Source organism: Lactiplantibacillus xiangfangensis (assembly GCF_001438845.1).
In the GTDB taxonomy this organism is placed as follows: Bacteria; Bacillota; Bacilli; order Lactobacillales; family Lactobacillaceae; genus Lactiplantibacillus; species Lactiplantibacillus xiangfangensis.
The window spans coordinates 1-57,671 of record NZ_JQCL01000103.1; the positions used below are offsets into that span (position 1 = coordinate 1).

Consider the following 57,671-nt stretch of genomic DNA (forward strand, 5'->3'; position numbering starts at 1 on the left):
AGAGACCCTACACATTTGATTTGTCGAAACTTTGTTCAGTTTTCAAAGGTCTAATTTGTTAAGCTTATTAGCTCAACACAACTGTTTTATAATACCATCTCAAGAATATCATGTCAACAACTTTTTCAAGAAGCTGAATATCTATGCAAGTGATGAAAAAGCAATCATTTTCGTGATTACCTAGCTGTCTTGAAATCACCTAAGTGGTTCGCAACAACAAGATATATCTTAGCATGACGTTTAAATCATGTCAACAACTTTTTCAATCGAATTGAATATTTATTCATAAGCATTCAATTCGTTTTTGATGATACTAACCGTTGCTGGCAAGCTGTTTAACAGCTCTCTCACAGCGACAAGATACATCTTATCAAGTATTAGTATGCAGGTCAAGGATAAATTTCAATTATTTCGAAAAATCTTCTAACGGTGAAGTTTGGCCGACGTTCACACTCTCGAATAAGCTGTGTAACTGGTTAGCCGGTACAAACGCTAACCCGCGTTTCTCAAACAACGCTTGTACCCGTTCATCAATTGCCAAGTGGTCAAACACAAACACTGATACCTTTTCACCACCGACTTCTGCAATGATTGAATCGTAAAGCCTCAACTGATCAACATCAATGCCAATCGTATGCCGTAGTTCCCATAAAACTGAGGCCAAGGGTGTCTGTTGCTCCAATACATCCAAATAGTAAAAGTAATACTTGCCCTGCGCATTCCGTCCCACTAGGAAACTAGTCCCGTGTGAATCATTTTTTATAATCGTACCAGCGACATGTTTCTTCACAGCGTTCGTTCCTCCGCATTTAATCGATTCAAAGAGTCCTTAGTCCAACGATCCAACCGGTTCGCAATTGGTTCAAACCCTGCGTGCACGTGCCGATTAGTCCAAAAGTGCTTATGCCGAAACGTCTTATAAATCTCTAGGTCACTAACCGTTGGCTGTGGCTGACTTTCGACGCATCGCAGCGACAAACTGATTTTTCCCGTATACTCATCGATGTCTAAAACGACCACGTCAACCGTCTGTCCGACTTTAAGGTAGTCCGTAATACTCTTAACGTACCCTTCATGACACTCCGAAATATGAATGAGTCCCTGATGTTCGCTGTCTAAGGTGACAAACGCCCCATAGGGTTGAATGCCAGTCACTCGTCCGTGGACCTGCATGCCAATTCGATAATTACTCATAACTGCTCCTTTCCACCACCCCACCGGGCTAGCTCAATAATTGCTAATAATTATAACCTGAAATGACCAGATTTCAAAATTTCAATCAAAAAAGAACCCGCCTAAGCAGATTCTTCTATATAAAGTCTTAATCTTCAACTGCAATTGTTTCAATCACAACATCTTTAACCGGTTTGTCTTGCATCCCCGTCTTAGTTGTTGCAATCTTGTCGACAACGTCCATGCCATCAGTAACGGCACCAAAAACAGTGTGCCGAAAATCAAGCCATGGCGTCCCACCATTACCGTAAGCCGTCACGATTTCTTCTGGATAACCGGCTTGCTTCATTTGATCAGCCATTCCAGCATCTAATTGTGGCTTTTGAACAATAAAGAACTGGCTACCATTCGTATTAGGACCAGCGTTGGCCATTGAAAGGGCCCCACGCAAGTTGAAGACATCTTTTGAAAATTCGTCTTCGAATGGTTTGCCCCAAATACTTTCGCCACCCATACCAGTACCAGTAGGATCGCCACCTTGGATCATGAAATCAGACATTACTCGGTGGAAAATGATGCCATCGTAGTAGCCTTTCTTTGCTAACCCAACGAAGTTCTCAACACTTTTAGGTGCTTGTTCAGGGAACAACTGAACATGGATGTCACCAAAATTGGTTTTGATCGTTGCCTTTGGTCCTTTAACCTTTGATAAATCTAATTGTGGATATGCCACAAGATCACCCGTTTTCTTCATAGAATAACTCGATAATACAAGAGAATGCCCCTAAATACCAGCAATTTGTTAGGTTTTAGTTGTGATTCAGTATCAACCATAGTATTAAACGTGATTTTCTGGTATCCTGTATCAGAACAATTTCACAGTACTATTGGAGGTAGCTATGAGTTTTCTAATTGATTTCGTGTTGCACATTGACCAACACTTAGTCACCATTGTTAATAGTTTCGGCATCTGGACCTACTTGATCCTCTTTGCCATCATTTTCGTTGAAACCGGGGCAGTCATCCTACCATTTTTACCAGGTGACTCATTACTCTTCGCGGCCTGCGCCTTAGCCGCGAACCCAACTTACGGTTTACACATCTGGTCATTCGTTATTCTGTTCTTAGTAGCAGCGCTTGCCGGTGACTCGTTAAACTTTTTAATTGGGCACTCACTTGGTGAACGACTGACCCAGACATCCTGGTTCGGAAAGCTCATCAACCAAAAGCAGTTAGCAAAATCTGAAAAATTCTTTAAAAAGCACGGTGGCATTACCGTCACCATCGCTCGGTTTATGCCCATCATTCGGACGTTCGTTCCGTTCGTTGCGGCTAGTAGCAAAATGGAATACCAAAAATTCATCCGTTACAACGTTACTGGCTGTGTACTTTGGGTCACTTTATGTTGTGGAGGCGGCTACTTTTTTGGCAACATTCCGTTCGTCAAAGAACACTTCTCAATGGTCGTTATCGGAATCATTCTTGTTTCCCTAATTCCAGCGGTCTTCTCCGCACTTAAAGCCCGTTTCGGCAAAACACCCGCCGGCGAAGAATAAGCCCTATAAACTAAAAGTGCCACACCAATTCAAAATGGTGTGGCACTTTTAGTTTATAGATTTTTAAGCGCCTGTTTTCCTACTGATAAGTAGAACGCAAACGCCCACTCGATAATGACAAATGCTAAGACAAAGCACTGTAAGAAGAAGGTGTCTGGTAAGACCAAGATGATCCGGTCATACAACGGGTCAAACAGCCAGTCCGAGTTTCGAAACAGCACTTCGTGAAAAAACACGAAGAACTGGTCAAAATTCACCGCCATAATCGCGGCGACTAGCGGTGGCACCCACAGCGCTCCCTGCATCGGTAGTACTAATCGCCATAACTGTTGCCGGCGCTTTAATTGCCGCCAAAAATAGAACACGACCACGCTTGTCACGATGAACACCACGTTATTCAGCATAAACAGTGCCTTAACGTCAGCAAAATGACGCAACGCTCCCACTGAATCCGTAAAATCATTCATGGCAAGTCGTGACGTCCACGGAAAGTTCAAATACGCCAATAATTGATAATAGTTCGTCATCAAGCGCCCCAGTGACAAGTTCACCGTTGGTCCCAATTTCTGGGTCAGCGCGTTAATCCAGTATAACCAGGTCGCGTTAATCGTTAAAATGATGGTCCCGCTGACTAGCCACAAGTACAGACTAATCCACTGACCCCAATTTTTTAGCCTATTTAGCCACACCATTATCTAAGTCCCATTCGTCTAACGAGTTGATTTCGTTAGTTGGTTTGATTGTCTGTTGCGCAACTAGTTCTGGTGTTGATACCCCGGTATAAACTAGTAACGAGTCCATTTCAAAGTTGATTGCCGCTGAAATATCCGTCATGTAGTTATCGCCGACCATCACACAGTCACTTTTATCTAACCCAATCCGGTCAATCGCTTTTTGCATGATGATCGTTTCGGGTTTGCCGACGTAGGTTGCCTTTTGTTGCGTGGCCCGTTCGACCATGGCAATGACAGATCCTGCGCCAGGAACGAGTCCCCGTTCGTTAGGTAAATTCGTGTCGGCGTTAGTCCCAATAAACTTAGCGCCCCGTTTAATAGCTAACGTCGCCATTTCAAACTTGTGGTAAGTCGCATCGTAGTCTAAGCCAACAATGACAAATCGAGGGTCGTGTTCATTGAATTTGAAGCCTTTTTCAAGCATCGCACCCTTTAACCCGAGTTCCCCAATCACGTACATCGTCTTTTCGCCGTCGCCGGCTAAATCATTAACGTAGTCAGCCGTCGCCAAAGCCGCGGTATACACGTTAGCTGGGCTAACATGGATATCGTGGTTATTAGCTAAATTTTCTGCAACGTCTTCAGGTGATTTGGTCGTGTTGTTCGTCACGAGTAAGAAATCAGTCTGACTGGCTTGTAACCGTTCAATAAAGCGTTTAGCTGCCGGAATTCGTTCACGTCCCCGGTAAACCGTTCCATCTAAATCAATTAAATATCCCTTGTACTTACTCACTAAAAATACCTCTCTCTACTTCTGTCGAATTGTAAAATGCCGCTTGCCGCTAGATTGCTTGGTAGTCCGAGCCTTATGCCCATCTCCAGCCACCACTTTAGCGGGCGTTCGTTTCTTTTCAGTAAACGGTGCGGCCTTTTGCTTGGTCGTAAACGACTTCGACTTCCGTCGCTGCTTGTTACGACTACTCGTTCGGTTACTTCGCCCACGAGTTTGGTTATTGCTATTATTACCACTACCGCCGCGTTTGCTCCGGCGTTCATCCTTACGGGGATGACTGCTACGCTTTGGTTTGATGACGCGTTCATTTTTCAAGATGAAATAGGCGCACCCAAAATTACAATACTCGTACAAGTAATCCTGAACGGCACCAATCGTCTGCGCACGCTGCACATCCTTCATGTCATCGCGGAAAAATCCCTTTAATCGTAACTGTTCAAAGCCCCAGTCGCCGACAATGTAATCGTACTTGTTTAAAATCGGACTAAACCGTTCCACAAACTTGTCCAAGTCAAATCCTTCTCGATACTCGTAAACGATCTCGAAAGGATGCTTATTGACTTCAATGTGGGTCTTGTCGGTCCGTAAACCGTGGTATAGACTCTTTCGCCGCTCAGCCTGCTGTTCAGCAAGTTCGTCAATATGATCGCGATTCACACGGACACCACCTTTCTTATGATAGTGGCCATCGTGCGGCTATGTAGTCGCCGACGACCGTTCGTAAAAGTTGCTTAAATAATATGTCTGTTTGACCACTGATGTTAATGGTCGGGAAAAACGGGATGAATAAGTGGTGATCAAGCATAGCGATCTGGTAGGTCTTTTTAAAATCTACTAGTTCATCATTGACGAGCAACTGATGCCGGTCCGCTTGCCACTTCAATCCCTGATACTGAATATAACCGAAGACTTGGCCCCGAAAGCCCATGCCTCGAATTTGAAACTTATTTAAAAATGGCCGCACCAGTTCCATCTCGTAGACGAGTCGCCATAAATCTTGACCCGTCAACGTGACCCGAATCACGTGCATGGCGTGCGGCAACATTGTATGCAAATCATTGCGGTTGACCGGGCCCGCGGGCAAGTCCCGCATAAACAGGCCGCCATTGAGCATCCCTAAGTCAGTGCCCGCGTAACTTGTAATTGCGGCTAATCCTAAGGCCGTTAACTGACTGGAATGGTGCCAATGGGGATTAAGTTGCTCCGGTGACTTCGCAATCACCCGTTCAGATAACAACCGTTCCCCCTGACGTTGCCAACCCGCAATTTCAGCTTGGTCCGCTGGTAATTCAGGTAACGATGCGGTTGCAAACGTCTCAGCTGTTCCCGCCGTGACGTGGTGTTGCGCATCAATCACCAAGTGAATTTTTCCAACGTACTCACCGTATTTACCGGCTGCGGCCAACAAAACGCCATGATCATCTTCACCGTTGACCAGTAAATGGTGCGTGTGACTGCCGATAATCACGTCGATTGATGGAAAATGTTTAGCTAACCAGCGATCTTCGTTGATTCCCAAGTGAGATAACAACACTAACACGTCGTACTGACCGGCGTAGCGTTGCAATAATTCCGGCAAACACGCTTTAACGCTTTGCGGTGTCCACCCGTTTAACGGATACGTCAGTGTAAATGGTGCCGTGAACGCCAATAATAGAATTCGCGTGTGCGCCTTGGTCGTGATAATTTTTCCTGGCAACGCCCAGTCAGGTTGTGCGCCCGTCTGGGTATCCGTCAAGTTATTCAAAATCACGTCAAAATTAGCTTTTTGATACAGCTGATTCAGCTCTTCATGCGTTAACCCGAGCCCCTCGTTGTTACCAATCGTCACGGCATCGTAACCAATTTGATTTAACAACGTGACGTTGGCCCGACCACGTGTCGCTTCCGATAACGGATGCGCACGGTCAACCGCGTCACCAAGATCGACGGTAACCACCGTTTGACCTGCTTGGCGTTGTTGTTCCTGTTGCGCTAACAAAAAACGCCGAATCCGCGGCCAATTTTCAAAGTGCGAATGGATATCATTCGTATGCAAAATGGTAATGTCTTCCGCCATGTTGTCGCCCCTCACTGATTATCTTCGTTAATCCTAAAGCATTCGACGAGGCCGGTCAAGCGTCCCTATTGACGTTTGGCAAAATCGACGGCCTTTCCATTAACCATCTGTTCGATCTCATCCAATGAAAACGGTGCACCAAACGGTACCGGATGGTCTAAGTAATCCGTTTCTGGGGTATCGACCCCGACGTTGATGTTTTCCTTCACGTTGACCGCGTAATGGTGAATATGCCCGTGCAAGTTAATGATCTGCTTCACGATGCCCATCATCATTGGATAATGGGTCATGTAGTACTGCCGGTGATCGTACTTGATCAAGACCCCCACGTCATGAAATTCAAACTTAGGGTGCCCATTTAATTGGGGGTCATGCGCGGCTAAATACTTAAAGAAGGCGCGTGAATCATGGTTACCCTTAATAAAGATGATTTTACCGTGCAGTTGCGAAAGAATCGCCAGTACCCGTTCGTAGGATAGCTTCGCTGGCCTCGTAAAGTAAAGCGCAACGTCGCCAAGGTGATAGACCGTATCCTGATCAGTCACCCGGGCATTCCAATGGTCAATAATCGTTTGATTCATCGTTTCAACGTCCGGAAACGGTCGGGGCGCAAAGTCATTATCACCCAGTAAATCAGCGTGGTAAAAATGCGTGTCAGAAGTAAAATATTGCATGATTCAACCTCGATTATCTAAATTCAAGCTACCTATAATTGTACCGCTTGCGCGTTAAAAAGGCACCGTCAAGTGTCGCAACGTGGGGTGTTCATGTTCAAAGCCTTCTGAGAAACCAAAAAATGGTGTTCAGAAAGTCTGCACTTTCGAAACACCATTTCAAACATCGTTTAAATGTTAGTCGTTTTCTTTAACTTCTTCAGTTTGGTTATGCATCCGTTCACCCATCAACTTGATGACGTATAACGCCGCAATCCAAATGAGCGAGGCAATTAACGCAATCAACGTTTCTGACTTGAAGCACAGTACCACGGCAATAAAGCCGAGAAAGGCCAAAATAAAGTAATCTGACAACGGGTAAAGTGGCATCTTGAACTTGGTCATCACCTGATTGCCAACTTTTTTCCGGTACTTGATGTGCGCGAGGACAATTGCACCCCAAATAAAGATAAAACAAGTGGTTGAAACACTAGCAATTAGTGAGAACACTTGCCCAGGCATCAACAAGTTCAAGATCACTGATAGCCCAATGACAAGCGTTGAAAACCACAGCGCGTTGCGTGGTACTTGGCGATTGGATAAAGTCCCCATTCGTTTAGCGAACCGGCTCTTACCGTCGTAGTTCAATGAGAACAACATCCGACCGGTACTGAACAACGCACTATTACAGCTGGAAGCCGCCGCAGTCAAGACCACAAAGTTGATGATGGCTGCCGCTGAGCGAATCCCTAAGTTCGTAAAGACTTGTACGAACGGACTGTGCGCGGCTGAAAAGTACTGCCAAGGGTACATCGCCATTAAGAAGAATAACGAGCCCACGTAGAATAAAATGATTCGCAGTGGGATATCGTTAATGGCCTTAGGAATAACGGTCTTAGGGTCCGCCGTTTCAGAAGCGGTCATCCCAACCATTTCAATCCCAATAAAACTGAACAAAACCATTTGGAAAGATAAGAACAGGCCCTTGAAGCCGTGGGGCATAAAGCCACCATAATTAACTAAGTTTCCTAAACCGGCGTGGCCAACTGGTGTTTTCACACTGAACAGGACCATACCGATACCAACCGCAATTAACGCAATAATGGCCGCAATCTTAATAATTGCAAACCAGAACTCGGTTTCCCCAAACGCTGAGACGTTAATTGAATTCAAACCTAACAGTAAAATCAAAATGACTAAACCGGGTAACCATTGTGGTAACTTTGGCCACCAAAACTGCATATACTCTCCGGCAGCGGTGATTTCGGCCATCGCAATGGTAATCCAGCAGACCCAATAGGTCCAACCAGCAACAAAACCAGTTCGTTCGCCCAAATATTGTTTGATAAAGTCAATGTACGAATGCGTACTTAGATCAGATAATAATAACTCTCCGAGTGCCCGCATTAGCAAAAAGCAGACCAACCCGGTCACCAAATACGCAATCAAGATGGACGGACCAGCTAAGTGAATGGATTGACCGGCACCTAAAAATAACCCAGTCCCGATCGTACCGCCAATGGCAATTAACTGCACATGGCGGCTCTTTAGACCCCGAGAAAGTTTTTCATTCTCAGGTTGTGGATTTTCTTTGTTCATATCAGCACTCCCCTTAAACCGTATTATACCGGGGATAATTATTGTGTTCAAAAGGCTACGCTCATGGATTCTTGAATATCGGTCTAGTCCAAATAAGACCACCTAAGTAAACCGGTTGTCCCCGTAAGCGTTTACCTATGGACTTATAACAAGGTTTTGCCCACTCAACCAGACACTCAACTTACTAACCCGTCTACATGAATCAAGTGAATCAATCACACACATAGATGAATAACTTTCACTCAGCGTTCAAAAAACACGTGTTGTGCAACGGCTTATTCGTCTCACAACACGTGTTCACTTATTCATCTCATCTAACTTTTACGGCCAACGCGTTCAACGTCACGGGCAATCATCAGCTCTTCGTTGGTCGGAATCAAGACGACCCGGACTTTTGCCTCCGGCGTACTCAGATCCCGTTCTACCCCACTGACTTGATTACGGCGGGGATCGATTTGAACCCCAAAGTAAGCTAGCTTATCCGCAATCCGTTGCCGCATTCTGGCATCCCGTTCACCAATGCCAGCCGTAATAACCAGTGCGTCGGCGCCTTGCATTTCTGCCATGTAAGCCCCAACGTACTTAACGATTCGGTTAACAAAGATGTCAATGGCTAGTCGAGCCTGCTCATCGTCATCGTAACGGTCCTCTAACTCTTTCATGTCAGCGGACCCCGCAATTCCGAGCAACCCCGACTGCGTATTCAATATTTTTAACATCTCATCGGGATCGTGAATGTCTAACTTCTTCATCAAAAACGCCACTAGGGACGCATCGACATCCCCGGCACGCGTCGCCATTGTAATGCCGGCTAGCGGTGTGAAACCCATCGAGGTATCAACGCTCTTCCCGTTTTGAATCGCCGTAATTGAACTTCCCGCACCAAGGTGTAAGGTAATCAACTTTAAGTCATCAAGCGGCCGTCCTAGTAACTTGGCCGCCCGTCCAGCGACGTAACGGTGACTGGTCCCGTGGGCGCCGAACTTGCGGGCCCCGTACTTTTGATAGTAGTCGTACGGCAAGGAATAGAGGTAATTAACCGGTGGCATACTCGTATGAAAGGCGGTATCAAAAACCGCGACGGCGGGTACGTTAGGCAAAACCTTTTTAAGGGCCCGAATACCAACCGCATTGGCCGGATTATGCAGTGGCGCGTATTCCGCCAACTGTTCAATTTCAGTCAAGACTTGATCCGTGATCAAAACGGAGTCATGAAAAATCTCACCACCAGCGACGACGCGGTGTCCCACACCGGTAATCTCATCATAGTGCGCAATAATGTGCAATTTGATAAGCTCATCGAGAATGATATTCACTGCCGTTAAATGGTTGGGCACCGCTTCAGTTTCCTGATACTCGTGGTCCAACCCGTAACGAATGTTAATTGGCGACGTTTCAAACCCAATGCGTTCCACCGCACCGCTTGCAATCACCCGTTCCTGTGGCATTTCAAACAATTTAAACTTTAATGTTGAACTGCCAGCGTTAATGGCAATTGTTTTCCCCATATCGGCTCACTCCTAGCGAATAATATTTTGGCCGACCCATTCATCGATCTGCGCCGTAAAGGCTTCAAACGCCCGGGTATCTTCAAAGGATGGAAATTCCCCTAACAAGACTTTACCAGCCTGTTGTGCTTTGTCACCATGCTTTTGTAAGACGACGACCGATTTACGGGATTTATCGTCCAAAAACAGGTTCTTCGGCAAGTTTAACAAGCCTTGCAAGTATGCGGCCGAACTCATCCATTTCAATAAGCCCTGTGACGCTCGTGATTGAAAAATGTTGGTTGGAACCAAAAAGACACCCCAGCCTCCTGGAAGGAGGTGTGCCATCGCCTGTTCCATCATCAAATGATGAACGTAGGAATGACCATTAGTGGCGCTCGTCTTAAAATTCTTGACCCGTTCGTCCAGTGGGTAGTAACCGACTGGCAAGTCACCAATCGCAACCATCGTCTTTGGCATCAACAGTGGATCAAGCGCGTCTTGGTGAAATAACTCAACTGGCGACTGCTGTAAATCCATGCTCATCGCTGCAATCGCTAGCTGATTATCATCATTATCCACACCGTAGCCATGAATCGCACTTGACCGTTCCGGTTGCAGTTGGTTGATGACTGTCGTCAACAGGTTCCCCGTTCCAACGGCAATGTCCAAAATGGAAAGTTCAGTGTTATTCCCCACTAACTTAGCAATCAAGTACGCCGTGAGTAACCCAATGGAATCTGGCGTCATTTGGTGGTTCGGGTCCACCCGGTCATTATGAATCGCTTTGAGTAACGCTAATTGAATCGCTCGCCGAATCGTTTCCGCATCGAACGACTGCAAATTAACCGATTGATAGAGCTTCTGTAACGCATCAACTTGTTGTTCGTCAGGCTTACCGTCTTCAACGTGCACCGAGTGGCTCAATAAATTATCGCCAGTTTCGATCAACGCATCGACATAGGAAACCGTCAATTGTTGCATTAAAATTGTCACTGATTGGTCTAAGACTTTAAAAAGCGTCTCAGTTTCTGCTTGTGCCAGGATGCTCACCTCTTCAAAAAAACTTAAATCCTGTTACATCTTAACGATTTTAAAAGGTGAGTTCAAGCACTCCGACCGACCAGCGCCTTAAAACTTAGTCATTTTTCATCCAACGGACTGCGTTGTTGCAGACTTGGGCGCCCTTCAGTAGCGGCCGATTGCAATTTTGAATCCGGCGTTGGTCGACTAGTCACTGCATCAACCGTCTGTTCAGGGTGTTCAAACGCGACGATAATTAGTTGATACATCGTTTGCCGCTCGCAAAAATTAGCATACCGCTGCATCTCAAACGCGGTCCCAATCATTAACAAACTAATTACTGATAGCAGGATGATCCCCGATTGCCGTTTCATCCGTCACCCTCCCCTCATCAGGTATCAATAGCTTGGCCGTATACGTTTCGCCACGCGTCGTTGTCACGGTCATCACGTGATCGAGGCCAAAATGAAATTGCCGGACATGCCGCATCATAACAATCATACCGCCATGTTTAGACTCTAGCCTTAATAAGCCTGATTTCACACTAAAAACCAGGTAATAATATTTTCCACCAGACTTTTGCGCAACCAACCCTACCCGTCGCGATGTATGAACGTCAGTCACCGCAAAATGATGGTCCGGGTTTTCCAGTTCGCGTAACATCAAATACCAGTCGACCGTTGGCAGATCCATTTGGGGGCGCCGTAACAAGTTCGTTCGTCCCTGATAAAAGAATGAACCGACAATTAGCAGCGTACTCAGCGCAATCACCACTTCAATCAGGGTAAAGCCCTTACGCCTACTCATTAGTTTGAACGGCATGCGCCTCTTCGTAACGTTGCCGGGCCACTTGAACCGTCGTTAACATCTGGCGTTCGCGTCGTTGCATCATAATCTCCATCCCTTCAAAGCCAATCAGTCCCATAAATAGCAGTCCTAATGCCACTACCGTTTCAAGTAGAATAAAACCCTTGTGCGTCTTTGACCGTCGCAACCCGGTACGCCCCCCATCCCATTAACGCGTTAAATTTTTGTTTTTCTCCCGGATGTAGCGTCGACTTAAAAATCACAACGGCTAGTTGCGGGTGCCCGTTCTTTTGAATCTGAATATCCTTATGAGTTTTGATTCGCATCGTATTCGGTAATTTTAAGACTCCCAACGATCCAAAGCTGTCGTCGGCATTCATAGCATTAAAGCTCACTTCCCGCTTCTCCGCTGAGAAAGCCACTAGTCGCCGCTGCCCCGTCGTACTCGCTATCAAAACGTTTTGTTGCCATAATGTATCCAACCGTTGCCAAAAGGCCGTTTCATCGTTCAACTGACGCTGCCGGGTGGGAAACCGTTCGATGCTAATCAATAAGAGGGTCCCAATTAAACCTAAAACGACCACCGTTTCCGCCAACGTGAAACCCGGCCGGTTACTTTTTAACACTCGTCGCATGGTTAGGTTCTTTATTCATCTTTTGCGCCCGGTTAAACTGATCATCGTTAAGATACTGATCATTATGCAAATCTTCTAGCGTGACGTTTTCGATGGCTTGGCCCTTATCGTTCGCATACATCTCAGCCTGATTATTCACGACCTGTTCCAACGCTGCGTCCGAGCGTTTAGCCGCGGTTTCGCGTTGCGCATTTAAGTTTGGAATCACGATAAGCATCAGTAACGCAATGATGGCAAGCACAATGACCATTTCTAACAACGTGAACCCTTTTTGGGGTGCCGCCGTTTTCTTCAGGAATCGTTTTAATCGCTTCATTTTAAAATCTCCCCCATTGAACGATACATCGGTAACAAAATATTGAGATAGGTGCCAATAATTACTAATGCAATTACTAAAAACATGGCTGGTTGAATCCAACTGATCAACCGGTTCAGTTTACGAATCAGCCGTTCATACTGAACAGTCGCGAAGTAGATGAGTTCTTGGCTTAACTGTTCAGTCGGACTTTCCTTGCTAATTAGTAAAGCCAGTTCATTCGGTAATAAGACATCTTGACGAATCGTTGTGCCTAAGGACTGCCCGGCTAACAAAGCTTGCTCAATAAACTCGCCCTGCTGTTTTAATAAAGATTCCGGCTTAAAGCGGTGACTCACTTCGCAAATCGCCCGGATACCTAAGCCCCCCGCTAGTAACATCCCCGCATTAAGCGTCAGGTAATAACCGGTATACGTTCGTACGAGTGGCCCCACTAATGGCCAGCGCGCTAACCAGCGGTACCGCGTGCGTACGGGCAAGCGTTTTAACTGAATGGCCGTAATGAGAATCGCCATGACCACCACCGTGATGGCGCTCCCCATAATTAATTGCCAGCTAATCGCTTGTGCCGGCGCACTCGTAATGGCCCCGAAATTTGGCAAGATCGCCGTCTTGACCATCACTAACGTCCCAATCAACAGTCCCAACAGCAAACACGGGTACTGCAGCAGTCGCCGAATCTGTTGCGCCTGATTGACCTTGGTTCGCATCAGTTGTCCGGCCTGAACCAACGTCGTGGCTAATTCGCCGTGCATTTCCGCAATCAATAGTTGATAATACAGGTCTACCGAGATGAAGGGTGCCAGCGCCGCGGCTAAGCTATCGCCCGCCGCTAACGACCCCAAGACTGGTTTTAACGGTTTAAACGCGGGCCCTTGCACATCAACGATGAATTGCATCGCCGTCCGCAACGCAAAACCGTTTTGTAATAAATCGGCTAAGGTTTCAAATAACGTCGCCTGTACCGCTGGCTTAAGGCGATTATGCTTCTTTAAGCTGATTGGCCGTCTCCAAATCGAGCCGGCCCAACGTACATTGTTCATCGATTAATTGCCCCCACGTGGTCGTTGTCCGCCTGCCCGCCGCTTCAACCAATTGACTCGTTTCAGTGACAATATCAAATAACGTTGCCAAGCTGCCATCCGTCAGTGGCACTAACCGCTGATACGTTGCTGCCGTCAGGGCTTGTCGCAAGGCGGCGGGCGCTACACCCAATTGCGCTAACCGGGCCGCAATTCCGTACACGCCCCGCGCGTGGATCGTGCTCAACACCAAATGCCCGCTAAGCGCTGCTTGAATGGCAATCTGGGCCGTTTCGCCATCCCGAATCTCACCAATGATAAAAACGTCGGGATGGTGCCGCAACCCTACTTTTAACAGCTCTGGGTAGGCCATCTTGGCGGTTGGATTAACTTGCAACTGTAAGAACGCCGGCTCATAAATTTCGACGGGGTCTTCAATCGTCATCACCATCTTGGTCGCCCGCAGTTCTTGCACCAAGTCATACATGGTCGACGTCTTCCCCGACCCCATCGGCCCCGAAAACAAAATCAGGCCCGAACGATGCATCAACGCCACCAGTTGGTCACGCTGGTCTGGAATCAAGTATTGAAACGTGGCGTCCGCCATTTCGTACAAGATTCGGACAACTAAAGACTCCCGGTCCATAAAATCACCCACAGTCGAAATACGCAGGTTCAGTGGTTGTTGATCCACCGTTAGCGTCATTGCACCTAGCTGCGGTCGCCGATGGTCACTAATGGCCATGTTGCTTTGGTACTTAACGTGGTTGATCAATTGCTGAGCCACGTCAGCCTTGACGCGCATCAGCGGTCGCAATTGCCCGGCCGCTTGGAGTAACACTTGATATCCGGAAGACACTGGTAGCCAGTAAACATCGCTTGCTCGTTGTGCCGTAGCCGCCTGAATGATTCGTTTCAACTGTTGCTCAATTGACATTTTTCACGCCCCTTTCACTTTCTAGTTGCGCAAAGTTCCCAAATTTTCGACGAAAAAAAACGTGCCAATCTTCAAGATTGACACGCTCACTGTAAGTCATACTTTAATTTAAATACGTTCCGCTGCTTCAATTTCGGCCTTAGTCGGAATTGACGGCTGTGCTCCTAAGCGTTGAACTGCCAACGAAGAAGCCCGGTTTGCTAACCGCACCGCTTCGCTCAAGTTACTAAAATCTGCTCTCAAGACGGCACTTAATGCGCCGATAAAAGTATCGCCCGCCGCCGTGGTATCCACCGCATGAACTTTGTAAGCCGGGACAAAGCCATGGTCCGTACCGCGCATCCAAAAGGCGCCCTTACTGCCGACCGTAATAATGACGTTTTCAACGCCTAACGCCTGCAGTTTTTCTGCCCCTTTGATCATTGAATACTCGTCAGTCACGTGCACACCCGTCAACGTTTCAGTTTCCGTCTCGTTGGGGACAATCAGGTCCGTCACTGCTAATAAGTCCGTTGGTACGGCCTTCGTTGCGGGTGCCGGGTTTAGAATCGTCCGTTTTTTTGCAGCCCGTGCAATCTCAAACCCGCGAACGATCGCGTCCAAAGGCGTTTCAAACTGCGCAATCAAAAAGTCACTGTCGACAATGGCTTCCTTGGCGGCTTCAACGTCCGTTGGTGTGACTTGTTGGTTCGTGCCACCGTCAATCAAGATTCGGTTTTCACTACTGCTATCCAGCAAGATAAAAGCTGACCCGGTGTTCGCCGCATCGCTGTGCAAGACGTAACGGTCATCGACGCCGCTGTCCGTCAGCTGGTGTACCATAAACGTGCCTTCCTGGTCCTGCCCCACTTTGCCAATAAAAGTGGTTTGTGCGCCAGAGCGCGCGGCGGCAATTGCCTGATTGGCACCCTTGCCACCGCCAGCAATACTTTTTCCCGTTAATGGTAATGTTTCGCCCGGCTTAGGGAAACGTTTGAAACGCAAGATGGTATCCACATTCAAACTACCCAGTACGGTTACTTTATTCATATTTTTTCGTCCCTTCAGCGTTCTAACTGGTCTCATTTTAGCAAACCAATGGACGCTGTGCACCCATTTTAGGGTGAATTATAATTAATATTTTAAGAGTGCGCCAAAAGGTGGTAAGTTTGTGAGCATTAATGTGGTAGTAGTGATTATTCCCGGGTTTGGAATAGTCGCTACTACCATGTTAAGCGGAGCAAACTACCTTTTGGTGCACGTTTCGACCATAATAAAAAAAATAGTCATTCAGAAATATTGAACATTTCTGAATGACTATTTAACGTTATTGCAAACGTCTTATATGCTTAGTCTTCGTCTGGGAAGTTAGCGGCTTCGTATACTTCTGATACGTCGTCGTTGTCTTCTAGTTCGTCAATCATATGACGTAACTTTTCAACTTTATCTTCCGGAACATCGGTTAAGTTTTCAGGGATCATGGTTAATTCAGCCGTTTCCAACTTGTAACCCTTTTCCTCTAAAGCATCCCGAACTTCAGCCAATTGCTTAGCGTCGGTGTAAATTTCAAATGCTTCGTCGCTAGACTGTAAGTCATCGCCACCGGCATCTAAAACGTCCATTAACATCGTGTCTTCATCCGTGTCTAATTCTTCACGGCTGATCACGATGTAACCCTTACGCTCGAACATGTAGCTAACCGCACCCGTTGCAGCTAACGCACCACCATGGTGAGTAAATGCTGAACGAACGGCAGCAGCAGTCCGGTTCTTGTTGTCAGTCAATGCGTGAACCAGAACGGCGATACCACCAGGGCCGTAGCCTTCGTAGGTAACTTCTTCGTAGTTTTCCGCACCGGAGCCACTACCTTTATCAACCGCCCGTTTAATATTGTCCTTAGGCATGTTGGCAGCTTTAGCCTTATCCATTACTAACCGCAGTCCTGCGTTAGAATCTGGATCAGGACCCCCGGCTTTAACAGCCATATATAGTTCACGAGAGATTTTTTGGAAAATCTTCCCACGTTTAGCATCTTGAGCGTTTTTACGCCCTTGAATGTTATGCCACTTTGAATGTCCTGACATGTGTGACTCCTTCTTTCTTAAATTAATATCGATTTATGTTTAAACATACGCATAGTATAATAACAAAAAAATCAAGCGATTTCAAGGTCTAGACCCGGGGCACTTGCTTTAATTGTGATCTAAGTTAGACTCGCTTTTGACGACTTCTTTTAGCTAGGTTAATCGGACGTTCTAAGCCAAGTCGGTAGCTACATTATTAAAACTAACTTTTGCCTCAGAAAATTAAGCTAAAAGCCCATTTCTACTGCTACATAATACTCACCGGAGTTCTTCAGATCTTCTGCCATCCCGATACCAATACGAGATGCTGATATATTTGTTACATCATACCAATGGGCGTCTGATTTAAACCCTAAAATAATATCTGCCGCTGGGTCTGTACTATATGCACTTACCAAGGTTATAATGCCACGAAGCAGTTACATTATTACGGCTTCAAGCTGCATGCCGTAATGAGTAATGATGGTTATTTCACTGACTGGGAATTAACGCCAGCCTCAGTGCCCTCGAGTTATTACGAGGGGCACCAGCCAAGTACGTCTTAGCTGACAGCGGATACTTGTCGACCACAGCAACAGCGTTTACGACAAGAATTTGGTATTCATCTTTGGCTTCCATTACGAAAAAACGTGCGTCGTAATGGACAAGTCAATTCATCACTTTTGAAGAATCAACGACGTCATATCGAGACTCAATTCAATAATTTGAGTACCGTGGGACACTTTGAGTACCCAGTACAATGAGCGGACTAGGTAACCGACTATCGACACTGTTTCTCTGGAATATTATCCATGTGCATCAACAATTAAAGCACGGCCTTAGTGGACTCAAGATTAAGGATTGAAAAATATTACGGAACTAGCACAACGCGTTAGTACTACAAATACTTCTGGTCATGCTGACTCACGTCTTCTTTTTATAGTTAGCCAATTTATGCTTGTACTTTAACACCAAGTGCTTGGCATTTCCTTTGAACACGTAAGTTCACCCTTTGGGACCCGTGGGATAGAAACCTTCACCTTAGTAATCTTATTCCGCTTATAAGCAGAACTGGCCATTGCCGTTGCGTTCGTCGGTTGAGTCAAAACACTACCACCCAACACGGTGACTGCTACTAGGGCTGCCGCTATGAACTTTGTGGATTTCTTCATAATCATTTTCCCCGCCTACTTAAAGTAATCCCGCATCATCATCTGAACACTTCCAATTTTACGCAGTTGCTTTTTAGTCATTAGTTTAAAACCTTTTTCACTAACTTTTTTTGGCTTAATCCATTCATTTACTATATATTTCCTCCTCTTTTTCAGGAATCTATGTAAATTTTGCTATGATACAATGATTCACTTAAGTTACTATGATCACTCATATTTCATTTAAATAATATTTTTAGGCTTTTAATAAGCTATCACAGCTTTAACAGATAATTAAAAGCTGGGAAGAAAAGTGAGTAACACTGCAACGATACTTGCCGCTAAACGGCACCGGCTGGACCGCCTACTGCTATTCCGACCAATGCCCCCAAAGCAATGGCCTTTACTAACTGTGGTTATCATTAAAAACTGAACGCTATTGCTAATATAATAAACATTGAACCTGTACATCAGCCGCACAATTAGAGTGGTGTACATTATTTCAAATACCTTGAAAGCAACACTGTTAACCTGTAAAATGTCTTGGTATAAGAGAGTTTTGACGAAATCAATTTGGATTCTTAGGCAAATAATAATTAGTTATATGAATTAATATCAAGAGCTGAATTTCTTTGAATCCCAGTAAGTGGATTCCAAACACCTATTCACCAAAAGTTGTTACGAGTGTTCATGATGATTGCAAATTCTTTTATAGAATTTAGAATTTTGCTTGCCTGAGGAGATGACAACAAGTGATACTTACACTTTTTGTAATTACATTCTTGGCTTTGTCTTTTTTAGCAATATCTCTATTTTTAAAAATAAGAAGCTTTACCATGAAAGATGAAACGCATTTTTTCGGAATATACATGAAAAAAAGTCTAGATAAAAAGAGTCAAGTAAAAATTCGAACGAAACTAATACAAGATTTTGCTAATGGTTCACGCCGTAATAAAGTCCTGTGTTTGATAGAGCTTATTATCATTATTATTTGCTATGGCGGAGGCATAGTATTACTTTTAATCAATTTATTCTTTCATCTTGACCGGATATGGCTAGTGATTTGTATCGGTGTACTCATTACTTTCTTGCCATTCGCAATACTATTACAATCTCAATTATATTCTTTCTGGAAATCACAGCCTATTTGGAAAGAACAACCAGTAGATAAGCAACAATTCCTGTTACCTAATCAAATGGACCATAAGCGAATACAAAGATACTGGCTTCAATTGACTTTTATTCTTTATATTCTTGCCTTTTTAGTCTTTTATTTTCTTCTTCATTGATAAAAAAGCTCTTTGTAAGAACTATAGAATCGCTTTGTATACCTAACAAGCACGAAGGTAACTTATTTTAATGCATTCTCAACTTTCCAAAGCATTACTGAAATTTATCATATTGTTATATATAAAAAAACGACTCTGGGACAAAAGCCCTAGAATCTGAATAAGTAAGTGGTGTCAATTGCCGGTCTGTGGCGATTGACACCACTTTTCTTTGGCCCTAGGTCCGGTTGTTTAACAATTTTAGATAATTTTGATAGATTTTCAGCCATTAAAGCTATTCCCATCTCGTTGTTGGTGGCTGTTAGACCACAGACTGAGAAGCGTTTGACCTTCAAGTAAGTCTTTAGGTCAGCAAAAATTGGTTCAATTTAGTCTTGCGTCGAACATACAAATCATAACCGATTTTACTGGTCAGTTGTTCTTTAGACTTGTTCTTAAAGTATAGCCAATTATAATTAACACCTATTTAGCGGTGATTACCTTTCTTTGTCGTGGCAAGTGCTTCTCGTCTAGGATCCTCAAAGTATTCGACAGTACGGTAGATCCTGAACTGTTTTTCATAGCCATAGCGATCATGACGTGTACTGTAATTGTGAAAAGCAAAAGTAATACCATCCAGATCTGTGTATCAGACCTTTAGCTGGTGGCGGCCGAGTTATCGGTCACTATTGACTTTTTAGTAAATAACCGCCAAATTTCACTCGATAAATTTGATCATAAGCCAAACCATACGCGTGCACAGAAAGATTCGATTCAGTCTATCGATTTTGAAAAAAAATTTAATCGTATTGCAAAAACATACGATCTGGATGAGTAACAACAAAATGAACTGAGCAATGACGGAATTCAATGTTTGAATGATTATTTCTTCTTTGAATCACTCAAATAGGTGTAGGACATTACTCGTCCTCGATTGAGATGCTATCTGCATCTTGATGATTTTTATTTTTTTCATTGCCAAACTTATAAGCTAGTCCAACGCTATCCACAACTTCTTGTATATATTGTTTACCAGACTTTTTATCAGTAATCAGAAGTGTCCAGGTAGTACGTAATTCACCACCTTCGATATATTTATGCAAATAATCTTCAGTTATTCGTTTACCTTTGTGGCCAGTAGCGATTCGGACAGAATTACTATTTCGGTTTATACCGTTTACGTGAAACCGCGATGTGAAATCTTTTTTTGAATCTATATCAACGCCGCCACGCTTTAACTGAGTATAGTCTTTGAAATAGCTGTCTTGCCGTAGTCCGTTGAACCCGGCATAATCTGAAACAGCAGAAACATCGGATCTTACTGAATTGACTTGATAATCGAAATCATCCGTTCTGGTACTAGCTTTGATTGTCAGAGTTACTGTGGATGGTGCGGTGAACATCCAATCATTGGCATATTGCTTTGCTATTCCGTATTCTGTGAATATTGTGATTCCTCCGCCGTCGTAGGAAAAACGATGACGTGCCTTTAGTGTCTTGAATCGATGTTTCAATTTTGTATCTCTAATTGCCACCGTTGCTTGATCAGCTATTAAAGCAGTATTATTTTTCTGTGCTTTAAAGAAGATCTTAGGCTTGCAGCCGGTCAAAATTGAAACGGTTGTAAACCCAGATACTACAAAGAGTGCCATAGTCATTTTTTTCATGGATTCTCCCCCCTCGTATTATATAAATATCCTAATGTATTATTCACTGTTTCTATTTTCCCTGTTGGACACCACATGATAATCTCTAATCGTCATTGGCTTTGGTCAACTGGTATAGATTTGTTTCCCCTGTAGTTTAACTACTTTTTTAGACTGCCGCCCAAGACAATCATCTGAATCACGAACCCACATGCTGTGTCAATCATGCTTTTCAACCAGTTTTAGTAGAGACTGGGCAGCTTTGAAATCTTATGATCTATGAACACTTATTCTGCAAGGATGTGCGTAGTGATTGTAATTAGGGATTATCATGTGGTGTCCAACTTAAGACCAGACAATAATTATGACAGGAGGCCATCCTAATGAAACTACTTGTCGGTATTGACGTTAGCTCCAAGGAACTTGAAGTTGCTATGATAACTTCTGAAAGTCCTGATACTATCTTTCGTGACACTTTTTCTAACGATTTAGAAGGTGCCACTGGTATTAAAGCCATTATCTTAACCTTGAATGAACAATATTCATTCGACAAGTTGGTTATCGGTATGGAATCGACTTCAATCTATAGTTTTCATCCAACCTAAAGTGTCATCAAAACCATTTTTTCGACTCTAATGACACTTTAACAAAGCATTTTTTCAGACCAGTAAATCTATTGTATTAGTTTTGTAAACATTTATCAGACTATAAAAAATCGCAGAACCAGCTAAATAACCGGTTCTGCGATTCACTTTTATTTATATTACGGTTTTAAATAAGCGTAGCCCTGCTCCTGTAACTCAACTAGCCGCACTACTCCCGCCGGTACCACAATTACACCCGTTGGCAAATCCGCCGCAGTCAGCTGATGGCTCCGCATCGCGTTTTGACAGGCGTCCACTTCAACCTGAGGTAGCTCAGTCAACAAAACATCCCACGCCCCCGTTGTTAACGTCGTAATGGCGGGACCATTCACCACGATCACCACGGTACCAGTAGACCGCAACGCCAAAAAATTACGGCTATTACCGATTGCCATGGCCACCTTTTGCGGTTCATCCACGTGAATGACAACATTACTCATGCGACCGCTCCCCTTCAATCACACGGGTCTCCATATCACGTAAGTAGTGATAACTGCTGAGCATATTCGCACAAGTCGCGTCCGTCTCGTCAGGAACCTCATAAATCATCGTTGCGTGTGGATTTAACACTGGTAATACCCGCTGCCAGTCAATCAAGCCCCGGCCTAAAGGTAAACTGTCGTGTTGCTGACCAAGTGAATCCACCAAGTGATAATGCTGAATCAATGGCACCAACCGTTTTAACGCTAGCATCGTGAGTTCCATGTCGCCATGTAGCCCAATAAAGACGTGACTCAAATCGCAAACTAATGGGAGGTGGTGTTGGATCAACTGTTCATCCAACTGCGGGTCACCGTACATGAAACTGGGTGTAATCCCATTTTCAATCATTACGTGCCCATTCGCCTGCCGCACAAGTTCATCTAAACGACTCAGGACAACCGTCCGGGCTTCCGTAACTGATGGGTACTGATCTATCAATTCAGTCCCGCCATAGCCCCCGTGTACCAAAATTTTAACCTCTAAATCATTCGCCAAGTCTAATAATTGGTCGGTAGAAGCATGTAAAAATTGATAAGCTTCTGGCTGTCGCTTAGGATCAAGTAATTGGTCCAAGTGGGTCCCCTGATAACTCATCGGGTGGTGTACGACTACCTTCTTCGTCACGTTCATCAAAACAAATTTCACAGCTGCTTTCAACGCCTTAAACCGTTCAGGTTGAAAATCCGCCGAACTGGTGAAAAACTCAAACACCTCCGGACGGTACTGTAATCGATTCATTAACTGTGCCGGCTGTGCGGACGCCTTCAACCCCAGCTGAACTTTTCCGGGGCGCGTCGGTAATACTAATTTCGCCATCTAAGCCATCCTCTCTATGGTCGCTGAACAAAAAAAAGGTTCAGAACCGAAGTTCTAAACCTAGTATAACGCTAAGTTGCGACTCACCGCCGTGAAGTCGGCCAACCTACCGTCATGATTCAATTATTCTGCGGTCTTAGTTGAAGCACGGCGCACAATTCCGTATGGTAACGTAACCGTCTTTTCGTCTAATTCCTTATCGTTCATCAACTTAGTTAACATCCGCATCGCTACGGCACCAATATCATAAAGTGGTTGTGTAATGGATGTGATGGCTGGGCGAGTAATCTGGGTCACGATCGTGTTGTTACTTGTAATAACTTCCAAGTCGTTAGGCACGTCGATACCAGATTCCATGCTAGCATTAATGATTCCGGCAGCCATTTCGTCGTCACCAACGAATACTGCGGTAGCACCACTGTCCGCAATGACGGGTTGTAACTTGATCCCAGCATCGTATGAATAGCCCGCTTCATAAACCAATGAGTCATCATAAGGTAATTTAGCTTTGTTCAAAGCCCGCTTATAACCCTTCAACCGGTATTCAGCATTGATTGATTGACTCAATGACCCTAAGGCCAACGCAATCTTCTTGTGACCACGTTTGATCAAGTTTGTCACTGCTTCTTCAACTGCGGCGGCGTAATCAATGTTGACACTTGGCGTATCACCTTCAGGATCAACCGTACCAGCTAAAACAACTGGTGCTTTAGCGCGTTTGAATTCGGCCCGTAGCTTATCGTCGATGTGGTTACCCATGAAGATCACCCCATCAACTTGCTTGGCCATCAAGGTGTTTAACACGTTGACTTCTTGTTCGCCGGCATCGTCGGAGTTGGTCAAAATGATGTTGTATTTATACATCATCGCAATGTCATCAATCCCACGTGCTAATGAAGCAAAGTAAATATTCGTTACGTCGGGAATAATTACCCCAACCGTCGTTGAACGTTTACTTGCAAGGCCCCGAGCAACCGCGTTTGGCCGGTAGTCTAAACGTTCGATAACCGCCAAAACCTTTTTCCGAGTGGCTGGTTTAACGTTAGGGTTCCCATTGACTACTCGTGAAACCGTTGCCATTGAGACGGCGGCTTCCCGTGCAACGTCATAAATCGTTACTGTCTGTTTTTCCATATAAAATAGCCCTTTCTTAGCTGATATGATATGTTTTCATTCGTTTTCATGCAACATCAACCAATATAGCAAAATAATGGTCTTGATGCAACTTAAGATACTAATTGAAATCGCTTTCATGAAAATAATACCTTACTTGTTTTCAAAAATCAAGATTTTACAACGAAGATAATATTATTTTCAGCTCATTATTCTCAGCTTTTTTTAAGAAACAGCGCTATACTTGATTATATTAACCAATTAACTAAATTTTGAGGAGTGATTGAAGTGGCAGATTACACCAAGCTGCAACAAGTTCGTCAATGGACTGTGGATAACCACGTCGACGTAACTTACGTCAGCAATTTTCACACGATTTCCTATTTAACCGGATTTGAGAGCAACCCGTACGAACGGACCCTCGCATTATTTATTTTTGCGGATTCGGAACCGTTCCTGTTTGCCCCCGCCCTAGAAGTTGAAGCCATCAAAGAAATGGGCTGGCCTTATAAAGTCTTCGGCTACCTTGACCACGAAGATCCTTACGCTTTAATTGCGGACCATATTCACGACCAGTTAACTGATCCTAAAGTCTGGGCCTTAGAAGAAGGCAATTTGACCTTAGACCGTTTTACGGCCTTGAAGGGCCAATTCCCAGCTGCACACTTTGATAAGGACCTTTCTCCTTACATTCAACAACTACGCTTAGTTAAAACGCCCGACGAATTGAAATTACTCAACGTCGCCGGCGAATGGGCCGACTTTGCATTTGAACACGGCTTCGCTGCGGTGAAGGCTGGTCGGACGGAACAACAAATTGCCGCCGAACTTCAATACGCCTTAATGCAAAAAGGGATCATGGAAATGAGCTTTGGGACCTTGGTACAAGCTGGCGAACACGCCGCTAATCCACATGGTGCCACTAATGAAACTCAAGTTAAACCTAATGAATTAGTATTATTCGACCTCGGTGTCATGTACAAGGGTTACGCCTCTGACGCTTCTCGGACCGTTGCTTACGGTCAACCAACTGACAAACAAAAAGAAATTTACGACGTTTGTCTTGAAGCCCAATTAACAGCTCAATCCGCTGTTAAACCAGGCATGGCTGCCGAAGACGTCGACAAGCTTGCACGTGACGTCATTACCAAAGCCGGCTACGGCGAATACTTCATTCACCGCTTAGGTCACGGAATTGGTCAAACGGACCATGAATTCCCATCCATTATGGCTGGCAACCACATGTCATTAGTTGAAGGCATGTGCTTCTCCATCGAACCCGGGATTTACATTCCAGGGGTCGCCGGTGTCCGGATCGAAGACTGCGGGGTCGTTACTAAGGAAGGCTTCAAGCCATTCACCCACACTTCCAAGGATCTTAAAATTTTAGACCTTTAATTTCAAAAAAAACATGAACTCAAACACGAAAAGCCGCTCAGAAATATTTCTGAACGGCTTTTTTCTATTGGTTACGGTCGAAACGTGCACCAAAAGGCAATTTGCTCCGCTTAACTCAGCGTCAGCGACCATTCCAAGCCCAGGAATAATCACTGACCACGTTAATGCTCACAACCTACCCGCCCTTTGTCACACGCTTATGGTAAGTCGTTCCCCGCAGCAAAGTAAACGTCGTACCACTCCTGCTTCGTCAAATCGACGGCGGTACCCGCAATACTTTCTTGCAAGTGTTGTGGATTCATTGAGCCTAAAATAACCTGCATGTGTGCCGGGTGCCGTACGATCCAGGCCGTTGCGATGGCGTTCTTCGTCACGTGGTACTTATCCGCAAGTTCTTGCAGTTCAGCATTTAACTCTGGAAACTTTGGGTTATCAATAAAGGTGCCCGCAAACATCCCGTACTGGTAAGGTGACCAAGCTTGAATCGTCATGTGATGCAACCGTGAATATTCAATAATTTCGCCATCATGATCGATACTTGGCGTATCTTGCATGTTCGTGTGTAAGCCAAACTGGATTGGCCCCGTGTGCATGACGCCAAATTGCAGTTGATTGATCATGAGCTTTTGGCTTAACGCGGATTGAACCAGTTCCACCTGCATCGGATTAAAGTTGGAAACGCCAAAGTGGCGAACTTTACCGGCGGCTTGGAGTTCATCAAAAGCGGCCGCGACCTCTTCTGGTTCCATCAACGCGTCTGGACGGTGCAGTAGGAATGAATCTAAGTAATCGATTTGCATCCGCTGTAAAATACCATCGACGGTTTCAATCAAGTGTTGCTTAGAGAAATCGTAACGTTGACCAAATACCAGCTCACCACGACTCCTCTTAGGGTCTAAAACGATCCCACCCTTTGATTGAATAAAGAAGTCATCCCGCTTCAAGCCGGACTTCTTAAGGGCTTGGCCAAAAATCTTTTCGGATTCACCGTTACCATAAATATCGGCGCCATCAATAAAATTAACACCCTGGTCATGGACCGTGTTCAAAATATTGGCCGCCTGATCAGTATCTAGCCGCACCATCCGCATAATACCTAAAGCAACGGCTGAGACTTTTTGATTAGTTGCACCTAATCTCACTTGTTTCATTCTGTGAAACCCCCTTATTTATCAGAAATCAGCGTCCTGAATTAACGTTAAACGCTAGGAATTCCGTTATCAGCTCAAGGATAGTTCTTAGAGCCGACTCTAAGTCAAGGAAAATGCCGCTTTTTATAAAAACTAGTCAAGTTCGTGTAGCGTCATAACTAGCTGCGAGTCATCACTCCCCCACCACCAGTCATCGCCGCTTTAAGCTTAATCTCAAGTTGACAAGTTGGAATCGCTTACGTATAGTTGAAGCACCTTGGCCTAGCAGTCATGGCAGTAACTAAGAAAGTGACGCGATTACACGATGAATGATATCAGACATCGAGTTAGGTTCAATCGGGGGATTGTCGTGGCACTATTAATTTTATTATATGTATTCGCAAAAATGCCGTTAATGACCTTGGCCAGTGTTGGCCTTGCCGGTGGGCTCATCGTCCGAACCTGGCTAACCAGTTCACGACGGCGCGTTAAGTTGGGGCTAAGCGCGGCTTACCTGGGGGTCATGGTTTTTCAATTAGTATTTAACGCCGTAGTGCTATTTCCGATGCGGGGATGGACAGCACTCTATTACCCAACTAAGCTGGTGGCATTAGCGTTATTACTGTTACCACTATATGTGGAGCGGTTTGTCCTTGTTCAGCATCAAGATGACTTCTACATGCCATCAGCCGCGGATGCGAGTGCCATTAGCTTTGCGGAGTTGCGCCGTAACCGGGAACGGGTCCGACAAAGTATGCAACAAATGACCAAAATGACCCAAAGTATGTCCGTCAAACATTTAAAAACGGTTTTAAGTGACTTGCCACGGCACAGTGCGACCCGGTATATCAACCGTGGCACGTTGACACCGGCGTACTTTGACGATGCAACGGCCACGTTGGCTGATGAAGCCGTCTACTTAGTCGTCTCTAACACTGGTAGTCCCGCAAGTGAGATTATCTCGGCGTTTACGCAAAAGCAATACAATCACGTGTCGTTAGCTTTTGATCACGACCTAGCAACGATTATTAGCTATAACGGCGGCGATAACGTCTACCCACCAGGGATGAACGCTGAAAACTTGGAATTCTTTCATCAAAAACCAGACGCATCGGTCTTAGTTTATCGCTTACCAGTTGCGCGGCAGCAAAAACAACTCATGATTGACAAGATTGCAGAAATCAACCGTGAGGGGAGCGCTTATAACATGGTCGGGCTAGTCGCTAAACACTCCTACCGACCCAATATTATGTTCTGCTCACAGTTTGTCTACACGATGCTCCAATTAGCTGGGGTCGCCTATTTTAAAAAATCACCCGGCGAAGTCCGGCCGACAGACTTTATTGAACTCGATTACTATAAAAAGGTTCAATTTGACTATGAGATTACGTTCTAACTCATGATTAATTGTAATTTAAAAGTTGAAAAGTCTAAAACTGCTATCAACACTGTATCAGTAGCCATAGTTATTCCTAAATTATCCGCTCCGTCGGGTAGTCCTGGTGTGCTATGGGGGGCGCTCGCAGCCAAAATACGGTCTGCTCCCTCAATTCAAAGCCGATACCCCACGTCTTTGAATCGCCCCGCAAGATTGGCAGATAAGAAACTTCTGCCAATCTTGCCGACACAGCACACCAAGACTACCCGACTGCGCTCAAAACAGATTAACATAATCGGAGATTGTCACTGATGATATCGGTCGTGAAGGTGGCTTTTGACCGGTGATTTTTCCGGTCTTAGGCCACGGACGGTCCGGGACAATTGCGTATTTTGCAATCGTTCCGGGCGAGGGGCTAGACCGCTCCCCAGGCTAGCCCCGGTCCCACAACCGCATGTCATCAGTGGCAACCGGACTCACTCATAAGTAGTTAATTTATATTAGTCTAAATATTGATACAACGGTAATCAACCTCTAAATTTAACTTTCAATCTTTAGTTGTAACAAAAAAGACTGGGCAAACACCCAGTCTTTTTTGTCGAACTTATTTAGCAGGTTTGTCATCGTCTGCCGCACTAGCTGCTTCACTGTTCGCTTCACTAGTGGCTTCGTCTGCTTCTTTTTCTTCTGCACTCGTTGGTGTTTCAGTGGCCTTTTCAACTTCTGCATCACCAAAAGCAGCCGCACTATCAATGACAATGTCATCGTCGTCGCCCTGGTCATCTTCAACCTTGGCCAATTCAGACCGCAAACTGTCCGTTGCTTGGTCTAAGCTAGAACTGAAGCTACCACCGTCAGTTTCTTTAGCGGCTTGGTATTGATCAGCAAAGTCGCCGACCTTTTCCTTAGCGTCTTCGAAGTGCTTGCTAGCTTCAACTTTAAAGTCTTCCGCAGCATCATTGGCGTAAAAAGCGTAGTCGATCGCACGGTCTTTAAAATCAGCTAACCCTTGTTGGGCCTTTGCTTTCAATTCAGCCTTTTTTTCAGCATCCATCTTGTTAGCGATGGTCGCAATCACTGCGCCACCAACTGCTAAACCAAATAAGAATCCTTTTTTCGACATATTAAGACTCCTCACTATCATTATTATCGTTATTCTTGGAACGACGATTCCGGTAGACATCGAAGGCGGCCTTACCAACCTTGCTTGCACTCGCGAACTTACTGCGTTTTTCGTTCGTCTTGCCCAACTTAGACGTCAATTCCCGGGTTGCCGTGTTCAAATCAGAAACACTTTGACCTAAATCGCCCATCGCCTGAAATGCAGGATCAATGGTTGCGACCTTTCCGTTCACGTCCTTCAATAACTCGTTTGCATTGGACATGATTTGTTCACTTTGGTGTGATAAAGCATCAACGTCGTCCGTAATCGCATTCAAGCTTCGGTTGACTTCCCCCATGGTTTTTGTAATCCGCATTAGGAAAATCCCGATGAAGATAACTAAGAGCAAAAACGCAATGGCGGCAATGATCCCCGCAATATGTGTAATCATTAAAAAATTCCTCCTTCAACTGCCTTTAACATTAGAACAAGCATAGCATTGTCTCAATTATACTGCAATTAAAAAAGTGCTTACAACCACGTGAGAAGCGTGTTTGTACCGAGTTTGCTTACTCACGATCCGTTGATCGATTTGAATGTGGCGTTAACCGTGTCCTATCAGTACAATTATTTTTAAATTAATAATTTCGCCAGAAAAATGGTGCTAGGCTAATCGATTATCCCTCCAAATATGATTGTTAGTTGACTGTTCATTAGCCTGCTCATAAATTCCGCCAAGTAAATTTGGTTAGACCGCCAAAGTCTGCTAAACTTATGAACAGACAATTTATTTTGAAGGTGAATACATGTTTTCTCCAGTTGCACTGACCATCGAAACGCCAACCAAGCAAGTCTCCGTCTGGGTCAAGCTTGCCCAGAAGATTGACTGGCAACAGATCATCATTAACATCGGTGGTAAAATTATTGAAATTATTTTATTCGTACTACTATTTTGGGTGATCGACCGCTTAGGTAAGCGGCTCGTCCACCACCTCTTTTTATCTAACGCCAGCACTAGTGATACGGCCAATAACCGGATTTCCACTATTTTCACGCTGACGCTCAACATTTACCACTACATCATTATGTTCTTCGGAATCTACGCCGTTCTGTCCGTTTTGGGCGTTCCCGTTGGCACCCTAATTGCCTCCGCCGGAATCTTTAGTGTGGCGTTAGGATTAGGTGCCCAAGGATTTGTGAGTGATATCGTCACCGGGTTCTTTATTTTACTAGAAGACCAGATCGACGTTGGTGATTCAGTCAAAATCGAGACGATTGAAGGAACGGTCACGGCAATCGGACTCCGGACCACCCAAGTAACGAGTCCGGATGGGACGTTAAACTTCATCCCCAACCGGAAAATTCTCATCATTAGCAATCAGTCCCGTAACGATATGCGCGTCCTAATTGACCTCTACATCGAACCGCATACCGCCATTAAAACGTTAACGGATGCCGTTCAGTCGACAAATGCGACGCTAGTGCCCCAGTACCCCGATATTATCGGTGAACCGGATATCCAGGGTGTGACTACGCAAAGTGATGGCACCCTCGTCTTTCGCGTTCAGTTCTACGTCAAAAACGGGATGCAATATACGATTCAACGGGACTTCTTAGCCGCTTACCTCGCAGCTGCCAAGGCGGCCGGAATCAACTTACCCTCACCCCGATTAAACTTGAATCACTAATATTTAATGCTTTGATTGCTAACAAATAAATTTTAACCATCACTCAAAAAGCCGTCCAGAATATTTTCTGAACGGCTTTTTGCTATTATCATGGTTGAAACGTGCGGTAAAAGGCAGTTTGTTCCGCCTTTTATTACACTCTTAAGCTGTTGCGGTGCGTCAAGTATCCCGTCATCGCGTCAACCCCGCTCATGATTGCATCGGTGTGCGGTACCATGCTTTCGGAGTGTAACGAGTAAGGACTATCGACACCCAACCAGAACATGGTGCCAGGGATTTGATGGATTAAGAACCCGAAGTCTTCCCCAGTCATTGCCGGCTGCGTTTCGATGAAGTTAACGTCGTCAGCAGTTTGCATGTAATCCATGAAATCCGCCGTAATGGCATCGTTATTCTCAACCGGGTAGTAACCACCCTGGTTAAGCTTCAAATCGATGTTGCAATCATAGGCCAGTGCGACCCCTTCAGTAATCGTGCGCACCCGTTTTTGGATGTGCTCATTCATTTCCTGAGTCAGCGCCCGAATAGTCCCGTCAATTTGGGCTTCGCCTGCAATGACGTTTCCAATCGTCCCAGCCGTAAAGTGACCTAACGTAACGACCCCACTCTGAATTGGATCAACGTTTCTGGACACAATGGTCTGCAACTGTTGAACCAAGGCAGCCCCGGCAACGACCATGTCGTTTGCCTGGTGCGGGTACGCCGCGTGACCACTCTTACCATTTAAATGGGCGTGAATTTCACAGGTCCCAGCAAACAGCGTGCCCATCCGACACCCAATCGCCCCAGTTGGCAGATTAGGATTATCATGAAAGGCAAAAATCTCGTCCGGCATCCAGTCAGCGTCCAACGCGCCGCTTTCATAAAGGCGTTTGCCCCCCGAAGCATTCTCTTCGGCGGGTTGGAACATAAAGATCATGTCCGTTGTTGGTTGATGTTCTGCAAAGTAGCTCAGAATACCTAGCGCAACCGACATGTGAATGTCGTGACCACACGCGTGCATCTTGCCCGGATGGGTGGACGTAAACGGCAAACCAGTCTTTTCTGTCACTGGTAAACCGTCAATGTCGGTCCGGTAACCAATCCGGTAGTCATGCTTGATTCCGCTGACCTTGACTAAGATCGCCGTATCAAGTGACGGGATCTTCTTGATGGTCAAATAGTCTTGCGGCATTTTCGCAATGATCGATAACAAGTACGCCTGCGTCTCGTGTTCTTCCAAACCAAGTTCGGGAATCTGATGTAGATGTTGATAAATCGGAATTAATTCAGTTTCCCGTAATGCCATATCTATCCCTCCACGTTTAAAGATTCCGTAATTCGCTCATTAATTCAGTCTTGCTCTTCGTTTTATCATCAATGTCTTTTAACTTACGTGCGGGTACGCCACCCACAACGGTATTAGGTTCAACGTCACTGATAACAATGGCACCAGCCGCAACAACGGCCCCTTTACCAACGTGCACGCCTTCCAATACGGCTGCGTTTGCACCGATTAAGACGTCATCGTCGATTTGGACTGGTTTAGCCGAAGGTGGTTCCACCACGCCGGCTAACACAGTGCCGGCACCAATGTGACAATTCTTGCCAACAATGGCACGGCCACCTAAGATTGCGCCCATATCGATCATCGAACCAGCACCGATTTCGGCACCGATATTAATAACAGCGCCCATCATGACAACGGCATTGTCGCCAATTAAAACTTGGTCACGAATAATCGCACCGGGTTCGATCCGGGCGTTGTATTGCTTTAAGTCCGCCATTGGAACGGCTGAGTTACGCGCGTCATTTTCTAATTCATAATCTTCGATGTGGTCAGCGTTAGCCTTTAAAAACGGTTCAACGTCGGCCCAATCACCGAATAATACACCTGCGTTACCACTGAAAAAGGTTTTAATGCCAGCTGGAACATCCAGTTGATCGAGTTGACCCTTCACATAAACTTTAACGGGTGTTTTTTTCTTGGCACTGCCAATGTAGTTAATAATTGATTGTGCATCTAATTTTGCCATCGGAGACCCTCCATAATTTTCATTTTGACTTTTCGCTAGTGGAAAAATCCTTTTCAATCATATCATATTGTTTCCCAATTTCATGGGTTAAAAAGTTAAAACTCTTCATGTATTCGCGCCGGGTCACGATTCCCTGGAACAGGCCATCGTTGTCAACGACCGGAACAAACGGATTATCGATCATCAGGTGTAGCGTTGACTCAACATCATCGACGTTGGGCACCGTCTTAACCTGCGTTTCCATCACATCACTGACCCGCTTTTCCATTAAAACTTCAACATTTAGCTGGTCAAACCCTAACATCTGTTCCGTAATCAGCGGTAGCGAGATCAACCCTTCAAAGTGGCCCGCATGGTCAAGGACCGGAATCTTCGAATACTTGATCTTCGTTAACACCAAAAACGCGTGGTAAAGATTATTATCAGTTTGGACATTCGCAACAATGTCAGCCGGAATCAGGTAATGGTCAGCATTGCGTGACAATAAGTCCGCAACTGGTTGGATTAACATTTAGACACCCCTTCTCGTCACTGCATCACAGTCCTATTTTACCCGAAAATGGACTCGATTTGAGGAGGAATCCCCGAATTTTTATTAATCTTTTAATGGCTAAAGTGGAATTTCAATTCAGGGACGGCGTGTTGCTGCCGATCGTAGTATTGAACATCCACCGCGTCGGCACTCGTCGTTACGATGGCGTACGTCCCACCGATGCGAGTAAACTCACCCCGGGGAAAACTAATACTGCCGGGATTAAGCATCAAAATCCCATCATGTCGTTCAACACCTAATTGATGCGTGTGTCCAAAGAAGGCCAGCTGTGCGTGATTGGCTTGCGCGTTCGCCAACAAGTGGTCCAGTCCCATATTGACCCCGACTAAGTGTCCGTGGGTCATGTAGACTGGCACGTCCTTGATGGTTGGGTGCACAGCTTCGGGTAATTGACCATCAAAGTCCATATTGCCCCGCACCACGTACATCTTGTCAAAAACGGCGTCATCGTGCTGTAGCTCCGAATCACCGCAATGGAAAAAGGCGTCGACCTTGCCTTCATAATGGGCTAATAGTTGAACCAAAATATCGCGATCGCCATGGCTATCGCTAACTACTAAACATTGCATTATTGCACCCACCATTCATCAAATTTTTTCATCAATTTACGCAACGCGTCCCCGCGGTGACTGATGGCATTTTTTTGTTCTGGCGTCAGCTCCGCCAATGACTTCTGGTACTGTTCCGACCAGAACAGCGGATCATAACCAAACCCGTTGTCACCCCTAGGCGCAATTAAAATGCGCCCATGCAGCTCACCATTAACAACCAACTTAGCGCCATCCGGCTTAATCGCAACCAGCGTGGTGTGAAAGGTCGCCGTCCGCTTTTCTTCTGGGACCCCACCTAAATTGGCTAGCAGTTTAGCGTTGTTAGCGGCATCGTTATGATCACCCGCATACCGGGCTGAAAAGACGCCGGGATCACCGTGTAACGCATCGACCATCAACCCGGAATCATCCGCAATCGCTGGTAACCCGGTTGCATCGACCACTGTCTGGGCTTTCTTGGTCGCATTCTCTTCAAACGTGATTCCATTTTCCTTAATTTCTGGAATATTAGGAAAATCAGCTAACGTCTTAATCGTAATCGCATACTTTTCAAACATCGCCCCAAATTCCCGCGCTTTGTTGGGATTATTCGTTGCGACAATCAATGTTTGTGGTTTAGTCATTTTTTTCACTCCCTAAATCAATGTGGGTTGCTTTGAAATTCGGTAATTCCAACCAGTCGGCTGCAATGGCTGTAAACTGCTCTGGCGACCCCGTCGTAAAGTACTCGTCCGGATACGTCTTCTTCGCATCAGTATTAGTTAGACCTAAGTATGTTAACACTGAGGACACGTCGTTAACCGTCTCCGCACCGGAGTCAATCAACGTCACCCCGGGGCCCATTACGTTTTGAATCAACGGCCGCAGCAGCGGGTAGTGCGTGCATCCCAATACCATCGTATCGATCGATTGGGACTTGAAATCTTTGAGTGTCGCTGCAACGACCCGCTTAGCGACTGCTGAGCGGTACTCATTCGACTCAACTAGGGGCACAAACTTAGGACACGCCTTCGAAATTACGTCCACAGACGGATCTTGCTGTAAAATTGCATCGTGATAAGCCTTACTTTTAATGGTCCCTTCAGTGGCAATGACACCGATTCGATGGCTTTTAGACGCCTTAATGGCTGCTCGTGAACCGGGTCCAATCACCCCAATAACGGGAATTGATAGTTTAGCTTTCAAATCAGGTAACGCAGCAGCCGTCGCGGTATTACATGCGATCACTAACATTTTGATGTTTTTACGCAACAAAAAGTTAGCCATCTGCCAAGAAAACTCACGCACCTGTTCCGTTGGTCGTGGGCCGTACGGTAAGCGGGCTTGGTCACCCACAAAGTACACCGTCTCCCGGGGAAGTTGTTTTAAGGCCTGCTTAACGACCGTTAGTCCGCCAACTCCCGAATCCATGAAGCCAATTGCACGTTCATCTGACATATTCAAAATCTCCGTTCGCTGAATTCTGAAACTACATTATGTTCTTTTTTGAAAGTGATTTCAAGCCGAACCAATTGCCTCAAATTCGTAAAGTTTCTGTCGATAACTTTAAAAATTCCCGCATTTCACCGGAAACAAGGTATAATATCTATTATAAAGTGGTAACCGTACCACGATTTTTTGCATGGAAAGGAACTATCATGACGAACGCCTTTTATTCTCAATTTGCGGGCAACTCGATCAAGACCTCCATTTTAAGCGTGGAGATCTTGCGCGATGCCTTATTACCAAACTTACTTGGAGACGAAAGCAGTGGGATTCTTTACTGGGCTGGTAAAGACTTGGCGCGCCAATTTCCAACCAGTTCAACTGAAGACCTGATTGCGTTCTTCGAACAAGCCGGCTGGGGACACTTGGTACTCGTAAAAGCGACGAACGATCTCATCACCTATGACTTAGTTGGTGAACCGGTCGCTCGGCGTAGTGCAACCATTAAAAATCCCGATTTCATGCTTGAGACCGGATTTTTAGCCGAACAAGCTGTTCAACATTCTGGTTGCATTAGCGAAGCCAAAATTATCTTTCAAAATCGGATGCGGTTACGCATCGCCGTTACCGTTGACCATCAACAACCAATCAGCAATCACGATCCTGAAACACCGATTGAGATTGTGCATCCTAGAGTAGAAGACCCAGAAACTGACGACACACCTGAATCTTAAAAAAGACGACCATTACTGGCCGTCTTTTTTTGATTCCTACAAATCACGCAAGATCTTTAAAGGTACTGATCAAGCTTCTGTTTAATTTGTTCTTTTGAGTGGTAGCCGACAAGGGTGTCCACAACTTCGCCGTCCTTCTTTACTAGCAAGGTTGGAATACTCATAATACCAAAGCTGCTGGCCGTTTCGGGGTTCGCATCCACATCCATTTTGTTGAAGGTGACCTTGTCACCCATTTCATCAGCTAATTGTTCAACGACTGGTGATTGCATCCGACAAGGACCACACCAAGTTGCCCAGAAGTCAGTTAACGTGACGCCCGTGGCAGTATCCGTTGTAAAAGTTTTATCCGTAGTTGCTGCGACCATTTCAATCGGCCTCCTAAATAAGATTCTGTTACTATAAGTAAGTATAACCAGTTCATGCACCGAACACAACTAATTCGTTCAAAACGAACGGTTGACTGGATTCGACTTACTAGCCTATTTAAATTGCACTTCGGTTGCCCCGTTGCCACCATGGTTCGGTGCGGCAAAGTGGAACGACTTCACTTGACGATTGGTCTTCAAGTAGTCCGTAATCCCTTCGCGCAATGCACCGGTTCCCTTACCATGAACAATCGTCACGGAAGGATAGCCTGCTAAGAGGGCCGCGTCAATGTAGCGGTCAACTTGGGTCATCGCGTCTTCATAACGAACGCCCCGCAAATCTAAGTTCGGTGAAACGTGACTCGCATTGGCACTTCGAACGACAGCGCGAGCTTGTTTAGGTTCCGCTTCCGGTTTGACGCGTTCCATATCGCCATCGGAAATCTTCATCTTCAAAATCCCAAGTTGGACTTCCCAAGTATGCTGACCCATTTTTTGTACCAGCACACCCCGTTGGCCGTAAGACTTAACTAGAACATCGTCGCCTTCATGGAAATCTTGTTGGGCCTTGGCCCGTCGTAAGATGCGGTTCTTCTTCAGCTTAGGCTGTTGTTCCAGGGCATTCAAAGCCCCCTTCGCGTCAATCAGTTCATTTTCCTTAACGACACTGTGACCACTTGCCAATTGTTTCTTGCGCAGGTCACTAATAATCGCATCGGCTTTCGTCTTACTCTTCTCAACGATGTCATTGGCTTGAACCTTGGCATCCTCGATCAACTGATCTTTACGTTGTTGATAAGCGTTGTATTCGCTCTTCAATTCACGATGGAGCTTATCCGAATCCGCTAGTTCTTCCTTCAAGTAAACTTGTTCGTCTTCAACTTGTTTACGCTTAGCGACCAAGTCAGCAATCATCGCGTTTAAGTCCTGACTGTCTGAATCGGTCAGCGAACGAGCCTGGTCCACGATGCTACGCGGAATACCAAGCCGTTGCGCAATGTCTAGCGCGTTACTACGCCCAGGAATCCCGACTAACAGTTTATACGTCGGCTTCAGCGTCTCTTCATCGAATTCCATGCTGGCATTGACCGTATCGGCCCGGTTGAACCCGTACGCTTTTAATTCAGGGTAGTGGGTCGTTGCAACGACTTGCGTCCCCTTTGCGCCAATCGCATCCAAGATGGCAATCGCTAAGGCAGCCCCTTCTTGTGGATCGGTCCCCGCACCTAATTCATCGACTAGGACTAGGCTACGTTGGTCGATCTGCTTTAAGAAGCTTTCAATGTTCTCCATGTGTGACGAGAAGGTACTGAGGTTTTGTTCAATCGATTGTTCATCACCGATATCGGCAAAAATTTCGTTATAAATCCCGATTCGACTACCTTCGTCGACCGGGATAAATAAACCGGATTGGCCCATCAGTTGTAACAACCCTAACGTCTTTAAGGTAATGGTTTTCCCACCAGTGTTAGGCCCGGTAATGACGATGGCTTGGTAGTCGGTCCCTAACGTAATATCGTTAGCAACGACTTTTTTGGCATCAATTAACGGGTGCCGCGCCTGTCGTAGGTAGACTTGGTTATCCGCCGAGAGTTGAGGCTCAGTCGCACGCATATCATGGGCGTAGCGCGCCTTCGCATTAATAAAATCAAAGTGGCCCAAGATAGCGGCGTTTTGGAGGATTTCATCTTGATAAGGTGAAATCAAGTTCGACAATTCCTCTAAAATCCGTTGTTCTTCTTGTTTTTCGGCAACCTGATTTTGACGTAACCGGTCATTTAACGCCATGACCGCCTGTGGTTCGATGAACAGGGTCTGACCACTGGCACTTTGGTCGTGGACGATGCCACCGAAGCGGGAGCGATTTTCAGCCTTGACCGGAATAACGTACCGGTCATTTCTAATCGTAATAATTGGATCACTCAAATACTTAGAATCACGACCACGGGTGTAATGCTCCATCTTACTGCGGATTTCACCCTCGGTACGGCTGATATTACTACGGATACTACTCAACTGTGGTGAAGCGTCATCCGTAATATGCCCGTCACCCTCAATGGCCGTAGCGAGGCGTTTCGTCACTTCAGGCAACGTAACAAGTTCCTGAACCTCATCAAATAGGTGCCGAATTTCATTTTCAGGCGCATCTTCTAACAGGTCATCAAAGAACCGGGTGATTGCGCGGGTCGTCTTTAAGACGCGGCCCACCTGCCCCAGTTCACTCCCATTTAAAGTTGCTCCAATCGCTAACCGCTTCATGTGCGGTGCGATGTCTGCGAGACGCGCAATCGGAATACCACCCTTTAACCGGTAAACTTCCGCCCCGTCATTCGTTTCATCTAGCGCTAGTTGGATTGCCGCTTGGTCACTTTGCGGCTGCAACGCGTTTAACTCTTTTTGCCCGGCTGCCGAAACTAAGTACGGTGCCAGTTGTTGTTTAATTTGTTGATACTCTAATGTTTTTAATACTTTAGGATTCACTTATAACTTACCCCCGAAGCTCTGAGTCGGTAACGAAGGTTGCAAAAAAATAGATGATGCAGTTAGTTGTTAGCATCATCCGTTTGCATCTTCAATAACTCTGCTTGTTTGTCCACCTGATCTGAGATCGCGTTAAAGGCGAGTAACGTCGCCACTTCTTGATCTGAGAGGTCGGGTGCTAATTTTTTTAATTGTTCGATTTGTTCATTCATCATCCGCGTCACCGTTTGCATGTGCCGATCAGATGCCGTTCCGATGATCGTGTACGCATGACCATCAATTTCTGCTTTAAAGCGTCGTTTGTTCGCAGTCATCAACATCCGCTTCCTTTCCAATAACATCTAATATTTTAGCATGATACGGGCGTTTATGCGAACCGTAGCCCCATCAGCCGCGGCCCTACTCCCGACAAAAAGGAGCCTGGGAAATCCCAGACTCCTTTCAACGACTCACCACGCCATTATCACTATGGTCATTCCGTCTAATCACGTGTCGAGTTCTGGTCAAAACTTACTGCATGCCACCGTCATCAGCTAAGAAGGTGTTCAGTACTTGTTCAACCATATCCCATTCTTCATCGGATTCAATCAATTGTAGTTCCCCGTTGTCTCCATCTTCAGGATCGAAGATGTAGGCTTGGATATCCACTTCGTCGTCCGCAGCCGCATCGGCCGGGTACAATAGAATGTATGAATGACCGAAGTCTTCCGAATCAAATGTGAATAAAATATTGAATAAAGTTTCGTTGCCTTCGTCATCAACTAATGTGATCACATCGTTGTCTTTGCTTTGGTTTTGGCTCATGTTAGTTCCTCGCTATTCTTGTGTGAGTTTACCATGGCGATCTAAGTAGTTTTGCAAGATCAAACCTGCCGCTAACTTATCGATCACCTTTTTGCGCTTCTTACGTGAAACGTTGGCTTCTTCCACCAACATCCGATCGGCTTCCACCGTCGTTAAGCGCTCGTCTTCGAAATCCACTGGTAAATGGAATCGCGCTGTTAATAGGTCGCCATAATGCTTAGAAGCCTCGGCCCGTGGTCCCAACGAGTTGTTCATGTTCTTCGGCAACCCGAGCACAAACCCTTTTGTTTCGTGCTCTTTGACTAATTCTGCAATTCGGTCAATCCCGAATTCTTCCTCGTCTTCGTTAATCCGAACAATTTCAACACTCTGTGCAGTCCAACCGAAAATATCACTAACGGCCACACCCACTGTTCTGGAACCAACATCTAAACCCATTAACTTCATGCATTAACATCCTTATCTGCCTTCAAGTAGGACTTGACCAGCTCTTCGATAATTTCATCGCGTTGATGCTTACGAATTAAATTCCGAGCATCATTTAAACGCGGGATATACGCCGGATCCCCAGATAGCAAGTAACCTACAATCTGGTTGATCGGGTTATAACCCTTTTCTTGTAACGCTTCATAAACTGTCGTTAACGTGTCATGGACATCCTTAACGTTATCATTATCGAAGTCAAAGTACATTGTTTTGTCTAATGAACTCATATAAAGCACCTCCCGCTAGTTTCCGCTTCTAATCTATTCTACTAAATGGCCTTGTGAAGTACAATCAATCCATTCTGATGTAACACATTCGTAATAAAGCAATTAGTTAATCCCTAGCCATACCGGACTTGTAACCGCACTCACTTAGACCCAACTTTCACCGCCAAAAAACTTTTTCAGTGGCGTTTTCAATTAAAACAGCTTCATCGGGTAGCCTTGATGTACTAAGGGGGACGGTCTGGAGGCTCAAATCCAAATTTCAGCTTTCAATTCTTATTGGAAGATCAAAAAAAGTGTCTCTCAAAAAATCTCGAGAGACACTTACTAGCACTAGTCAGACTAAGTGCCGTTTAATTCTTTTATTGTTCACTCAACCAATCGTGTGCAGCCTTTAAAGCAGCTGGTAATCCAGCAGGGTTCTTCCCACCGGCTTGAGCTAAGGTTGGGCGACCACCACCGCCACCACCAACTTTAGGGGCAATTGCTTTGATTAAGTCACCAGCTTTAATGCCAGCTTTGACCTTTTCATCACTAACGGCAACTAATAAGTTAACCTTATCGCCAATGGCCGTTCCTAAGACTAGGACGTCGGAGTACTGTTTAGCTTTCCAAGTATCCCCAAATTGACGCAATTGGTCCATCCCGGACACTTCAACTTGTTGGGCAATCAAGGTTGTCCCGTTGACCGTATCGACTTGATCAAAGACCGCGCCAGCCTGTTGTTTAGCTAAACGGCCTTCCAACTTGGCACTCTTCTGTTGTTCAGCTTTCAAATCAGCTTGTAACTGGCTGACCCGGGTTACAACGTCGGTCAACTTCGGTGCTTTAACTTGAACCGCAAGTTGTTTCAATTGTTGTTCTTCACTAGCCAACAGTTCGAAGGCTTCCTTCGAGGTAACGGCTTCGACCCGTCGAACCCCGGCACCGACACCGGCTTCAGAAACAATCTTGAATAAACCTAATTCACTACTGTTCTTAACGTGGGTCCCACCATCAAATTCAATTGAGTAGTCGCCGATTGAAACGACCCGTACAATTTTACCGTACTTCTGGGTAAAGACGGCAATGGCGCCCATCTTATGACCAGTTTCTTGGTCCGTTTGAATTGCTGAGACGGGAAGAGCTGCCCAAATCTTATCGTTAACGATTTGTTCAACCTTGGCTAATTCTTCAGCCGTCACTTGACCAAAGTGGGTAAAGTCAAACCGCAAGTAGTCGGGTTCAACGAGTGAGCCGGCCTGTTGCGTATGTTCGCCCAAGACGTCGCGTAATGCTTGATCCAACAAGTGGGTCGCCGTATGGTTCTTTTCAACTTTCGCATGGAAAGCTAAGTCGACGTTCAAGGTGTAAGTGGCATCCTTGTGCATCGGTTTTAAAACTTCAACCGTGTGCAAATGTTGCTTATTAGGCGCATTTTGTACGTCAGTCACCTTGGCAACCGTTTCACCGTTGGCATCTAAAATCACACCGCGGTCAGCAACCTGACCACCCATTTCAGCGTAGAACGGGGTCTTACTGAAAATCATCTCAGCCGTTCCACTTTCAACGTCGTCGACCAACTTTTCATCAACGATAATGTCGTTAAGAACGCCTTGAACATCTGTCAATTCATCGTAACCAACGTATTCACTAGGGGTCTTGATATCGATCAATAGGCTCCGTTGCACACCCATAGACTTGGCGTTGCTCCGCGCGTTGCGGGCCCGATCACGTTGGGCCTTCATTTCAACTTCAAAACCAGCTTCGTCAACTTGTAAGTTTTCGTCGCCCGCGTATTCCTTAGTCAGTTCAAATGGGAAACCGTACGTATCATACAACTTGAACGCAGCGGCACCAGACAAGGTATCATTGCCAGCTTGCTTGGTTTCCGCAATCAAGTTGTTCAACAGGTTAAGCCCATCGTTTAACGTTTCGTTAAAGCGACTTTCTTCAGAAGCCACAATTTTTTCAATGTAGCTGGCGTTCTTCAACACGTCAGGATAGTGTGATTGCATAATTTCGCCGACAATTGGCACGAGCTTATCCAAGAAGGCTTCCTTGAGGCCTAATTTTTGGCCGTGCAAAATTGCACGCCGAATTAAACGCCGGATAACGTAGCCCCGACCTTCGTTTGAAGGTAAGGCGCCGTCAGAAATCGCAAACGTAATTGCGCGCGCATGGTCCGCAATCACTTTAAACGACACGTCGTCCTGCTTGTTATCACCGTAATGCTTGCCAGCACTGAGTTCTTCAGTCTTCCGAATGATTGGCAGGAATAAGTCGGTTTCAAAGTTCGTTGGGGCGTTTTGGAAAATTGAAACGACCCGTTCGAGGCCCATCCCCGTATCAATGTTTTTACGTGGCAACGGTTCGTAAGTATTTTCTGGCGTGTGGTTAAATTGTGAGAACACGATGTTCCAAACTTCAAGGTAGCGTTCGTTTTCGCCGCCAGGATAGTTTTCGGGATCATCATCATCCAAATTATTGAAGGCTTCACCACGATCATAGAAAATTTCAGAATCGGGGCCGGATGGGCCTTGGCCGATATCCCAGAAGTTATCTTCCACTTTGACGATGTGGTCGGGTTTAACACCGGCTGCTTCCCAGAACTTAGCCGCGTCTTCGTCCTTGGGATAGACCGTCATATAAAGCTTTTCAGGATCCCATCCAAACCACTTAGGAGACGTTAAAAGTTCCCACGCCCACGTGATGGCTTCTTTTTTAAAGTAATCACCTACAGAGAAGTTCCCTAACATTTCAAATAACGTGTGGTGTCGCGCGGTCCGACCGACGTTTTCAATATCGTTAGTCCGAATACTCTTTTGTGAACTCGTCATTCGGGGATTATCGGGAACAACGGACCCATCAAAATACTTCTTCATTGTGGCAACCCCGGAGTTGATCCAAAGTAACGTTGGGTCATCTACAGGAACTAGTGACGCACTTGGCACGATCGTATGACCTTTTTCGTGGAAAAAGTCCAAGTACATTTGCCGAATTTCACTACTGCTTAACTTCTTCATATCAATTTGGCACCCTTTCTGGTTTATGTCTAGGCAAAAAAACACCGTTGCTAGCAAAGACGCTGTTAACGCGGTACCACTTTGCTTGCAACGATGTATTCGTTTACCTCTTAAGCTCATTAACGCTGAGAAACGGACTAGTTGACTAGTCATTGATCACAGGTAGCATCTAACTCACACCGCACTTTTTTCAGCAACCAAAGCGTTTCTAAACCGACGTGGGAGTTAAATATGTCCTTACTCTCAAAAGTATAAAAGTCTTCCGCGTTGTTGTCAATCCTGACTATGCAACTAAGACTTCCGATCTTTTCGAGCTTGTCGCATCGAAGCGCGTTGTTCAATCCGGCGATCCATGCGCGCCTTGTCACTGATCTTTTTCCGAATACGACGCTTGTAACCCGGTTTGATCTTCTTCTTGGATTTCTTCACGAAACCAATCAACGTTGTGTCCAGCTTTTCTTGCTTAGGCCCACGGTTAGCCCGGCGGTTCCGGTCGTATGAATCTACGATTTCTCCGTCACGAATGGCTTTAGGCTTAAACTTGATGCCCATCGCTTCAACCGCGCTGACTTTGTCTTCTTCACCAGGACTATATAACGTGATAGCCGTTCCCGCCATCCCGTTTCGGCCCGTCCGGCCAACCCGGTGAATGAAGAATTCAAGGTCGTTTGGAATGTCATCGTTAATAACGTGCGAAACCCCTTCGATATCGATCCCACGCGCTGCTAAGTCGGTGGCGACAACGAATTGATACTTCAGTTGTTGAACGTCCCGCATTACACGTTTCCGCTCACGGGGCTTAATGTCTCCGTGAATCATGGCGACCGTTAAGCCTTGTTTCCGCAGATAATGGGTCAATTCTTGAACCCGTTCCTTGGTGTTGGCAAAAATTAGAACCAGGTAAGGTTCCCCAATTGTGAGTAACTGGTAAATAATACTGTTTTTGTCATGACTCTTAGTTGGTAACAACCAGTTATCAATGGTTGGACTAATCACTGATTCTACTGGAATCTCTTCCATAACTGGGTTATTCATGTACTTCTTCAAGAACGGGGTTAATTTTTGTGGCATCGTTGCGGAGAAGACCAGCATCTGTAAATCAGCCGGCATCCGACCAGCAATTTGGTCAACAACGTTTAAGAACCCTAAGTCCAACGTCATGTCCGCTTCGTCCACGACTAGTTGACCCGCAGTATGCACGTCCAACGCTTGTGAGCGCATTAAATCTAAAATCCGACCCGGTGTCCCAATAATTAGTTGGGGTTGGTGCCGGTTTAACTTATCAATTTGGTCCTGTTTGTCAGTCCCACCCACGTACAGTCCAATGTGTAACGCCTTAGGACTGTGTTGGATCAGCTGCTTGGCTGCCGCCTGAATCTGATAGGCGAGTTCCCGACTAGGGGTCGTAATCACGGCTTGAACCCGGCGTTCATCCGGGTTCAACTGATTGATCATCGGCAACAAAAAGGTATGGGTCTTCCCACTCCCAGTTGCGGATTGACCAATCACACTGCGGCCGTCAGCAATTACTGGAATCAATTTTTCTTGCACCTTGGTAGGTTTGCGGAAATTGATCTCCGTTAATGCTTGCATTAAAAACGGCTGCAATTTAAAATCTTCAAAACTTGCGGTCATACTTAAACCTCTTTCTCATAATGACTGGCAACTTGGTCCAGTTCACGGACGACGGTCTCAATCTCTTGCTGGTCGGCAGCCTTAGCACCACTGGCTAGGGCGTGGCCACCACCGCCATGATTTTTGGCCAATTCATTGATTGCGGGACCCTTGGAACGTAACCGAATCCGGAAGTCGCCTTCCTTTTGTTGCACAAAGATTGCCCAACACTGGACCGTGTCAATTCGACCAGGTAATGGGACGACCCCGGCCGTGCTGGCATCGCCAATTTCAAATGAATCCATCAAATCGTTCGTTAAAATAACGTAAGCTGCCCCAGAATCTAGCTGGGTTAAATGTTCATAAACATAAGCTGATAACCGGGCTACTGGTAACGTAATCGTATCTTCAATCCGGTTAACGGCGGTGGCGTCCGCTCCCGCTTCCATCAAAGCTGCGGCAGCGCGCATCGTGCTAGGTTGCGTGGCGGGGTACAGGAAGCGTCCCGTATCACCAACGATCCCAGCGTATAGCAACCGGGCCGCTTCGGCCGTTAACTTCAACTCAGACCCCACTTCCGCGTACCAGTTATAAATCATTTCACTGGTACTAGAAGCATCAACGTCTACCCACTGAACATCACCAAAAGCATCGTCGTTGGGATGGTGGTCGATTTTAATCATCGTACTGCCCTTTTGGTAAAATTCGCCATCAACCCGGGGCTGATTAGCCGTATCCAAAATCATGACGAGGGCGTCTTTGTAATCTTCTTCCGTGACAGTATCCATTTGACCGAGCCAGTCAAAACCATGGTACTGTTTGCCGGGCGTTAAAACTTTCTTATCAGGGAAACTCGTTTTAATAATGTCCGCCAAGCCAAGCTGACTCCCGATTGCATCCGGGTCTGGGCGTTGGTGACGGTGAATAATAATTGTTTTTGCTTGTTTAATTAAAGTTAAGATTTCTGTCTGGACGGTCATAATGATCCTTCCCATTTCTGAATTTACTGGTGGCTGAAAAACTGTCACAGTACTCCAGTATACCGAACAATACCATTTTCGCCAAATGAATTAGTTTTCATTCGGATAAAGCGGCAAGGTTAAATTTTCAAACGCGAGCGGCGCAAGACCAGTCAGGGTAATTCCCAGTAAACGGATTCCCGTATCAAAATGGTCGTCAACAACTTCGTCAAAAATCTCTTCAGCGTACCGATCAAAGACGACCGGATCATTGGGCAGAAACTCCCCAAACGTGCGCCGCTTGGTAATCGTGACAAAATCCCCATAACGCAACTTCAAGACGAGCGTCTTCCCGTGTCGTTGGTGCGACACCATCGTTTCAGAAACCATCTTGGCCAGTTCTTGTAGGTGTTCGTTGACCTCGACCTGTGTCGTTAAGAACGGGCCAAAAGTCCGTTCCTTGCCGATTGACTTTCGTTCACGCTGGTACTCTACGGGACGGTCATCGCTCCCCCGCACCCGGCGGTAGAGAATATAGCCCAGCTTACCAAAGTTTTTAATGAGGTCCAACTCCGACTGATTAAATAAGTCCTGCCCCGTTTTAATACCTAAATCATGCATCTTCGGGACCGTCTTCTTGCCGACCCCACGAAATTTTTCAATGGGTTCACGCAGTAAAAATGGTTCCGCATCCTGAGGTAACACAATCGTGACCCCGGCCGGTTTCCGGTAATCAGACGCTAACTTAGCAATAAACTTGTTATAGGAAATCCCCGTCGAACAAGTCAAATTCGTCTGTTTCCAAATCTCTTGTTGGAGCTCGTGGGCCAACTGAACCGCACTGTGAATGTGTTTCTTATTATGAGTCACGTCGAGATAGGCTTCATCAAAGGCAATCGGTTCAATCATATCGGTGTATTCATGAAAGATCCGGTGAATCTGAGCAGACACTTCGCGGTACAAAGGAAAATTGGGCGTTTTAAAGACGGCCTTAGGGCAAAGCTCGAGGGCTTTGGCAGCCGGCATCGCCGAATGGACCCCGTACTGCCGCGCCACGTAATTGGCCGTCGTCACGACGCCGCGGCCACCGGTTTGACGGGGATCATGGGCAATGACGAGCGGTTGTGTCTTGTACGCTGGGTGCTCACGTTCTTCAATTGACGCATAGAACGCATCCATATCGACGTGCACAATTTTACGACTCGCATCAATCCGAATCGGTGCTTCAATAATCGACTGGGCCACCATAATCCCCTCCTTGTAACATTCATTATACACGAACATACGTTTCTTTTGGTAGAGAAACCTCTTTAACTTACTAGTTGTTTTTCTGATTTTAGGCCACGACCGCATGCCATCAGTGGCAACCGGAGTTAACTAGTTATCCCAATTCAAGCACAAAAAATGAGACTTAAGAATTAACTTAAGTCCCACTTTAACGTTTGTTTTACTTAATCAACCTAACAACTATTTTGATTCAGGATCGTCAGCTTGGCTGTCAGCACTTTCGGCAGCGGTGCTTTCACTGCTAGCCGCACTGCTTTCAGCTGAAGTTGCATCTGATTTGGCTGCGATGTGTGACGTGCCTTCATCAGCAGGTGCAATCTTAGCAATGGCATTTAAATCAAAAACAAGAAAAATCCCATCACAATCAAGGGTAACCGTCTTGTCGGCTTCGTTGACTTCATCAACGACACCGTGCAAACGGCCAATGGTAGTAACCTTATCACCGCGTTTAATCTTGCTTAACATACTTTGATGTTTTTGTTGTTGTTTTCTCTGCGGACGGATCATGAAGAAGTATAAGAACGCGAACATGACCACGATAAACAGAATTGATGTTAATGAACCAGCATTTGGCATTTTTAAAATCGCTCCTAATCTATTTGTTTGACTATCTTTAACTTTAACAAATTACACCTTAAATTACTAGTATACCTAGAAGTTTTTGGGATTTTTCTCGTTAAAACCGTACATTTCAAAAAAATCTTGCCGGAACTCTAGTAAGTTATCATCTAGAATCGCCTGCCGCACTTGCTTCATCACGTTCAGTAAGAAGTATAAGTTATGATAACTAGTTAACCGTAGCCCAAAAGTTTCGTCAGCCTTGATCAAGTGACGAATGTAAGCCCGACTGAAGTTCCGACACGTATAACAATCACAGTTGTCATCCAGTGGGGAGAAATCGTGGGCATAGGCCGCATTTTTCACGACTAAGCGCCCATGCGACGTCATACAAGTCCCGTTACGGGCAATCCGGGTTGGTAAGACACAGTCAAACATGTCAACACCACGAATGGCGCCATCGATCAATGCGTCCGCTGAACCAACGCCCATCAAGTACCGGGGTTTGTTTTCAGGGAGTAACGGTGTCGTGAAGTCCAAGACATGATTCATTTCTGCCTTGGATTCCCCAACGGAAAGGCCACCAATCGAGTAGCCTGGGAAATCCAAGCTAACAAGGTCCTTGGCGCTTTGTTCCCGTAAATCCTTAAAGCCGGCACCCTGCACAATTCCGAACAAGCCTTGGTAGTCTGGGTGTTGGTGAACCTTCAAGCCCCGTTCCGCCCAACGACTCGTCCGCGCCACTGATTTGCTGACGTAATCGTAGCTTTCAAAAAACGGTGGACATTCGTCCAGACTCATCATGATATCTGGTCCGAGATCATTTTCAATCTGAATGGCCTTTTCTGGTGACAAGAACATCTTGGACCCGTTCAAGTGATTCTTAAAGTGAACCCCTTCTTCGGTAATGTCTCGATTTTTGGCCAACGAGAACACTTGGAAACCGCCGGAATCGGTCAAGATTCCCTTGTTCCAGTTCATAAACTTGTGCAGACCCCCGGCTTCCTTCACGATTTGTTCACCCGGGCGTAGCCACAAGTGATACGTGTTGGAAAGGATCACGCCAGCTCCCATCGCATCCAATTCTTCAGGTGCTAAGGATTTCACACTCGCCTGAGTTCCCACGGGCATGAACATTGGGGTTGGGAACGTGCCATGTGGGGTGATTAATTCGCCCAACCGCGCACCAGTATGCTTTTCTTTTTTAATTAATCGGTATTTAATTGCCGGTTCCATATATTTTCCTCCGTTAAAAACGTTGCTAAACTTTGAATATCATAGCACGAAACGCCAGCGCTAACCAGCGCGGCCACGACTTGAAAACACCAAGAGCCCGAGACGCAATTACCGCCTCAGGCCCTTCACTTTCACTACTTCGTGACTAATGAATGAACATTGCATCCCCAAAACTGAAGAAACGGTACCGTTCATCAATCGCGTGTTGATAAGCATTTAAAATCATGTCACGCCCCGTAAAGGCAGCGACTAGCATCACCAGCGTTGATTTTGGCAAATGGAAGTTCGTGATGAACGCGTCAACCACTTTCCACTGGTAGCCGGGCTTAATGAAGATGTCCGTCCAACCAGAATCTGGCTTGATTTCACCATTAAACTTCGTTCCAACCGTTTCCAACGTCCGAATTGACGTCGTCCCAGTGGCGATAATACGACCACCGTTTTGGCGAACTTCGTTTAACGTCTTAGCGGCGTCTTCATCCAACCGATAAAATTCACTGTGCATCTTATGGTCTTCAATGTTATCTTCTTCGACTGGTCTAAAGGTCCCTAAGCCCACGTGCAAGGTCAGGTAAACCAACTTGACCCCTTTATCTTGGACTTTTTGCAATAGGTCCTTCGTCCAATGTAACCCCGCCGTTGGGGCCGCCGCCGAGCCATTTTCCTTGGCGTAAACGGTCTGGTAACGATCCGGGTCATCGAGTTTTTCTTTAATGTATGGTGGTAACGGCGTTTCGCCTAAGCTTTCCAAAATTTCCATAAAAATCCCGTCGTAATGGAACTCAATCATTCGAATCCCATCTTCTTTCTCGGCGGTCACCGTTGCGGTCAACTTCCCGTCACCAAAAGAAATCACGGTTCCAACGTGCGCACGCTTTGCAGGTTTCATCAGGGTTTCCCACTCGTCACCCTCGGTATTATGCAGTAATAATACTTCAGCGTGCCCACCAGTTTCGGGCTTGACCCCGTATAACCGGGCTGGCATCACCCGCGAATTGTTCATGACAACCGCGTCACCGGGATTTAGTTGGTCAATAATGTCGTAGAAGTGTTTGTCTTGCATGACGCCCGTTTTACGGTCAAGTTCAAGTAAACGTGAAGTATCACGTTGCTTGATGGGTGTCTGGGCAATTAATTCATGTGGTAAATCATAGTCAAAATCTTCAAGTGTTAAGCTCATATTGCAACCCCTTATCTTTAATCGTTGGTTGGGTATGGTACCCCTAAGTGTTGGTAGCCTTTGATCGTGACGACCCGGCCCCGCTGTGTTCGTTTCAAAAAGCCAATCTGTAACAGGTACGGCTCGACCACTTCCGCAATCGTATCTGTCTCTTCGCCAATGTTCGCCGCAATCGTGGCTAGCCCGACCGGACCGCCATCGTAATATTCGATCATCGTTCGTAGTAACTTGTTATCCGTTTCGTTCAACCCGTCTTGGTCAACCCGTAAATAGGTCAACGAACGGCTCACAATGGTCTCATCGATAGCGTCCTGGTCCGCAACTTCCGCAAAATCCCGGATACGCTTGAACAACCGGTTCGCAATCCGCGGCGTTCCCCGTGAACGGCGCCCAATTTCATGGGCCCCCGACGGCTTGATACTCGTTTGAAAAATATCCGCCGTTCGCTTCACGATGTCTTCCAAGTCAGGAATCGCGTAGTATTCCATGTGTTCAACGATCCCAAACCGATCCCGCAACGGTGCTGATAGCATGCCGGCTCGCGTCGTCGCCCCAATCAGGGTAAACGGCGGTAACGGGAAGTGGACTGGATGGGCAGTTGGGCCCTGTCCGACCACGATATCGACGTAAAAGTCTTCCATCGCAGAATAAAGCATTTCTTCAACGATCTTTGGTAGCCGATGAATTTCATCAATAAATAAGATATCACCAGGTTCCAATTCATTCAAGAGTGCGACTAAATCCCCTGGCTTTTCAATGGCCGGACCACTCGTCGTTCGAATGTGCACCTGCATCTCGTTAGCAATCACCATCGCCAGCGTCGTTTTCCCTAACCCGGGTGGGCCGAATAACAGCACGTGGTCCAGTGATTCTTGACGCTTGCGTGCGGCTTCAATGTAAACACTTAATTCATGTTTGACCTGATCTTGACCGATGTATTGGGCTAACGTTTGCGGACGCAACGACTTTTCAAGCGAAGCTTCGGCATCGTCAGTCTTATCGCCAGATAAAATCTTGTCTTCGTCCATCAATGATTCCCCCTTTACTTGGTCAATAACCGTAACCCTTCACTGAGTAAGTCGTTCGTATCAACTTGCTTACTCTGGCTATAAGTTTCTAATGACTTGGTCACTTTTTTTACTTCACGTTGCGAGTAGCCTAGCGCAGCTAAAGCTGCCAACGCATCCGCTAACGCACCGTCGACTTCTGGCGTCGTGACATCTAACTCTGTTTGACCAGTGACGTCAACGTTTAAGTCGTTTAATTTACCCTTCAAATCTAAAACAATCTGTTGCGCCGTCTTCTTACCGACCCCTGGGAAGCTGGTCAAATACGTCGCGTTTTCCTGATTAATCGCTTGAATTAGCCCGGAATGGTCGTTGTTGGCTAAAATCGCTAGCGCGGATTTCGGCCCGATTCCAGAAACGTTGAGTAGCTTTTCAAACAGCGCCTTTTCATCGGCGTCGTAAAAGCCAAACAGGCTCATCCCGTTATCACTAACGGCTTGGTGAATATACATCTTGACTTGCGCGTCACCAACTTGGTAACGATACGGATTGGCCGTTAAGACTTTATAACCGATACCGCTCACTTCGATCACCACGAAGCTAGGCGTAACATCAGTAATTTGGCCGAGAAAGTATTCATACACGACTTAAAAACTCCTTTAATAAAAACGTATGTTTGCTTGCTAAATTGTACCACATTTCTAGAGACGCTTTGGCTCACCGCCTCCAGAAAATCCGTTTTTTGCGCAAATCCTTGCCGGGCACGTCTGAAACGTGCTATGCTCAGTGTTCAGGAGGCCTTTATATATGGAAATTAAGCCCTTTACCGCCGTCTTACCAACCGACGCGGGACTCACAAAATTAACCACTAACAATTCAAGCTGGACGTCCGCGGACACCCACGTTCAACCCGGGACGAGCTATTATTGGTACGAACTGACCCAAAATGGGATTCATCAGTGGCGACTCATCGCCAGCTGGCCCGAACAAGTCAGTGTCACCACCATGCTTCCTGGTGGGATCAACACGGTGCTCTACCCTAAGCATCCAGTCATTGAGATGTTGATCGACGACTGGGTTGGTCACTTCCCAAAAGCGTACGAATTTACGGATGAATACAACGTCACCCACCGCTTATGGCAAATTACCGAAGCGGAAGTCAACGCTGACATTACGGAAGCCATGGCAGAAATCACGCCACGTAAAACCTGGCTAACCACAACCAGCACCCCACTTGTCATGCTTGTAGCTGACAGTGAATGGACTAAGTTCAAGACGCAACCACGGGTACCAGACCATTTGATTCAGAAAATTAACGCCTAATTTAAATCCCCATACTTAGCTTTCGTGCCTAGAATGTCGCAACATTCTGGTTAGAAGCTAAGTATGGGGATTTTTAATTATTCAAACGTATCGTATTTATCAGAATTTCATTTGGAACTAACGATTGCTCCACAATTAACCAGCATCAGCCGTCATGGCGGTCATTTCCCAATCCACGGTACCAGCACCAACCTTGCCAACCAGCAAGTCCTAATACGATGAGCCCGCAAATCACGTTCAACCAACGCCCTAGTGTCAATCCCGGCGTCTGATAGGTTAACTTGATCGTGTGGTGCCCCGAACTTAGCTGCGCCCCCACGAAGGCTAAGTTGACAATTTGCGTCTTAACGGGCTTGCCGTCAACTTGTAGCTGCCACCCAGTGGAATACGGAATCGACGTCGTTAGGACACTGGCCTTCGTTGTCCGCGTCTTTCCCGTCACTTGGTTATTCGTCACCTTTAGGCCTTGCAACCCTTGTTGTTGAAGTCGGTGCGTTTGTTGCGCGTACGCCTTTCCAAATGGCACCGCAATTAACTTGGCGGACTTAAAGTGCATGCCGCGAATACTTGTAAAGTTCAACACGATCGTTTTCCGTGCCGAGTGGCTATTGCCAAGGTTAATCACCGCCTTAGTCCGCGGTTCGTAATCCGACATGTTTGTCGTTCCGAGCTGGTTAAAGCTGACCAAGTTATCCACCGTCTGAGCATTTAGCGAATACCCGCTGGCACTCAGGTTACCCTTCAATCCGTCGCGAATATCGTCTAAATAGTCGACCTTCGTATACGGTCGGTCCGTAAAGACGTTGGTGTTTTGACTGGTCTTTAGCTCATTTTTAATGGATGACCGGTCATAGGTGATGCCATCTAGGACCAAGTACATTTCAGTATTCCGGTACCGTTTTGGGTGCTTAATGGTGAGCTGATAAGGAACCTGGTGCCCCTGCACATCACTAATCATCGACTTTAAGCCATTGGCGTTGGTTTCCGCGTTTTTCGCTAACCACTGTTGATTTTCTTGAATCAGATTCAGCAGTCGTTGACTAGGATTGGTCATCCCGGTTGCGGGTGTCAAACTAACCCGCTGTTTATCCGTCAACGTGACCGTTTTGTCTGGTAATTTACTCAAAAGATTATTGGACGTTCCAGTACTGTGTTGATTTCGATAAATAATGACTTTATCCGTACTATCCAACACCGTCGTGTCGTCGGCCTGAACCGTATAGGCCACTTCCTGCCCGGTCTTTTTAGGCGCGACCGTTTTAACGCCGCTTGCGGAACCAGACGTCACGGCGCCTTGTAACAACGCTTGTTCTTTATCGACCGCACTCAGCTGGTTAAACTTCGTTGCGTTCAACCGTTGCGTTTGCGTGTAAGCCAGTGGTAACGCGTTAGTCGACTTGAGCAGCACCGTCCCGGTATGGTTACTCAACCCGTAAATAAACTGGTCCGGATAAATTTTGGGGTCCCCGGCCTTCGTTTTCACGACTTGGTATCCCGCTGGTAACGATTGTCCTTTCAACTGGTCTTCCCTGGCAAACATGTACTGGACTCCAAGTAAGTTATTGAAAGTCGTCCGCCCGTTTAAAGTTCCAAGGGGCGAATTCATGGCGTATTCCGAATTGCCTAACGTCTGACTTAACTGGCCAACGTAGGAATTTTGCACGGAAAAATACGAGCCGACAGTGTGGGTGCCTAAGACCATCGGCACGTCGCTTTCAGCGGAACGCATCGTGTAGTAGTTCGGCACGAGGGCCGTCCGGTAAAACTGCCCACTTTTTGGCAACCCGGTTTGCGCCCCATCAACGTAACCCTTCACCCACTTCATTGCGGTTCCCTGGCGAATCTGTTCCGTACTGTTGGAATTGGTATTCGTACTTAACCAGCCGAGTCCGTTGTTCGCCAAGTTCAGCGTGACCACCCCTAGTAGCAACACGTTAAACTGGCGGGAAGTCAGCTTCAGGCTGCGTTTTGCCAACAGCAGCCCGACTAACGCCAATAAAATCAAGTAAGTCGCAATGTCGTGCTTACGAATATTGAGATAAAAGCCGTTGATGAGCCAAATTAAGATGAGCCAACCGAAACTAACGCCCGCGATCCATTTCAAATCCCCCGCCGTTAATTCCGCTAAATGGTCAACTAGCACCATCGTGGCGTAAGCAAATACTAAGGTCGCCATCAATAACCACCGATTTGACGGTGTCGAAAAGACGTTGAAGACGGCGGCAAAACTCGGCATTAAGATACCAATCATCATGGCAATCAAAACCCAGTTTAAGACCCAGTACCGCTTAAAGTGGCGTAACGTATAAATCATGCCAATAAAGCTAATCCCACTCAGACCAAGCGTGATCCAATACTGCACGCTACCACCATTAGTTAACAACCGGTTAGGCAAGTTCACGTAGTAGTTGATTGGATAAGTCAGCAAGCCGTTGGCAAAGTTAAAGCTTGCCCGGGTGGCGTGCAACATGGCCAGTAAAGTTGGCACTAGGATAATCCCGGCCATTCCAACACCAAGCAGCACCGCAACCGCTAAGCGCCAAAGGAGTTGTAAAAATGAACGCATCTTAGCGCCCTCGCGTTTCCGTGCCCAAAATCGGACTAACGCGTAAATCAAACTTCCAAGGGCCAGCAAGTAGGCAAAGTAAAAGTTACTCATGATAACAACTGCCGTAATGATGCTTAGTGGCACCCAACTGTGCCCACGTAGGACCCGTTCAATCGCCCAACAGAGCAATGGGAACCAAATCATCGGTAATAAGAAGAACGGGTGGTGCATCCCAACATAAAACGTGTACGCCGTAAACGTGTAGGTTAAGCTCCCAATCAGCTGGCTAAACCGGCCAAATTTAAACTGGTGGCTAAAGGCTAAGAACGCCAGCCCGACAAAATAAAGGCGCAGTAAAATCAACGCCTGGTAACCCCACTCCAAGTGTGCACGCGGAATGAAGGCAACTAAGTAGTTAAACGGATCACCTACTACGTAGTAGGCAAACGTTGTCAGCTGGTCCGCACCTAAGCCGAGGTTCCAAGACCAGCTAAACAGGCCCTGACCCCCACCACGCAATATTTCTTGGAAGGTTAATAGGATTGGAAAGTGTTGCGCGATCCCATCGACTTCCCAAATGAGCGTGCGTCCCGCCAAAAACAGTCCGCTATAGCTGATTGCCGCAATGAGGACAAACATTAAACTATACCAGACCGCTAACGGTATTTTACGTCCTTTAATCAAAGATTTATTCCCCTTTTTCCTAAATTAATGCCAATTATGTAACCCCATATAAGACCTAACCTAAAACAATGGTCTCATTTTACCATTAATCTCTAAAAAGTCCGTCCGCTTCACCGAAATCTTAATGAATTAGCAACTTAGGACACAAACCATCCATCCCAACTAAAAAAGTTCCCCACATCCAAAATTTCATGTGGAGAACGTTTTAACAATATCAAGTCAAAATCTTAACTCATAGTCATTAAATCAACACCGACCGGAATAGATTAAGCGACTGATTTTTTAGCCATGAAGTGGTGATTCGTGGCTATCTTGAATCCTTTTGAACATCCGCTCCATGTCAGAATTAGTGAAATGAACCGTTACCGGCCGCCCATGAGGACAATTAAACGGGTTCTCGCAAGTTGGGAGTTTTTTCAGCAATGCCCGCGCCTGCTGGTCATCCAAATGGTGGTTCGCCTTGATGGCCCGCTTACACGACATCATGATGGCTGACTTTTCACGAAATTGCGCGACGGTCAAATGGCCATCTTGCAAACACCAATCAACCATTTCCTTAATCGTATCCTCTTCTTGCCCCGCTTTAAACCAGGTCGGGTGCGAATGGACAATAAAGCTATTACCGCCAAACGGCTCGAGGTAAAGTCCCAGTTCCGCTAATAACGGCAACTTTTCCTTAATCTTTAAAACGTCACTGGTCGGATAATCTAAAATAATTGGTACTAGCAAGTTTTGTTGATCAGCGCTAACCTCACCAATGGCTTGCCGGTAATATTCGTAGTTAATCCGTTCCTGTGCGGCGTGTTGATCCAAGATATACATGCCATCATCAGACTCAGCCAACAAATAAGTGCCGTGCATCTGTCCCAAGTAACGTAACTGTGGAAACCGCTCAGCGTCGGGCGCTTCACTCGTTGCCGTTCTCGCCGGGTCAGCGACTTCCGACACGGCCGAAGCCGGCTGTCCAAATGGTAACGCCGGCGTTTCACTTTGATACTTTTGATCAAAATCTGTCACGGCACTTGTCTGTAACTCGTGTCGATCACTAATCATAATGGGCCGTGGCGCCGCACTGTTAGCGGATTCAGCAGCCAGACGTTCCGACGGCGTGTCTGTCGCTGGTGCCTGACTTACAGGCACACTACTAGTAGCTGGCTGAGCGGTATCACTTGCCGGACTAGTCGCTGGTTCAGCGACCGCCACTAACGACGCCGCAAAGCTTTCCGCTGCTTGCGGACTCATACTGGCAACGTGGTACTGCGATGACGCAGCGTTTAGATCCATCGCCAACTGGTCCGTGCTCAGTCGTTCCCGCCGGTGGCTCCCTAAATTGGTAAGGGCTGATGGAATCAAGTTCACATCCGCCAACCGCGCCGTAATTGTTGTGCTGATTAACTTAGCTAAGGCGGGCTCCTTGCTTAACCGGACTTCCTGCTTAGTGGGATGCACGTTAACATCCACTAGCAACGGGTCCATCCGTAAGTCAATAACGGCAATCGGATAACGCCCCACCATCAGTTTGGACCCGTAACCTTGAATAACCGCTTTAGTCAGTTGCTGGTTTTTGATGGCCCGTCCATTAATCAATATCGTAATGTATTGCCGACTGGAACGAGTCAAGGCGGGTAGCGCCACGTACCCTTTCAGTTGAAAATCATCGTCGTTTCCCGCGATTGCCACCATTTTCCGGGCATTCGCTACCCCGTAAATACCGGCAATCACCCGTTGTAAGTCACCACGTCCCGCCGTTTTTAATAATTCCTTGGAATTATGAACGAGCCGAAACGCTACTTTAGGGTAGCTCAGCGCTAGGCGGTTTACCACGTCAACAATGTTGGCTAGTTCTGTTTGGGGTGACTTCAAGTATTTTAACCGTGCGGGTGTATTGAAAAACAAATCGGTGACGGTGATATCCGTCCCTTGACGCAGTGGCGCTGGCGCTTGGTGTAATAACTTGCCACCACGGTAGTGAATACTCGTCCCACTCGTGCCTGTACTGGTCGCCATAACGACGTCAGCAACTGACGCAATACTAG

The 57,671-nt window shown here is 46.1% G+C and carries 59 protein-coding genes and 1 pseudogene (1 of these 60 running past the window's edge); 9 read left to right on the top strand and 51 right to left on the bottom strand.

The window, feature by feature from the left end; all coding sequences use genetic code 11:
- Positions 1-406 precede the first annotated feature (406 nt).
- The 3 genes from IV64_RS12585 to IV64_RS12595 all read right to left on the bottom strand — a co-directional run bounded on the left by IV64_RS12585 (position 407) and on the right by IV64_RS12595 (position 1,906).
- Positions 407-790, bottom strand: coding sequence for a hypothetical protein (locus IV64_RS12585; RefSeq protein ID WP_057707578.1), 384 nt, complete (start codon positions 788-790; stop codon positions 407-409).
- A complete protein-coding gene (locus IV64_RS12590; RefSeq protein ID WP_057707579.1) occupies positions 787-1,194 on the bottom strand; it encodes a CvfD/Ygs/GSP13 family RNA-binding post-transcriptional regulator in 408 nt (135 codons plus the stop codon). Before IV64_RS12590 ends, IV64_RS12585 begins: the two co-directional genes overlap by 4 nt.
- A gap of 127 nt (positions 1,195-1,321) precedes the next feature.
- Positions 1,322-1,906, bottom strand: a complete 585-nt coding sequence (locus tag IV64_RS12595) for a peptidylprolyl isomerase (RefSeq protein WP_057708043.1) — start codon at positions 1,904-1,906, stop codon at positions 1,322-1,324.
- 166 nt (positions 1,907-2,072) lie between these two features.
- Between IV64_RS12595 and IV64_RS12600 the strand changes: the two genes are divergently transcribed.
- Positions 2,073-2,729 carry a VTT domain-containing protein gene (locus IV64_RS12600; RefSeq protein WP_057707580.1) on the top strand — a complete coding sequence of 219 codons (657 nt, stop codon included), beginning with the start codon at positions 2,073-2,075 and terminating at the stop codon, positions 2,727-2,729.
- Between the two features lie 53 nt (positions 2,730-2,782).
- On the opposite strand, the gene IV64_RS12605 is transcribed toward IV64_RS12600, so the two are convergent.
- From IV64_RS12605 to IV64_RS12685, 17 genes are all read right to left on the bottom strand, one after another.
- Positions 2,783-3,421 (bottom strand): TIGR01906 family membrane protein, encoded by a 639-nt coding sequence (locus IV64_RS12605; protein WP_057707581.1) that lies wholly within the window; start codon positions 3,419-3,421, stop codon positions 2,783-2,785.
- The gene (locus tag IV64_RS12610) at positions 3,405-4,196 is read right to left on the bottom strand and encodes a TIGR01457 family HAD-type hydrolase (RefSeq protein ID WP_057707582.1); all 792 of its coding nucleotides are present in this window, start codon (positions 4,194-4,196) and stop codon (positions 3,405-3,407) included. Before IV64_RS12610 ends, IV64_RS12605 begins: the two co-directional genes overlap by 17 nt.
- 15 nt (positions 4,197-4,211) lie before the next feature.
- The gene (locus tag IV64_RS12615) at positions 4,212-4,853 is read right to left on the bottom strand and encodes a YutD family protein (protein ID WP_057707583.1); all 642 of its coding nucleotides are present in this window, start codon (positions 4,851-4,853) and stop codon (positions 4,212-4,214) included.
- A 16-nt stretch (positions 4,854-4,869) separates the two neighbouring features.
- Entirely contained in the window at positions 4,870-6,255 is a 1,386-nt protein-coding gene (locus IV64_RS12620; RefSeq protein ID WP_057707584.1) for a bifunctional metallophosphatase/5'-nucleotidase, read from the bottom strand.
- Positions 6,256-6,320: 65 nt separating this feature from the next.
- Positions 6,321-6,929: a metallophosphoesterase family protein gene (locus tag IV64_RS12625; protein WP_057707585.1), complete on the bottom strand. Its 609-nt coding sequence runs from the start codon at positions 6,927-6,929 to the stop codon at positions 6,321-6,323.
- A gap of 177 nt (positions 6,930-7,106) precedes the next feature.
- Positions 7,107-8,507: an amino acid permease gene (locus tag IV64_RS12630; RefSeq protein WP_057707586.1), complete on the bottom strand. Its 1,401-nt coding sequence runs from the start codon at positions 8,505-8,507 to the stop codon at positions 7,107-7,109.
- 314 nt (positions 8,508-8,821) lie between these two features.
- The gene (locus tag IV64_RS12635) at positions 8,822-10,015 is read right to left on the bottom strand and encodes an acetate/propionate family kinase (protein WP_057707587.1); all 1,194 of its coding nucleotides are present in this window, start codon (positions 10,013-10,015) and stop codon (positions 8,822-8,824) included.
- A gap of 12 nt (positions 10,016-10,027) precedes the next feature.
- Positions 10,028-11,038 (bottom strand): class I SAM-dependent methyltransferase, encoded by a 1,011-nt coding sequence (locus IV64_RS12640; protein WP_083491673.1) that lies wholly within the window; start codon positions 11,036-11,038, stop codon positions 10,028-10,030.
- A gap of 98 nt (positions 11,039-11,136) precedes the next feature.
- Positions 11,137-11,391 carry a hypothetical protein gene (locus IV64_RS12645; RefSeq protein ID WP_057707588.1) on the bottom strand — a complete coding sequence of 85 codons (255 nt, stop codon included), beginning with the start codon at positions 11,389-11,391 and terminating at the stop codon, positions 11,137-11,139.
- Positions 11,351-11,824 (bottom strand): prepilin-type N-terminal cleavage/methylation domain-containing protein, encoded by a 474-nt coding sequence (locus tag IV64_RS12650; RefSeq protein WP_057707589.1) that lies wholly within the window; start codon positions 11,822-11,824, stop codon positions 11,351-11,353. Before IV64_RS12650 ends, IV64_RS12645 begins: the two co-directional genes overlap by 41 nt.
- Complete coding sequence (locus tag IV64_RS12655) at positions 11,817-12,011, bottom strand: hypothetical protein (protein ID WP_057707590.1); 195 nt, start codon at positions 12,009-12,011, stop codon at positions 11,817-11,819. The genes IV64_RS12650 and IV64_RS12655 overlap by 8 nt, the downstream gene beginning before the upstream one ends.
- The gene (locus IV64_RS12660; protein WP_057707591.1) at positions 11,971-12,459 is read right to left on the bottom strand and encodes a hypothetical protein; all 489 of its coding nucleotides are present in this window, start codon (positions 12,457-12,459) and stop codon (positions 11,971-11,973) included. The genes IV64_RS12655 and IV64_RS12660 overlap by 41 nt, the downstream gene beginning before the upstream one ends.
- Positions 12,437-12,775 (bottom strand): competence type IV pilus major pilin ComGC, encoded by a 339-nt coding sequence (gene comGC, locus IV64_RS12665; RefSeq protein WP_057707592.1) that lies wholly within the window; start codon positions 12,773-12,775, stop codon positions 12,437-12,439. Before comGC ends, IV64_RS12660 begins: the two co-directional genes overlap by 23 nt.
- Positions 12,772-13,818: a type II secretion system F family protein gene (locus tag IV64_RS12670; RefSeq protein WP_057707593.1), complete on the bottom strand. Its 1,047-nt coding sequence runs from the start codon at positions 13,816-13,818 to the stop codon at positions 12,772-12,774. Before IV64_RS12670 ends, comGC begins: the two co-directional genes overlap by 4 nt.
- Entirely contained in the window at positions 13,757-14,734 is a 978-nt protein-coding gene (gene comGA / locus IV64_RS12675) for a competence type IV pilus ATPase ComGA (RefSeq protein WP_057707594.1), read from the bottom strand. The genes IV64_RS12670 and comGA overlap by 62 nt, the downstream gene beginning before the upstream one ends.
- A 108-nt stretch (positions 14,735-14,842) precedes the next feature.
- Complete coding sequence (gene rbsK, locus IV64_RS12680) at positions 14,843-15,763, bottom strand: ribokinase (RefSeq protein ID WP_057707595.1); 921 nt, start codon at positions 15,761-15,763, stop codon at positions 14,843-14,845.
- Positions 15,764-16,062: 299 nt separating this feature from the next.
- A complete protein-coding gene (locus tag IV64_RS12685; RefSeq protein ID WP_057707596.1) occupies positions 16,063-16,797 on the bottom strand; it encodes a YebC/PmpR family DNA-binding transcriptional regulator in 735 nt (244 codons plus the stop codon).
- A 395-nt stretch (positions 16,798-17,192) separates the two neighbouring features.
- Between IV64_RS12685 and IV64_RS14865 the strand changes: the two are divergent.
- Positions 17,193-17,641, top strand: a pseudogene (locus IV64_RS14865) (transposase); the annotation flags it as partial.
- Positions 17,642-17,741: 100 nt separating this feature from the next.
- On the opposite strand, the gene IV64_RS12690 reads toward IV64_RS14865, so the two are convergent.
- Positions 17,742-17,948 carry a hypothetical protein gene (locus IV64_RS12690; protein WP_157061172.1) on the bottom strand — a complete coding sequence of 69 codons (207 nt, stop codon included), beginning with the start codon at positions 17,946-17,948 and terminating at the stop codon, positions 17,742-17,744.
- Between the two features lie 815 nt (positions 17,949-18,763).
- Between IV64_RS12690 and IV64_RS12695 the strand changes: the two genes are divergently transcribed.
- A complete protein-coding gene (locus IV64_RS12695; protein WP_057707598.1) occupies positions 18,764-19,216 on the top strand; it encodes a hypothetical protein in 453 nt (150 codons plus the stop codon).
- Positions 19,217-20,115: 899 nt separating this feature from the next.
- Here IV64_RS12695 and IV64_RS12700 read toward each other — a convergent pair.
- Positions 20,116-20,862, bottom strand: a complete 747-nt coding sequence (locus IV64_RS12700; protein WP_057707599.1) for a hypothetical protein — start codon at positions 20,860-20,862, stop codon at positions 20,116-20,118.
- Between the two features lie 362 nt (positions 20,863-21,224).
- On the opposite strand from IV64_RS12700, the gene IV64_RS12705 reads away from it, so the two are divergent.
- On the top strand, positions 21,225-21,446 hold the full coding sequence (locus IV64_RS12705) for an IS110 family transposase (protein ID WP_057707600.1): 222 nt from the start codon (positions 21,225-21,227) through the stop codon (positions 21,444-21,446).
- Positions 21,447-21,604: 158 nt separating this feature from the next.
- Here the strand turns inward: IV64_RS12705 and IV64_RS12710 are convergent, their stop codons facing one another.
- The 3 genes from IV64_RS12710 to ccpA form a co-directional block, all read right to left on the bottom strand.
- Positions 21,605-21,925, bottom strand: a complete 321-nt coding sequence (locus IV64_RS12710; RefSeq protein WP_057707601.1) for a DsrE family protein — start codon at positions 21,923-21,925, stop codon at positions 21,605-21,607.
- Positions 21,918-22,784 (bottom strand): TIM barrel protein, encoded by an 867-nt coding sequence (locus tag IV64_RS12715; RefSeq protein ID WP_057707602.1) that lies wholly within the window; start codon positions 22,782-22,784, stop codon positions 21,918-21,920. The genes IV64_RS12710 and IV64_RS12715 overlap by 8 nt, the downstream gene beginning before the upstream one ends.
- Positions 22,785-22,907: 123 nt before the next feature.
- Positions 22,908-23,918, bottom strand: coding sequence for a catabolite control protein A (gene ccpA, locus IV64_RS12720; RefSeq protein ID WP_057707603.1), 1,011 nt, complete (start codon positions 23,916-23,918; stop codon positions 22,908-22,910).
- Between the two features lie 267 nt (positions 23,919-24,185).
- On the opposite strand from ccpA, the gene IV64_RS12725 reads away from it, so the two are divergent.
- Positions 24,186-25,295: a M24 family metallopeptidase gene (locus IV64_RS12725; RefSeq protein ID WP_057707604.1), complete on the top strand. Its 1,110-nt coding sequence runs from the start codon at positions 24,186-24,188 to the stop codon at positions 25,293-25,295.
- 197 nt (positions 25,296-25,492) lie between these two features.
- Here the strand turns inward: IV64_RS12725 and IV64_RS12730 are convergent, their stop codons facing one another.
- On the bottom strand, positions 25,493-26,446 hold the full coding sequence (locus tag IV64_RS12730) for an aldo/keto reductase (RefSeq protein WP_057707605.1): 954 nt from the start codon (positions 26,444-26,446) through the stop codon (positions 25,493-25,495).
- 349 nt (positions 26,447-26,795) lie between these two features.
- On the opposite strand from IV64_RS12730, the gene IV64_RS12735 reads away from it, so the two are divergent.
- A complete protein-coding gene (locus IV64_RS12735) occupies positions 26,796-27,821 on the top strand; it encodes a hypothetical protein (protein ID WP_237757346.1) in 1,026 nt (341 codons plus the stop codon).
- Between the two features lie 586 nt (positions 27,822-28,407).
- Here IV64_RS12735 and IV64_RS12740 read toward each other — a convergent pair.
- The gene (locus IV64_RS12740; RefSeq protein WP_057707607.1) at positions 28,408-28,926 is read right to left on the bottom strand and encodes a YtxH domain-containing protein; all 519 of its coding nucleotides are present in this window, start codon (positions 28,924-28,926) and stop codon (positions 28,408-28,410) included.
- A 1-nt stretch (position 28,927) separates the two neighbouring features.
- Positions 28,928-29,356: a DUF948 domain-containing protein gene (locus IV64_RS12745; protein ID WP_057707608.1), complete on the bottom strand. Its 429-nt coding sequence runs from the start codon at positions 29,354-29,356 to the stop codon at positions 28,928-28,930.
- A gap of 355 nt (positions 29,357-29,711) precedes the next feature.
- Between IV64_RS12745 and IV64_RS12750 the strand changes: the two genes are divergently transcribed.
- The gene (locus tag IV64_RS12750; protein ID WP_057707609.1) at positions 29,712-30,593 is read left to right on the top strand and encodes a mechanosensitive ion channel family protein; all 882 of its coding nucleotides are present in this window, start codon (positions 29,712-29,714) and stop codon (positions 30,591-30,593) included.
- Positions 30,594-30,726: 133 nt separating this feature from the next.
- Here the strand turns inward: IV64_RS12750 and IV64_RS12755 are convergent, their stop codons facing one another.
- The 6 genes from IV64_RS12755 to racE form a co-directional block, all read right to left on the bottom strand.
- Complete coding sequence (locus tag IV64_RS12755; RefSeq protein WP_057707610.1) at positions 30,727-31,881, bottom strand: N-acetyldiaminopimelate deacetylase; 1,155 nt, start codon at positions 31,879-31,881, stop codon at positions 30,727-30,729.
- A gap of 16 nt (positions 31,882-31,897) precedes the next feature.
- Positions 31,898-32,608: a 2,3,4,5-tetrahydropyridine-2,6-dicarboxylate N-acetyltransferase gene (gene dapD / locus IV64_RS12760; protein ID WP_057707611.1), complete on the bottom strand. Its 711-nt coding sequence runs from the start codon at positions 32,606-32,608 to the stop codon at positions 31,898-31,900.
- Positions 32,609-32,627: 19 nt separating this feature from the next.
- The gene (gene cbpB / locus IV64_RS12765; RefSeq protein WP_057707612.1) at positions 32,628-33,119 is read right to left on the bottom strand and encodes a cyclic-di-AMP-binding protein CbpB; all 492 of its coding nucleotides are present in this window, start codon (positions 33,117-33,119) and stop codon (positions 32,628-32,630) included.
- A gap of 92 nt (positions 33,120-33,211) precedes the next feature.
- A complete protein-coding gene (locus tag IV64_RS12770) occupies positions 33,212-33,730 on the bottom strand; it encodes a metallophosphoesterase (RefSeq protein ID WP_057707613.1) in 519 nt (172 codons plus the stop codon).
- On the bottom strand, positions 33,730-34,335 hold the full coding sequence (locus tag IV64_RS12775) for an XTP/dITP diphosphatase (protein WP_057707614.1): 606 nt from the start codon (positions 34,333-34,335) through the stop codon (positions 33,730-33,732). The genes IV64_RS12770 and IV64_RS12775 overlap by 1 nt, the downstream gene beginning before the upstream one ends.
- Positions 34,328-35,149: a glutamate racemase gene (racE, locus tag IV64_RS12780; protein WP_057707615.1), complete on the bottom strand. Its 822-nt coding sequence runs from the start codon at positions 35,147-35,149 to the stop codon at positions 34,328-34,330. The genes IV64_RS12775 and racE overlap by 8 nt, the downstream gene beginning before the upstream one ends.
- 200 nt (positions 35,150-35,349) lie before the next feature.
- On the opposite strand from racE, the gene IV64_RS12785 reads away from it, so the two are divergent.
- Positions 35,350-35,871: a YslB family protein gene (locus tag IV64_RS12785; protein WP_237757347.1), complete on the top strand. Its 522-nt coding sequence runs from the start codon at positions 35,350-35,352 to the stop codon at positions 35,869-35,871.
- A gap of 56 nt (positions 35,872-35,927) precedes the next feature.
- Here the strand turns inward: IV64_RS12785 and trxA are convergent, their stop codons facing one another.
- The 15 genes from trxA to ruvA form a co-directional block, all read right to left on the bottom strand.
- Positions 35,928-36,239, bottom strand: coding sequence for a thioredoxin (gene trxA, locus IV64_RS12790; protein ID WP_057707617.1), 312 nt, complete (start codon positions 36,237-36,239; stop codon positions 35,928-35,930).
- A 114-nt stretch (positions 36,240-36,353) separates the two neighbouring features.
- The gene (locus IV64_RS12795) at positions 36,354-38,720 is read right to left on the bottom strand and encodes an endonuclease MutS2 (protein WP_057707618.1); all 2,367 of its coding nucleotides are present in this window, start codon (positions 38,718-38,720) and stop codon (positions 36,354-36,356) included.
- 62 nt (positions 38,721-38,782) lie between these two features.
- Positions 38,783-39,034 carry a cell division protein ZapA gene (gene zapA, locus IV64_RS12800; RefSeq protein ID WP_057707619.1) on the bottom strand — a complete coding sequence of 84 codons (252 nt, stop codon included), beginning with the start codon at positions 39,032-39,034 and terminating at the stop codon, positions 38,783-38,785.
- 196 nt (positions 39,035-39,230) lie between these two features.
- Complete coding sequence (locus IV64_RS12805) at positions 39,231-39,524, bottom strand: DUF1292 domain-containing protein (protein WP_057707620.1); 294 nt, start codon at positions 39,522-39,524, stop codon at positions 39,231-39,233.
- A 12-nt stretch (positions 39,525-39,536) separates the two neighbouring features.
- Entirely contained in the window at positions 39,537-39,971 is a 435-nt protein-coding gene (gene ruvX, locus IV64_RS12810; RefSeq protein ID WP_057707621.1) for a Holliday junction resolvase RuvX, read from the bottom strand.
- Entirely contained in the window at positions 39,968-40,237 is a 270-nt protein-coding gene (locus IV64_RS12815) for an IreB family regulatory phosphoprotein (RefSeq protein WP_057707622.1), read from the bottom strand. Before IV64_RS12815 ends, ruvX begins: the two co-directional genes overlap by 4 nt.
- Positions 40,238-40,596: 359 nt before the next feature.
- A complete protein-coding gene (gene alaS, locus IV64_RS12820; protein WP_057707623.1) occupies positions 40,597-43,239 on the bottom strand; it encodes an alanine--tRNA ligase in 2,643 nt (880 codons plus the stop codon).
- Between the two features lie 291 nt (positions 43,240-43,530).
- Positions 43,531-44,874: a DEAD/DEAH box helicase gene (locus IV64_RS12825; protein ID WP_057707624.1), complete on the bottom strand. Its 1,344-nt coding sequence runs from the start codon at positions 44,872-44,874 to the stop codon at positions 43,531-43,533.
- A 2-nt stretch (positions 44,875-44,876) separates the two neighbouring features.
- The gene (locus IV64_RS12830; protein WP_057707625.1) at positions 44,877-45,833 is read right to left on the bottom strand and encodes a DHH family phosphoesterase; all 957 of its coding nucleotides are present in this window, start codon (positions 45,831-45,833) and stop codon (positions 44,877-44,879) included.
- Positions 45,834-45,923: 90 nt separating this feature from the next.
- Positions 45,924-47,057 carry a DNA polymerase IV gene (gene dinB / locus IV64_RS12835; protein WP_157061174.1) on the bottom strand — a complete coding sequence of 378 codons (1,134 nt, stop codon included), beginning with the start codon at positions 47,055-47,057 and terminating at the stop codon, positions 45,924-45,926.
- 222 nt (positions 47,058-47,279) lie between these two features.
- Positions 47,280-47,675 (bottom strand): preprotein translocase subunit YajC, encoded by a 396-nt coding sequence (gene yajC, locus IV64_RS12840; RefSeq protein WP_057707627.1) that lies wholly within the window; start codon positions 47,673-47,675, stop codon positions 47,280-47,282.
- A 75-nt stretch (positions 47,676-47,750) separates the two neighbouring features.
- Positions 47,751-48,893, bottom strand: coding sequence for a tRNA guanosine(34) transglycosylase Tgt (gene tgt, locus IV64_RS12845; protein WP_057707628.1), 1,143 nt, complete (start codon positions 48,891-48,893; stop codon positions 47,751-47,753).
- A 145-nt stretch (positions 48,894-49,038) separates the two neighbouring features.
- A complete protein-coding gene (queA, locus tag IV64_RS12850; RefSeq protein ID WP_057707629.1) occupies positions 49,039-50,073 on the bottom strand; it encodes a tRNA preQ1(34) S-adenosylmethionine ribosyltransferase-isomerase QueA in 1,035 nt (344 codons plus the stop codon).
- Between the two features lie 17 nt (positions 50,074-50,090).
- On the bottom strand, positions 50,091-51,101 hold the full coding sequence (gene ruvB / locus IV64_RS12855) for a Holliday junction branch migration DNA helicase RuvB (RefSeq protein ID WP_057707630.1): 1,011 nt from the start codon (positions 51,099-51,101) through the stop codon (positions 50,091-50,093).
- Between the two features lie 14 nt (positions 51,102-51,115).
- Complete coding sequence (gene ruvA / locus IV64_RS12860) at positions 51,116-51,724, bottom strand: Holliday junction branch migration protein RuvA (protein WP_057707631.1); 609 nt, start codon at positions 51,722-51,724, stop codon at positions 51,116-51,118.
- Between the two features lie 163 nt (positions 51,725-51,887).
- On the opposite strand from ruvA, the gene IV64_RS12865 reads away from it, so the two are divergent.
- Entirely contained in the window at positions 51,888-52,403 is a 516-nt protein-coding gene (locus IV64_RS12865; protein ID WP_057707632.1) for a DUF1015 family protein, read from the top strand.
- A gap of 145 nt (positions 52,404-52,548) precedes the next feature.
- On the opposite strand, the gene IV64_RS12870 is transcribed toward IV64_RS12865, so the two are convergent.
- Positions 52,549-55,590 (bottom strand): YfhO family protein, encoded by a 3,042-nt coding sequence (locus IV64_RS12870; protein WP_057708047.1) that lies wholly within the window; start codon positions 55,588-55,590, stop codon positions 52,549-52,551.
- Between the two features lie 327 nt (positions 55,591-55,917).
- Positions 55,918-57,671: the 3' portion of a DNA mismatch repair endonuclease MutL gene (mutL, locus tag IV64_RS12875; RefSeq protein ID WP_057707633.1), read on the bottom strand. The gene runs 301 nt beyond the window's last position; only the last 1,754 of its 2,055 coding nucleotides appear in the window; its start codon lies beyond the right edge, outside the window; its stop codon occupies positions 55,918-55,920.

Coding starts and splice junctions, on each gene's coding strand:
- dapD (WP_057707611.1), bottom strand. CDS start 32,608: ATGGCAAAATTAGATGCACAATCAATTATTAACTACATTGGCAGTGCC.
- IV64_RS12870 (WP_057708047.1), bottom strand. CDS start 55,590: ATGTTTGTCCTCATTGCGGCAATCAGCTATAGCGGACTGTTTTTGGCG.
- IV64_RS12635 (WP_057707587.1), bottom strand. CDS start 10,015: ATGGGGAAAACAATTGCCATTAACGCTGGCAGTTCAACATTAAAGTTT.
- IV64_RS12750 (WP_057707609.1), top strand. CDS start 29,712: ATGTTTTCTCCAGTTGCACTGACCATCGAAACGCCAACCAAGCAAGTC.
- IV64_RS12775 (WP_057707614.1), bottom strand. CDS start 34,335: ATGACTAAACCACAAACATTGATTGTCGCAACGAATAATCCCAACAAA.
- IV64_RS12730 (WP_057707605.1), bottom strand. CDS start 26,446: ATGAAACAAGTGAGATTAGGTGCAACTAATCAAAAAGTCTCAGCCGTT.
- IV64_RS12815 (WP_057707622.1), bottom strand. CDS start 40,237: ATGAGTTCATTAGACAAAACAATGTACTTTGACTTCGATAATGATAAC.
- IV64_RS12620 (WP_057707584.1), bottom strand. CDS start 6,255: ATGGCGGAAGACATTACCATTTTGCATACGAATGATATCCATTCGCAC.
- ruvX (WP_057707621.1), bottom strand. CDS start 39,971: ATGAAGTTAATGGGTTTAGATGTTGGTTCCAGAACAGTGGGTGTGGCC.
- comGC (WP_057707592.1), bottom strand. CDS start 12,775: ATGAAGCGATTAAAACGATTCCTGAAGAAAACGGCGGCACCCCAAAAA.
- IV64_RS12740 (WP_057707607.1), bottom strand. CDS start 28,926: ATGTCGAAAAAAGGATTCTTATTTGGTTTAGCAGTTGGTGGCGCAGTG.
- IV64_RS12705 (WP_057707600.1), top strand. CDS start 21,225: ATGAAACTACTTGTCGGTATTGACGTTAGCTCCAAGGAACTTGAAGTT.
- IV64_RS12650 (WP_057707589.1), bottom strand. CDS start 11,824: ATGAGTAGGCGTAAGGGCTTTACCCTGATTGAAGTGGTGATTGCGCTG.
- IV64_RS12625 (WP_057707585.1), bottom strand. CDS start 6,929: ATGCAATATTTTACTTCTGACACGCATTTTTACCACGCTGATTTACTG.
- IV64_RS12715 (WP_057707602.1), bottom strand. CDS start 22,784: ATGGCGAAATTAGTATTACCGACGCGCCCCGGAAAAGTTCAGCTGGGG.
- comGA (WP_057707594.1), bottom strand. CDS start 14,734: ATGTCAATTGAGCAACAGTTGAAACGAATCATTCAGGCGGCTACGGCA.
- IV64_RS12630 (WP_057707586.1), bottom strand. CDS start 8,507: ATGAACAAAGAAAATCCACAACCTGAGAATGAAAAACTTTCTCGGGGT.
- queA (WP_057707629.1), bottom strand. CDS start 50,073: ATGAGCTTAACACTTGAAGATTTTGACTATGATTTACCACATGAATTA.
- IV64_RS12645 (WP_057707588.1), bottom strand. CDS start 11,391: ATGAAACGGCAATCGGGGATCATCCTGCTATCAGTAATTAGTTTGTTA.
- IV64_RS12670 (WP_057707593.1), bottom strand. CDS start 13,818: ATGAACAATGTACGTTGGGCCGGCTCGATTTGGAGACGGCCAATCAGC.
- yajC (WP_057707627.1), bottom strand. CDS start 47,675: ATGCCAAATGCTGGTTCATTAACATCAATTCTGTTTATCGTGGTCATG.
- rbsK (WP_057707595.1), bottom strand. CDS start 15,763: ATGAATAAAGTAACCGTACTGGGTAGTTTGAATGTGGATACCATCTTG.
- IV64_RS12825 (WP_057707624.1), bottom strand. CDS start 44,874: ATGACCGCAAGTTTTGAAGATTTTAAATTGCAGCCGTTTTTAATGCAA.
- IV64_RS12700 (WP_057707599.1), bottom strand. CDS start 20,862: ATGAAAAAAATGACTATGGCACTCTTTGTAGTATCTGGGTTTACAACC.
- IV64_RS12660 (WP_057707591.1), bottom strand. CDS start 12,459: ATGCGACGAGTGTTAAAAAGTAACCGGCCGGGTTTCACGTTGGCGGAA.
- IV64_RS12755 (WP_057707610.1), bottom strand. CDS start 31,881: ATGGCATTACGGGAAACTGAATTAATTCCGATTTATCAACATCTACAT.
- IV64_RS12690 (WP_157061172.1), bottom strand. CDS start 17,948: ATGAAGAAATCCACAAAGTTCATAGCGGCAGCCCTAGTAGCAGTCACC.
- cbpB (WP_057707612.1), bottom strand. CDS start 33,119: ATGTTAATCCAACCAGTTGCGGACTTATTGTCACGCAATGCTGACCAT.
- IV64_RS12695 (WP_057707598.1), top strand. CDS start 18,764: ATGAAAGATGAAACGCATTTTTTCGGAATATACATGAAAAAAAGTCTA.
- IV64_RS12830 (WP_057707625.1), bottom strand. CDS start 45,833: ATGACCGTCCAGACAGAAATCTTAACTTTAATTAAACAAGCAAAAACA.
- IV64_RS12805 (WP_057707620.1), bottom strand. CDS start 39,524: ATGAGCCAAAACCAAAGCAAAGACAACGATGTGATCACATTAGTTGAT.
- ruvB (WP_057707630.1), bottom strand. CDS start 51,101: ATGGACGAAGACAAGATTTTATCTGGCGATAAGACTGACGATGCCGAA.
- IV64_RS12600 (WP_057707580.1), top strand. CDS start 2,073: ATGAGTTTTCTAATTGATTTCGTGTTGCACATTGACCAACACTTAGTC.
- IV64_RS12605 (WP_057707581.1), bottom strand. CDS start 3,421: ATGGTGTGGCTAAATAGGCTAAAAAATTGGGGTCAGTGGATTAGTCTG.
- trxA (WP_057707617.1), bottom strand. CDS start 36,239: ATGGTCGCAGCAACTACGGATAAAACTTTTACAACGGATACTGCCACG.
- IV64_RS12785 (WP_237757347.1), top strand. CDS start 35,350: ATGACGAACGCCTTTTATTCTCAATTTGCGGGCAACTCGATCAAGACC.
- IV64_RS12685 (WP_057707596.1), bottom strand. CDS start 16,797: ATGTCAGGACATTCAAAGTGGCATAACATTCAAGGGCGTAAAAACGCT.
- IV64_RS12745 (WP_057707608.1), bottom strand. CDS start 29,356: ATGATTACACATATTGCGGGGATCATTGCCGCCATTGCGTTTTTGCTC.
- racE (WP_057707615.1), bottom strand. CDS start 35,149: ATGTCAGATGAACGTGCAATTGGCTTCATGGATTCGGGAGTTGGCGGA.
- alaS (WP_057707623.1), bottom strand. CDS start 43,239: ATGAAGAAGTTAAGCAGTAGTGAAATTCGGCAAATGTACTTGGACTTT.
- tgt (WP_057707628.1), bottom strand. CDS start 48,893: ATGGAACCGGCAATTAAATACCGATTAATTAAAAAAGAAAAGCATACT.
- IV64_RS12710 (WP_057707601.1), bottom strand. CDS start 21,925: ATGAGTAATGTTGTCATTCACGTGGATGAACCGCAAAAGGTGGCCATG.
- IV64_RS12865 (WP_057707632.1), top strand. CDS start 51,888: ATGGAAATTAAGCCCTTTACCGCCGTCTTACCAACCGACGCGGGACTC.
- IV64_RS12590 (WP_057707579.1), bottom strand. CDS start 1,194: ATGAGTAATTATCGAATTGGCATGCAGGTCCACGGACGAGTGACTGGC.
- zapA (WP_057707619.1), bottom strand. CDS start 39,034: ATGACTGCGAACAAACGACGCTTTAAAGCAGAAATTGATGGTCATGCG.
- IV64_RS12770 (WP_057707613.1), bottom strand. CDS start 33,730: ATGCAATGTTTAGTAGTTAGCGATAGCCATGGCGATCGCGATATTTTG.
- ccpA (WP_057707603.1), bottom strand. CDS start 23,918: ATGGAAAAACAGACAGTAACGATTTATGACGTTGCACGGGAAGCCGCC.